Source organism: Novosphingobium mangrovisedimenti, assembly GCF_025153475.1.
Classification (GTDB): Bacteria; Pseudomonadota; Alphaproteobacteria; order Sphingomonadales; family Sphingomonadaceae; genus Novosphingobium; species Novosphingobium mangrovi_A.
The window spans coordinates 56116-110014 of the sequence record NZ_JANZXA010000001.1 but is presented as its reverse complement, the minus strand read 5'-3'; the positions used below and the strand labels follow the sequence as shown (position 1 = coordinate 110014).

General features: G+C 64.6%; 60 protein-coding genes and 2 tRNA genes (2 of these 62 running past the window's edge). 37 read left to right on the top strand and 25 right to left on the bottom strand.

Translation table 11 applies throughout. From position 1 onward, the window contains the following. Positions 1-238, bottom strand: the 5' portion of a protein-coding gene (locus tag NZK81_RS00585; protein ID WP_260043093.1) for an alkylphosphonate utilization protein. Its footprint begins 83 nt before the window's first position; 238 of the gene's 321 nt are visible here — the first part of the coding sequence; its start codon is at positions 236-238; its stop codon lies beyond the left edge, outside the window. A 323-nt stretch (positions 239-561) separates the two neighbouring features. Here NZK81_RS00585 and NZK81_RS00580 point away from each other — a divergent pair, with 323 nt between their 5' ends. Together NZK81_RS00580 and NZK81_RS00575 are read left to right on the top strand one after the other, a co-directional pair. Next, positions 562-897, top strand: coding sequence for a hypothetical protein (locus NZK81_RS00580; RefSeq protein WP_260043092.1), 336 nt, complete (start codon positions 562-564; stop codon positions 895-897). A 176-nt stretch (positions 898-1073) separates the two neighbouring features. After that, positions 1074-1403, top strand: a complete 330-nt coding sequence (locus tag NZK81_RS00575; RefSeq protein ID WP_260043091.1) for a Rieske (2Fe-2S) protein — start codon at positions 1074-1076, stop codon at positions 1401-1403. A 12-nt stretch (positions 1404-1415) separates the two neighbouring features. On the opposite strand, the gene NZK81_RS00570 is transcribed toward NZK81_RS00575, so the two are convergent. Both NZK81_RS00570 and NZK81_RS00565 read right to left on the bottom strand, forming a co-directional pair. Further along, positions 1416-2471, bottom strand: a complete 1056-nt coding sequence (locus tag NZK81_RS00570) for a potassium channel family protein (RefSeq protein ID WP_260043090.1) — start codon at positions 2469-2471, stop codon at positions 1416-1418. Between the two features lie 115 nt (positions 2472-2586). Beyond that, positions 2587-3027 carry a cupin domain-containing protein gene (locus NZK81_RS00565; RefSeq protein ID WP_260043089.1) on the bottom strand — a complete coding sequence of 147 codons (441 nt, stop codon included), beginning with the start codon at positions 3025-3027 and terminating at the stop codon, positions 2587-2589. A gap of 84 nt (positions 3028-3111) precedes the next feature. On the opposite strand from NZK81_RS00565, the gene NZK81_RS00560 reads away from it, so the two are divergent. Beyond that, the gene (locus tag NZK81_RS00560) at positions 3112-3918 is read left to right on the top strand and encodes a sugar phosphate isomerase/epimerase family protein (protein WP_260043088.1); all 807 of its coding nucleotides are present in this window, start codon (positions 3112-3114) and stop codon (positions 3916-3918) included. Here NZK81_RS00560 and NZK81_RS00555 read toward each other — a convergent pair. Next, the gene (locus tag NZK81_RS00555; protein ID WP_260043087.1) at positions 3915-5501 is read right to left on the bottom strand and encodes a GMC family oxidoreductase; all 1587 of its coding nucleotides are present in this window, start codon (positions 5499-5501) and stop codon (positions 3915-3917) included. The genes NZK81_RS00560 and NZK81_RS00555 overlap by 4 nt on opposite strands. Before the next feature lie 173 nt (positions 5502-5674). Between NZK81_RS00555 and NZK81_RS00550 the strand changes: the two genes are divergently transcribed. After that, positions 5675-6538 carry a TIGR03620 family F420-dependent LLM class oxidoreductase gene (locus NZK81_RS00550; protein ID WP_260043085.1) on the top strand — a complete coding sequence of 288 codons (864 nt, stop codon included), beginning with the start codon at positions 5675-5677 and terminating at the stop codon, positions 6536-6538. Continuing rightward, positions 6535-7047: an SRPBCC domain-containing protein gene (locus NZK81_RS00545; RefSeq protein WP_260043083.1), complete on the top strand. Its 513-nt coding sequence runs from the start codon at positions 6535-6537 to the stop codon at positions 7045-7047. The genes NZK81_RS00550 and NZK81_RS00545 overlap by 4 nt, the downstream gene beginning before the upstream one ends. Before the next feature lie 305 nt (positions 7048-7352). On the opposite strand, the gene NZK81_RS00540 is transcribed toward NZK81_RS00545, so the two are convergent. The 6 genes from NZK81_RS00540 to NZK81_RS00515 form a co-directional block, all read right to left on the bottom strand. Then, positions 7353-7556 carry a hypothetical protein gene (locus NZK81_RS00540; protein ID WP_260043082.1) on the bottom strand — a complete coding sequence of 68 codons (204 nt, stop codon included), beginning with the start codon at positions 7554-7556 and terminating at the stop codon, positions 7353-7355. Positions 7557-7666: 110 nt separating this feature from the next. Further along, on the bottom strand, positions 7667-8104 hold the full coding sequence (locus NZK81_RS00535) for a DUF1810 domain-containing protein (protein ID WP_260043081.1): 438 nt from the start codon (positions 8102-8104) through the stop codon (positions 7667-7669). Positions 8105-8127: 23 nt separating this feature from the next. Beyond that, positions 8128-8961: a 2,3,4,5-tetrahydropyridine-2,6-dicarboxylate N-succinyltransferase gene (gene dapD / locus NZK81_RS00530; RefSeq protein ID WP_260043079.1), complete on the bottom strand. Its 834-nt coding sequence runs from the start codon at positions 8959-8961 to the stop codon at positions 8128-8130. 85 nt (positions 8962-9046) lie between these two features. Next, positions 9047-9751: a guanylate kinase gene (gmk, locus tag NZK81_RS00525; RefSeq protein WP_260043077.1), complete on the bottom strand. Its 705-nt coding sequence runs from the start codon at positions 9749-9751 to the stop codon at positions 9047-9049. Between the two features lie 71 nt (positions 9752-9822). Then, complete coding sequence (locus NZK81_RS00520) at positions 9823-10293, bottom strand: hypothetical protein (RefSeq protein WP_260043076.1); 471 nt, start codon at positions 10291-10293, stop codon at positions 9823-9825. Positions 10294-10334: 41 nt separating this feature from the next. Then, positions 10335-10838, bottom strand: a complete 504-nt coding sequence (locus tag NZK81_RS00515; RefSeq protein ID WP_260043075.1) for an SspB family protein — start codon at positions 10836-10838, stop codon at positions 10335-10337. A 173-nt stretch (positions 10839-11011) separates the two neighbouring features. Here NZK81_RS00515 and hisB point away from each other — a divergent pair, with 173 nt between their 5' ends. From hisB to NZK81_RS00440, 15 genes are all read left to right on the top strand, one after another. After that, on the top strand, positions 11012-11605 hold the full coding sequence (gene hisB, locus NZK81_RS00510; RefSeq protein ID WP_260043074.1) for an imidazoleglycerol-phosphate dehydratase HisB: 594 nt from the start codon (positions 11012-11014) through the stop codon (positions 11603-11605). 7 nt (positions 11606-11612) lie between these two features. Then, complete coding sequence (gene hisH / locus NZK81_RS00505) at positions 11613-12242, top strand: imidazole glycerol phosphate synthase subunit HisH (protein WP_260043073.1); 630 nt, start codon at positions 11613-11615, stop codon at positions 12240-12242. Between the two features lie 4 nt (positions 12243-12246). Continuing rightward, entirely contained in the window at positions 12247-12975 is a 729-nt protein-coding gene (gene hisA, locus NZK81_RS00500; RefSeq protein WP_260043072.1) for a 1-(5-phosphoribosyl)-5-[(5-phosphoribosylamino)methylideneamino]imidazole-4-carboxamide isomerase, read from the top strand. Continuing rightward, positions 12975-13214, top strand: a complete 240-nt coding sequence (locus tag NZK81_RS00495) for a hypothetical protein (RefSeq protein WP_260043071.1) — start codon at positions 12975-12977, stop codon at positions 13212-13214. The genes hisA and NZK81_RS00495 overlap by 1 nt, the downstream gene beginning before the upstream one ends. Further along, positions 13211-13972: an imidazole glycerol phosphate synthase subunit HisF gene (gene hisF / locus NZK81_RS00490; protein WP_260043070.1), complete on the top strand. Its 762-nt coding sequence runs from the start codon at positions 13211-13213 to the stop codon at positions 13970-13972. Before NZK81_RS00495 ends, hisF begins: the two co-directional genes overlap by 4 nt. Before the next feature lie 189 nt (positions 13973-14161). Further along, positions 14162-14254 carry a PEP-CTERM sorting domain-containing protein gene (locus NZK81_RS00485; protein ID WP_260043068.1) on the top strand — a complete coding sequence of 31 codons (93 nt, stop codon included), beginning with the start codon at positions 14162-14164 and terminating at the stop codon, positions 14252-14254. A gap of 60 nt (positions 14255-14314) precedes the next feature. Beyond that, a complete protein-coding gene (locus NZK81_RS00480; RefSeq protein ID WP_260043067.1) occupies positions 14315-14641 on the top strand; it encodes a phosphoribosyl-ATP diphosphatase in 327 nt (108 codons plus the stop codon). Positions 14642-14664: 23 nt separating this feature from the next. After that, the gene (locus NZK81_RS00475) at positions 14665-15042 is read left to right on the top strand and encodes a histidine triad nucleotide-binding protein (RefSeq protein ID WP_260043066.1); all 378 of its coding nucleotides are present in this window, start codon (positions 14665-14667) and stop codon (positions 15040-15042) included. Positions 15043-15155: 113 nt separating this feature from the next. Continuing rightward, complete coding sequence (locus NZK81_RS00470; protein WP_260043065.1) at positions 15156-15641, top strand: YbgC/FadM family acyl-CoA thioesterase; 486 nt, start codon at positions 15156-15158, stop codon at positions 15639-15641. After that, complete coding sequence (gene tolQ, locus NZK81_RS00465; RefSeq protein ID WP_260043064.1) at positions 15638-16348, top strand: protein TolQ; 711 nt, start codon at positions 15638-15640, stop codon at positions 16346-16348. Before NZK81_RS00470 ends, tolQ begins: the two co-directional genes overlap by 4 nt. Continuing rightward, positions 16348-16806 (top strand): ExbD/TolR family protein, encoded by a 459-nt coding sequence (locus NZK81_RS00460; RefSeq protein ID WP_260043063.1) that lies wholly within the window; start codon positions 16348-16350, stop codon positions 16804-16806. Before tolQ ends, NZK81_RS00460 begins: the two co-directional genes overlap by 1 nt. A 15-nt stretch (positions 16807-16821) precedes the next feature. Then, positions 16822-17727 carry a hypothetical protein gene (locus tag NZK81_RS00455; RefSeq protein ID WP_260043062.1) on the top strand — a complete coding sequence of 302 codons (906 nt, stop codon included), beginning with the start codon at positions 16822-16824 and terminating at the stop codon, positions 17725-17727. Further along, complete coding sequence (gene tolB / locus NZK81_RS00450) at positions 17724-19115, top strand: Tol-Pal system beta propeller repeat protein TolB (RefSeq protein ID WP_260043061.1); 1392 nt, start codon at positions 17724-17726, stop codon at positions 19113-19115. Before NZK81_RS00455 ends, tolB begins: the two co-directional genes overlap by 4 nt. Before the next feature lie 159 nt (positions 19116-19274). Beyond that, positions 19275-19769 carry a peptidoglycan-associated lipoprotein Pal gene (gene pal / locus NZK81_RS00445; protein ID WP_260043059.1) on the top strand — a complete coding sequence of 165 codons (495 nt, stop codon included), beginning with the start codon at positions 19275-19277 and terminating at the stop codon, positions 19767-19769. Positions 19770-19875: 106 nt separating this feature from the next. Further along, positions 19876-20409 carry a J domain-containing protein gene (locus NZK81_RS00440; RefSeq protein ID WP_260043057.1) on the top strand — a complete coding sequence of 178 codons (534 nt, stop codon included), beginning with the start codon at positions 19876-19878 and terminating at the stop codon, positions 20407-20409. Positions 20410-20422: 13 nt separating this feature from the next. On the opposite strand, the gene NZK81_RS00435 is transcribed toward NZK81_RS00440, so the two are convergent. Continuing rightward, the gene (locus NZK81_RS00435; RefSeq protein ID WP_260043056.1) at positions 20423-21841 is read right to left on the bottom strand and encodes an SLC13 family permease; all 1419 of its coding nucleotides are present in this window, start codon (positions 21839-21841) and stop codon (positions 20423-20425) included. 217 nt (positions 21842-22058) lie between these two features. On the opposite strand from NZK81_RS00435, the gene NZK81_RS00430 reads away from it, so the two are divergent. Next, positions 22059-24383 carry an arylsulfatase gene (locus tag NZK81_RS00430; RefSeq protein WP_260043055.1) on the top strand — a complete coding sequence of 775 codons (2325 nt, stop codon included), beginning with the start codon at positions 22059-22061 and terminating at the stop codon, positions 24381-24383. A gap of 76 nt (positions 24384-24459) precedes the next feature. Here the strand turns inward: NZK81_RS00430 and infC are convergent, their stop codons facing one another. Both infC and pdeM read right to left on the bottom strand, forming a co-directional pair. Continuing rightward, a complete protein-coding gene (infC, locus tag NZK81_RS00425; RefSeq protein WP_260043054.1) occupies positions 24460-24981 on the bottom strand; it encodes a translation initiation factor IF-3 in 522 nt (173 codons plus the stop codon). A 167-nt stretch (positions 24982-25148) separates the two neighbouring features. Beyond that, complete coding sequence (gene pdeM / locus NZK81_RS00420) at positions 25149-25841, bottom strand: ligase-associated DNA damage response endonuclease PdeM (protein ID WP_260043053.1); 693 nt, start codon at positions 25839-25841, stop codon at positions 25149-25151. 44 nt (positions 25842-25885) lie between these two features. Here pdeM and hemF point away from each other — a divergent pair, with 44 nt between their 5' ends. From hemF to NZK81_RS00405, 3 genes are all read left to right on the top strand, one after another. Then, a complete protein-coding gene (hemF, locus tag NZK81_RS00415; RefSeq protein ID WP_260043052.1) occupies positions 25886-26749 on the top strand; it encodes an oxygen-dependent coproporphyrinogen oxidase in 864 nt (287 codons plus the stop codon). A gap of 141 nt (positions 26750-26890) precedes the next feature. Continuing rightward, positions 26891-27838, top strand: coding sequence for a patatin-like phospholipase family protein (locus NZK81_RS00410; protein WP_260043051.1), 948 nt, complete (start codon positions 26891-26893; stop codon positions 27836-27838). Positions 27839-27954: 116 nt separating this feature from the next. Beyond that, positions 27955-30048 carry a RelA/SpoT family protein gene (locus tag NZK81_RS00405; protein ID WP_260043050.1) on the top strand — a complete coding sequence of 698 codons (2094 nt, stop codon included), beginning with the start codon at positions 27955-27957 and terminating at the stop codon, positions 30046-30048. Between the two features lie 12 nt (positions 30049-30060). On the opposite strand, the gene NZK81_RS00400 is transcribed toward NZK81_RS00405, so the two are convergent. Both NZK81_RS00400 and NZK81_RS00395 read right to left on the bottom strand, forming a co-directional pair. Next, a complete protein-coding gene (locus NZK81_RS00400; protein ID WP_260043049.1) occupies positions 30061-30387 on the bottom strand; it encodes a DUF1905 domain-containing protein in 327 nt (108 codons plus the stop codon). Further along, entirely contained in the window at positions 30384-31421 is a 1038-nt protein-coding gene (locus NZK81_RS00395; protein WP_260043048.1) for a peptidylprolyl isomerase, read from the bottom strand. Before NZK81_RS00395 ends, NZK81_RS00400 begins: the two co-directional genes overlap by 4 nt. 76 nt (positions 31422-31497) lie before the next feature. Between NZK81_RS00395 and NZK81_RS00390 the strand changes: the two genes are divergently transcribed. The 3 genes from NZK81_RS00390 (at position 31498) to NZK81_RS00380 (ending at position 34859) form a co-directional block, all read left to right on the top strand. After that, positions 31498-31588: transfer RNA gene (locus NZK81_RS00390), tRNA-Ser, on the top strand. Positions 31589-31806: 218 nt separating this feature from the next. Continuing rightward, positions 31807-33012 (top strand): tyrosine-type recombinase/integrase, encoded by a 1206-nt coding sequence (locus tag NZK81_RS00385; protein WP_232512611.1) that lies wholly within the window; start codon positions 31807-31809, stop codon positions 33010-33012. 689 nt (positions 33013-33701) lie between these two features. Continuing rightward, entirely contained in the window at positions 33702-34859 is a 1158-nt protein-coding gene (locus tag NZK81_RS00380; RefSeq protein WP_260043046.1) for a tyrosine-type recombinase/integrase, read from the top strand. A gap of 60 nt (positions 34860-34919) precedes the next feature. Here NZK81_RS00380 and NZK81_RS00375 read toward each other — a convergent pair. Beyond that, a tRNA-Cys gene (locus NZK81_RS00375) sits at positions 34920-34993 on the bottom strand. A 215-nt stretch (positions 34994-35208) separates the two neighbouring features. On the opposite strand from NZK81_RS00375, the gene NZK81_RS00370 reads away from it, so the two are divergent. Further along, positions 35209-35733, top strand: coding sequence for a molybdenum cofactor guanylyltransferase (locus tag NZK81_RS00370; protein ID WP_260043045.1), 525 nt, complete (start codon positions 35209-35211; stop codon positions 35731-35733). Here NZK81_RS00370 and NZK81_RS00365 read toward each other — a convergent pair. Both NZK81_RS00365 and NZK81_RS00360 read right to left on the bottom strand, forming a co-directional pair. After that, complete coding sequence (locus NZK81_RS00365; protein ID WP_260043044.1) at positions 35690-36430, bottom strand: winged helix-turn-helix domain-containing protein; 741 nt, start codon at positions 36428-36430, stop codon at positions 35690-35692. The two genes, NZK81_RS00370 and NZK81_RS00365, sit on opposite strands and share 44 nt — an antisense overlap. Positions 36431-36621: 191 nt before the next feature. Beyond that, complete coding sequence (locus NZK81_RS00360) at positions 36622-37821, bottom strand: LL-diaminopimelate aminotransferase (protein WP_260043042.1); 1200 nt, start codon at positions 37819-37821, stop codon at positions 36622-36624. 193 nt (positions 37822-38014) lie between these two features. On the opposite strand from NZK81_RS00360, the gene NZK81_RS00355 reads away from it, so the two are divergent. From NZK81_RS00355 to lptG, 5 genes are all read left to right on the top strand, one after another. Continuing rightward, on the top strand, positions 38015-39877 hold the full coding sequence (locus NZK81_RS00355; protein WP_260043039.1) for a PHA/PHB synthase family protein: 1863 nt from the start codon (positions 38015-38017) through the stop codon (positions 39875-39877). Between the two features lie 314 nt (positions 39878-40191). Then, positions 40192-41118, top strand: a complete 927-nt coding sequence (locus NZK81_RS00350; protein ID WP_260043037.1) for a phasin family protein — start codon at positions 40192-40194, stop codon at positions 41116-41118. A gap of 115 nt (positions 41119-41233) precedes the next feature. Then, positions 41234-41620 carry an ATP-dependent Clp protease adapter ClpS gene (clpS, locus tag NZK81_RS00345; protein ID WP_260043035.1) on the top strand — a complete coding sequence of 129 codons (387 nt, stop codon included), beginning with the start codon at positions 41234-41236 and terminating at the stop codon, positions 41618-41620. Between the two features lie 227 nt (positions 41621-41847). Continuing rightward, positions 41848-43074, top strand: coding sequence for an LPS export ABC transporter permease LptF (gene lptF, locus NZK81_RS00340; RefSeq protein WP_260043033.1), 1227 nt, complete (start codon positions 41848-41850; stop codon positions 43072-43074). A 1-nt stretch (position 43075) separates the two neighbouring features. After that, complete coding sequence (gene lptG, locus NZK81_RS00335; protein WP_260043031.1) at positions 43076-44173, top strand: LPS export ABC transporter permease LptG; 1098 nt, start codon at positions 43076-43078, stop codon at positions 44171-44173. A gap of 28 nt (positions 44174-44201) precedes the next feature. Here the strand turns inward: lptG and NZK81_RS00330 are convergent, their stop codons facing one another. After that, positions 44202-45305 carry a fatty acid desaturase family protein gene (locus NZK81_RS00330; RefSeq protein ID WP_260043029.1) on the bottom strand — a complete coding sequence of 368 codons (1104 nt, stop codon included), beginning with the start codon at positions 45303-45305 and terminating at the stop codon, positions 44202-44204. 147 nt (positions 45306-45452) lie between these two features. Between NZK81_RS00330 and NZK81_RS00325 the strand changes: the two genes are divergently transcribed. Together NZK81_RS00325 and NZK81_RS00320 are read left to right on the top strand one after the other, a co-directional pair. Then, complete coding sequence (locus NZK81_RS00325) at positions 45453-46619, top strand: N-acetyltransferase (RefSeq protein ID WP_260043028.1); 1167 nt, start codon at positions 45453-45455, stop codon at positions 46617-46619. 84 nt (positions 46620-46703) lie between these two features. Continuing rightward, on the top strand, positions 46704-47639 hold the full coding sequence (locus NZK81_RS00320) for an HpcH/HpaI aldolase/citrate lyase family protein (protein ID WP_260043027.1): 936 nt from the start codon (positions 46704-46706) through the stop codon (positions 47637-47639). Here the strand turns inward: NZK81_RS00320 and NZK81_RS00315 are convergent. Beyond that, positions 47620-47946, bottom strand: a complete 327-nt coding sequence (locus NZK81_RS00315) for a hypothetical protein (RefSeq protein WP_260043026.1) — start codon at positions 47944-47946, stop codon at positions 47620-47622. The two genes, NZK81_RS00320 and NZK81_RS00315, sit on opposite strands and share 20 nt — an antisense overlap. Then, positions 47947-48642 (bottom strand): lipoyl(octanoyl) transferase LipB, encoded by a 696-nt coding sequence (gene lipB / locus NZK81_RS00310; protein ID WP_260043025.1) that lies wholly within the window; start codon positions 48640-48642, stop codon positions 47947-47949. Between the two features lie 79 nt (positions 48643-48721). Between lipB and NZK81_RS00305 the strand changes: the two genes are divergently transcribed. After that, positions 48722-49564, top strand: a complete 843-nt coding sequence (locus NZK81_RS00305; RefSeq protein ID WP_260043024.1) for a lipoyltransferase — start codon at positions 48722-48724, stop codon at positions 49562-49564. A 44-nt stretch (positions 49565-49608) separates the two neighbouring features. Here NZK81_RS00305 and NZK81_RS00300 read toward each other — a convergent pair whose 3' ends face one another. The 4 genes from NZK81_RS00300 to NZK81_RS00285 all read right to left on the bottom strand — a co-directional run bounded on the left by NZK81_RS00300 (position 49609) and on the right by NZK81_RS00285 (position 53318). Further along, the gene (locus tag NZK81_RS00300) at positions 49609-50250 is read right to left on the bottom strand and encodes a class I SAM-dependent methyltransferase (RefSeq protein WP_260043023.1); all 642 of its coding nucleotides are present in this window, start codon (positions 50248-50250) and stop codon (positions 49609-49611) included. A 115-nt stretch (positions 50251-50365) separates the two neighbouring features. Continuing rightward, positions 50366-50710 carry an arsenate reductase (glutaredoxin) gene (gene arsC, locus NZK81_RS00295; protein WP_260043022.1) on the bottom strand — a complete coding sequence of 115 codons (345 nt, stop codon included), beginning with the start codon at positions 50708-50710 and terminating at the stop codon, positions 50366-50368. 10 nt (positions 50711-50720) lie between these two features. After that, positions 50721-51293: a (2Fe-2S)-binding protein gene (locus NZK81_RS00290; RefSeq protein ID WP_260043020.1), complete on the bottom strand. Its 573-nt coding sequence runs from the start codon at positions 51291-51293 to the stop codon at positions 50721-50723. A 42-nt stretch (positions 51294-51335) separates the two neighbouring features. Next, a complete protein-coding gene (locus NZK81_RS00285; protein WP_419181639.1) occupies positions 51336-53318 on the bottom strand; it encodes a TonB-dependent receptor plug domain-containing protein in 1983 nt (660 codons plus the stop codon). Positions 53319-53682: 364 nt separating this feature from the next. On the opposite strand from NZK81_RS00285, the gene NZK81_RS00280 reads away from it, so the two are divergent. Further along, positions 53683-53899 carry the start of a TonB-dependent receptor gene (locus tag NZK81_RS00280; protein WP_260043016.1) on the top strand. 2237 nt of this gene lie beyond the right edge of the window, so the window shows 217 of its 2454 coding nt (coding positions 1-217); it begins with the start codon at positions 53683-53685; its stop codon lies off the right edge, out of view.

Genomic DNA, 53899 nt, shown 5'->3' with positions numbered 1-53899 from the left:
TCAGGCGGATCGACTTGATCAGGGTGCCCTGCTTGAGCGTCTGGCCGGCGCCCTTGACCTGAAGGTCCTTGATCAGGGTGACCTGGTCGCCGTCGGCCAGCACGTTGCCGACCGCATCGTACACGACGACCTGGCCGGCCGCCGCCTGCTTGGCCGCGAGTTCGGATGCCGGCATCCACTCGCCGCTTTCCTCGTCGTAGACGTAATCCTCGTCCCCGTTGTCCTGGGTATCCGCCATAGAAATGTCCTTTGCTGAAGGGCTTCGCCATGGCAGGCGCATGGCCGTCTGGCTAGTCCCTCAGGGCTTTTTCGGCGCATCTGGCGCCGCCGCACATGCAGCATTGGCGAAAGGGGGCTTCGCGTCAGAACCCAACGCCCCCCGCGAATGCTGGAGAAATAGAAATACCAGACGGTACGCCAATCGCATTGCAGCGCAAAAATGGCGGAATCCTAAGCTTCTTGAGTATTGTTTGCTTCCTGTCAGGAGGCTCAAGTGTTACAACTGTGCACACAAAAAAGGCGGGCCGTTCAAAAGGTACTGCCAGGGTAGAGGATGGTGTCATGAAGAAATTCCTGACAGCATTGCAGGCAGGCCTTGTTCTGTTTGCGATGGCAATGTCTGGCACGGGTTGGGCAAACGACTACAAGGTCGACCCCGGTGCGATGACCGGTGCTTACTACATGCGCGCCACCTTGGTTCCCCGAGCGGACGATCTCGCCCTGATTCAGCGCAAGCCTGCACTCTACCTTGCCAGTTTCAACGACGGCATGGCGACTGTGGCCTATTCGCTGGAAAACGGGCGGATCGTCTACCGGGTGGTCAAGGGCGAGATCGACGCCTCCGCAAAGGACGAAATCGACAGAGCTCTTGTCAGGCTGCAGCGCAAGCTGGCCTGACGTATTCCTGGGGAGCCATTCGGGACGCGCAGAGGGCCGAGGGAAGGGAGAAGTGCAAGGCGTGGCGGGATAACCGCCGCGCCTTGTTGCTCTTGCGTTGGGCGCGCGTTGGAGCGGCTCTGGACACGGCGATCCCGGCATGCGCATAATCCGGCTCGTAACAGCAGGGGACATTCATGGACTACGTGAAGGTTGCGAGCGAGGCGCAGGTTGCCGAAGGTACGCTCGTTCCGGTCGAGGCGGCAGGCCAGAAGCTGTTGCTGACCAAGGTAGGGGGCACCTACTACGCGGCCCAGCGCAAGTGCCCCCACCTGGGATTCAACTTGTGCAAGGGCAAGCTGGAAGGTGAATCCGTGGTCTGCCCGCTGCACAAGGCCAAGTTCGATCTCAAGACCGGGCAGATCGAACGTGATCCCAAGCTGCTGTTCATCGAGATGAAGGCCAAGTCCGACCTTGCGACTTACCCGGTCAAGCAGATGGACGGCGATATCTACGTGGAGATCTGAGGCGGTTTCGGCCTAGCGGTAGCTGCGGCCCAGCTTTATCGCCTGCCGTGTCTCGTTGAAGATCGAGCCTGCCGTCACGCGCGTGCTGCGCAGGACGAGGACGACGGTGTCGCCGGCGTCGATCTTGACGTCTTCCGAGGGATGGACGTAACTCTGCCCGTTGGGCCGGTCGATCTGGACGAGGAAGAAGGCCCCGTCGCCGCGCCGCTCGGCTTCGCCGACAGTGGCGCCGGCCAGCGCCGAGTGTTCGGGCACTGTCACCGCCTCGATTTCCAGCCCGAACTCGTGCAGTTCGCGTTTGAGGTCGCGCACTTGCGGGGCCTCGCCGAGGAAGCGGGACGTCGTCGGGTAAAGGATCAGTTCGGCGATGCGTTCGGCGCCGATATGGGTGGGCAGCACCACCTTGTCCGCGCCCGCGTGGATCAGCTTGCCCTCTGTGCTCGGGTATTCGCCGCGGGCGATGATCTCCAGGTGCGCATTGAGATTGCGGGCCGAGAGCGTGATGAAGACGTTTAGCGCGTCGTCGGGAAGCACGGTTGCCAGCACCCGAGCGCGTTCGATGCCCACGGCGCGCAGGGTGGCTTCGTCGGTGGCGTCGCCCTGGTGGGTGAGGTGCCCGCAACCCTCCGCCTCGGCAAGCTTGGCCGGGTTGCGGTCGAGGATGATGTAGGGTGATCGGGCTCGCTGCAGTTCGTGGGCGAGTTGCTTGCCGATCCGGCCGTAGCCGCAGATGATGGCGTGGTTGGTCAGGCGGTCGATCTGGCTTTGCATGCGGTCGATCCCGAGAATGTTGCGAATCTGGTAGTGGGCGAAAACCTGGACGAGGGCACCAGTGAAGAAGATCATGCCGGTGCAGCCCAGGACGATCGTCGCCATGTCGAGCGTGCGCAGCCATGTCGTGTCGATGGGGTGGACCTCGCCATAGCCGACCGAGAAGATCGTGAGCGTGACCATGTAGGCCGCATCGCCCAGGCTCCAGCCTTCGGCGACGAACCCGGCGGTGGACAGGACGAAGACCGCCATCACGAAGGCCGCCGCGCGCGCCAGGTTCTGGAGCGGTGAGCCCAATACCCGGCCTGCCGCGTTGTCAATCCTCTCGTACTCACCGGCCATCGGCAGCAATTACCCCATTATCCCCGGCGCGGAACCTGCGCGCGGGCGCGGCACTTGTCCAGCGTCTGGATCACTTCGCGGGCGCCCAGCCGGGCGGGGCCAGTTCGAAGCCGGCGAAATCGAATCCGGGAGAAACCACGCAGCTTACCAGAGCCCAGCCACCGAGCGGCTCGGCAGCCTGCCAGTGGCCGGTGGGCACGATCAGTTGCGGCGCTTGCCCGGCCAGCACATCGCCGCCCAGCACCTGCCGCGAGACCGGTCCTGTTTGATCGGGCGCGATCGACAAGGTGATCGGGCTGCCGGCGTGCCACAGCCAGATCTCGCAGGCATCGACCCGGTGCCAGTGCGATCGCTGATGTGCCTCGAGCAGGAAGTGGATCGCGGTTGCATCCGGCCGCGTGCCTGATCTTGCCTCGGCTTTCCAGGTCTCGCGATACCAGCCGCCCTCGGGATGCGGCGAGAGGTCGAGGCGGGCGACGATGGCGGCGGCTTCGTCACGGTCTGTCTGCATGGTCTCACGTTCCTATCGGCAATTGCCGGTGTCCGGCGCGACGGTGTCCTGTATAACGATTGCGAACAGGAGAGGAATCGGGTCATGCCACATCCGCTCGGTATCGAGCTGCTCACAGTCCTGGGAATGGGGCCGGTGGAGCATGTCACGCTGGCGGCGGACCTCGGTTGCACCGCGGTGTCGATGGGGCTGACGCAGTTACCCTTCAATCCGTACGGTTACCCGGCATGGTCGCTGCGGGAAGATCCGGCCTTGCGGCGCGAACTCAAGGCGGTGATGCGCGAACGGGGTGTGTCGATCTCGATAGCCGAGGGAATGGGCGTCTCTGCGGATCTGGACGCTTCCCGGCACGCGGCCGACATGGATCTGTTCGCCGAACTCGGCGCGCTCAGGGTCAATTCGGTCGACATGGGTGTCGAGCGCGATCGCGCCTTCGAGCAGCTGGCGAAGCTGTGCGAGATGGCCGGCGAACGCGGCATGGATTTCTCGATAGAGTTCTGCCCGGTCTTCACGATCCGCAGCCTGCCCGAGGCGCTGGCCGCCGTCCGCCATATCGGTGAAGGGCGCGCCACCGTGCTTATCGATTCGATGCACTTCTTCCGCTCCGGCGGGACCGTGGCGCAGATTGCCGAACTCGATCCCGCGCTTATCGGCCACGTCCAGCTCAGCGACGCGCCCCGCAAGAGTGCCGGCGACTACATGCAGGAGGCGATGTCGGGCCGGATGATCCCGGGCGAGGGCGAGCTACCCTTGCGCGAGTTCATCGATGCCCTGCCGCGCGGCCAGACGCTGGGGCTCGAAGTCCCGTTGATGGCGCAGGCCGAAAGCGGCCGTCCGGCGGTGGAATGCGTGGCCGAGATCGTGATGAAGACGCGCGAACTGATGGCCTAGCGCCGCGCGGCCTGGAGAACCATTTCCGCCCCCTTTTCGGCGATCATCATCGTCGGAGCATTGGTATTGCCCGACGTGATCGTCGGCATCACCGAAGCGTCGATGACGCGCAGGGCCTCGATGCCCGTTACCCGAAGCTGGTGATCGACGACAGAGCCCATCGCGGCAGTACCCACCGGGTGGAAGATGGTGGTGCCGATGTTGCCGGCGACGCGCTGAAGCTCCTCTTCGCTTTGTGCTTCGAGGCCGGGGCGCACTTCCTGAGGGTCGAAGCGGGCGAGCGCAGGTTGTGCGACGATGCCGCGCGCCTGACGGATCGCGGCGGCGGCAACGCGGCGGTCTTCCTCGGTCGCGAGATAGTTGGGCCGGATGCTCGGTGCGACGGCCGCGTCCCGGCTGGTCACGCGGCTCGTGCCCCGGCTCTCCGGGCGCAGGTTGCACACGCTTGCGGTAAAGGCGGGGAACGGGTCGAGCGCGCCGCCGAAGGCTTCGAGGCTGAGCGGCTGGACATGGTATTCCAGGTTGGCGGTGGCATACCGCGCGTCGCTTTTGGAGAAGACGCCGAGTTGGCTGGGGGCCATTGCCATCGGCCCCGTGCGCTTCAGGATATATTCCATCCCGATCAGCGCCTTGCCGAACAGGTTCGCCGCGCGCTGGTTGAGCGTGGAGACGCCCGAAACGCGCCAGGCGCAGCGTAGTTGCAGGTGGTCCTGCAGGTTGGCGCCGACGTGCGGCGCATCGAGCACGGTTTCGATGCCCAGCGTGGAAAGGTGCGCTGGGTCGCCGATGCCGCTGCGTTCGAGGATGGCAGGTGAGCCGATCGCGCCGGCTGCCAGCAGCACTTCGCCGCGTGCACGGGCGACCCGCTGTACATTGCCGAGCGTATAGGCGATGCCGACCGCGCGGCCGTGCTCGATGACGACCTTGTCGACCAGCGCTCCGGTGACGACTTTCAGGTTGGTGCGGCTGCGCACCGGCTTGAGGAAGGCGTCCGAGGCGCTCCAGCGCCAGCCCCGGCGCTGGGTGACCTGAAAGAAGCTGGCGCCTTCGTTGTCGCCTGTGTTGAAGTCGTCGATCAGCGGCATGCCGGCCTGTCCGCAGGCCAGGCGAAAGGCTTCCAGGATGTCCCAGCGCAGGCGCTGGCGCTCCACGCGAATTTCGCCGCCGCTGCCGTGGAATTCGCCGGGGCCGTCGTAGTGGTCCTCCGCGCGCTTGAAATAGGGCAGCACGTCGTCCCAGCCCCAACCGGGATTTCCGGCTTGGCGCCAGCCGTCGTAGTCCGCTGCCTGCCCGCGCATGTAGATCATGCCGTTGATCGAGGAGCAGCCGCCTAGCACGCGCCCGCGCGGATACTTCAGCGCGCGGCCGTTGAGGCCGTCTTCCGATTCGGTCGACATGCACCAGTCCGTACGCGGGTTGCCGATGCAATAGAGGTAGCCCACCGGTACCTTGATCCAGATGTAGTCGTCCTTGCCGCCCGCTTCCAGCAGCAGCACGCGGTTGCGCGGATCGGCGCTGAGCCGGTTGGCGAGAACGCACCCGGCGCTGCCGCCGCCCACAACGATGAAGTCGAAATCGTCCATGTCATTCGGCTAGGCCGCCGCGCACCGGCAATCAAGTCGTGGCAGACGTGGCCGCTGCCGCGATGGCGCGCTCGGGCGATGCCGCAAGGCGCAATGCGCAAAGCCCTTGAAGCACCACGGGCGGCATTCCAAGATTGCCGGGACAGGGCATGGGAAGAGGAGAGGAGAGAGCGGTGACGGTACCTGCAATCGGCAAGGTCGGCCTGTGGTCGCTGGAACTGCGCTTCGGCGACAAGGGACAGGCTAACGAGGCCGCCGCCGAGCTTGACGAACTGGGCTATGGCGCGCTCTGGATCCCCGGCGGGATCGACAGCGGCGCGCCAGCCGACGTGGAGCGCCTGCTGGGCATGACGAAGCGGACGACCATCGCCACCGGCATCCTCAATGTCTGGAAGCATGAACCCGCCGAACTGGCGGCCTGGTTCGCAGGGCTGGGCGCGGCGGAAAAGGCCCGCACGCTGCTTGGCATCGGCGTGAGCCACGGCCCGATCATCGGCGAACAATGGGGCAAGCCGCTTTCGGTGATGCGCCGCTTCCTCGATGGCCTCGACGCTGCCGGGATGCCGCGAGACAATCTGTGCCTTGCCGGACTCGGGCCGAAGATGATTGCGCTTTCGGGCGAGCGCACGGCCGGTGCGCATCCCTATCTCGTCACGCCCGAACACACGGCCGGTGCGCGCGAGATCCTCGGCCCGGGCAAGCTGCTCGCGCCGGAACAGGGGGTGATCCTGGAGGAAGATCCGGCCCGCGCGCGCGAGCTGGCCCTTGGGGCGCTCGAACATTATCGCATGCTCCCCAACTACAGGAACAACTGGCTGCGGCTCGGCTTCACCGAAGACCAGATCGATGCCTGCGATGACGGGCTGATCGACGCACTCTTCGCCGTCGGTGGTGTCGAGAAGGCGGCGGCACGGGTGCAGGCGCACCTCGATGCCGGTGCGGATCATGTCTGCATGCAGGTGATCGGCGGGCCACGTGGGGCCGGGTTCGATGTCCTGCTGCCGCTATGGAGCCGTCTTGCAGCGGCGCTGCTGTGAGCAGCGCTCAGGCCAGCTACGAATTGTCCGGTGCGAGCGATGCCCCCGGACGGACCAAGGGGCGCTGCGTCGGCCACCGGATAGAGATCGACGCGCCGCCCGAGCTGGTGTGGGATTTCATCGCGGACTTCGAGGGGTGGGGCGGATGGAGCCCGCTCTATGTCGAGACCAGCGGGCGGGCCGAACCTGGCGAGGAGATTCGCTTCACGGTGAAGCTTGAGGGGCTCAAGCCGCAGAAGGGGGGGGCGCGCGTGGTGACGATGCGGCCGAACGAACTGCTCGAATATGTGATGACGAGCTTCGGTGGTCTCGTGAAGGCATTCCGTTTCGTCGAGGTCGAGGAACTTTCGCCCACGCGCTGTGCGGTCACCAATGCCGAGATCATGGGTGGTCCCGTCGGCGCCGTGATCTTTCGGGCCATGGGGCACAAGGTCGGAATGGGGCTGGAGGGCATGAACCGGGCCCTGCGCAAGATGGCGGAACTCAAATGGAACAGTCGCCCGGATTGACCGGCGAGGACACCGCCTTGGCGTCGGAAATGGTTACACTTCGCGCGGGACGTGGCGCGTACTGCGGTATTACGCAGTTTTCCGGGGCGTTAAGAATTTAGCAATCCATTGTACCTAGCTCTAGGTGGCACAGGGGATGGCGACATTGTCGTCAGATTTGACAAGAGCCGCCGACGCTCGGGGACAGACTTGATCGTCGGGGGGCGATCAGTCTTCTAGGGCGGGTTCGCGCTTCTACGAGCGTGTTCGGCTACCGCCTTCGTCGGCGGCTCTTTCCTCCCTTTTCCGTCGCTTCCGAAGCGAAATCAGCCGCCCAGCGCGTGTTCTACCGCCGTGACAGGACCGCCTTGCGATGGCTTGTCGGAAATCGCACGCGTTATCCAGATGGCCGACATTGCGAGAATCGCGAGAAGCAGGCTCGCTATCAGGACATACCGGACGATGTTCGGTGTGCTGCCCCCGCGTGCCTCGTCGCTGTCGAGATGAATCTCTTCACCAATACGTTGCATTGTGGCTCTCCCGTTGGCCCGGCGGTGGCCTGGGGACCACGTCTTTCCACCGGGTCATGAGAAGAACGCGTGCCGCTGTCGAAAAGTTCCGGGGTGCCGGTGCCGCGCGGTCAGCCGTCCGCCGAATCGAGGCGCTGCAGCGTGCGCTCGTCGCGGTGGCTCTGGCAGAATGCGTCGAGAGCCCGCGCGAAGCGGGCGCCCTGTGCAGGGTCGCGCGCGGCCGCTTCGAACAGGGTCATCGAACTGCGGAACTTGAGCGCGTCTATTCCACCGAGAATGGACGCGGCGCTTCGTTTTCCGCCCCAGTCCAGCATCCGGTCGGTGCATTCGGCAAGGCGCCTGCCCAGCACCGGATGGGCGAGGTAGGCCCGCGCTTCGCCAAGGTCGGCGATCGCATAGTACTGGGCGGTCGGACTGCGGCCGAGGCCCGCGATCTGCGGGAAGACGAACCACATCCAGTGACTGCGCTTGGTCCCGGCCCCGATTTCGTCAAGCGCAGCGGCATATGTGTCGCGCTGCGCATCGACGAAGCGGTCGAGGCCGGGCATGGCGGGAGCTTTCGCTGCCCGCCTCAGTCGCGCAGGAGGTCGTTGATGCCGGTCTTGGAGCGGGTCTGGGCGTCGACGGTTTTGACAATTACCGCGCAGTACAGCGAAGGTCCGGGGGTGCCGTCGGGCAGCGGCTTGCCGGGCAGCGCGCCGGGAACCACGACCGAGTAGGGCGGCACGCGGCCGATGTGGACCTTGCCGGTGGCACGGTCGATGATCTTGGTCGAGGCACCGAGGTACACGCCCATCGACAGCACCGCGCCTTCACCCACGACGACGCCTTCGGCGACCTCGGAACGGGCGCCGATGAAGCAGTTGTCCTCGATGATGACCGGGCCCGCCTGCAGCGGTTCCAGCACGCCGCCGATGCCAGCGCCGCCGGACAGGTGCACGTTCTTGCCGATCTGCGCGCAGGAGCCGACGGTCGCCCAGGTATCGACCATGGTACCTTCGCCGACATAGGCGCCGAGATTGACGAAGCTCGGCATCAGCACCACGCCCTTGGCGATATGGGCGCTGCGGCGCACGACCGCGCCGGGAACCACGCGGAAGCCGGCTGCCTTGAACCGGGCATCGTCCCAGCCGTCGAACTTGAGCGGCACCTTGTCGAAGGCGGGGGCGCCGGCCGCACCGTATTCCATCACCGCATTGTCGGCGAGGCGGAAGCTGAGCAGCACCGCCTTCTTGAGCCACTGGTTGACGACCCATTCGCCATCCACCTTCTCGGCAACGCGCGCCTTGCCCGAATCGAGCAGGTCGAGCGCTTCGTTGACGATCTTGCGCACATCGTCGCTGGCGGGGGTGACGGTGTCGCGCGCATCAAACGCGGCTTCGATGGCGGCTTCGAGTCCGGACATTGCTGGAAGTCTCCGAATAGAGTCAGTTTCGTGCCGGGGCGCCTATCGCGCTACGGCGTGAAGGACAAGCAAAAGGGGGATTCGCTCAGGGCGCTTCGGTCGCATCGCCCTCTTCGGGGCGCATCAGTTCGCGGACGAAGCCGATCAGCCCGGTCTGGCGGGCGCGGCGCATGCGCTCGGCGGCAAGGATCTCGGTGACCTTCTCGAAGCAGGTCCGGATGTCATCGTTGACCACGACATAGTCGTAGCCATCCCAGTGGCTGATTTCCGAGCGCGCGCGTGCCATGCGTCCGGCGATGACCTCGGTACTGTCGGTACCGCGCCCGGTCAGGCGCCGGCGCAGTTCCTCGATGCTGGGCGGCAGCAGGAACACGCGCACGACGTCGCGTTCCAGCTTCTGGTAGAGCTGCTGGGTGCCCTGCCAGTCGATGTCGAAGAGATAGTCCTGCCCGTCCTTCAGTCCGGCCTTCACCTGGGCCTTGGGGGTACCGTAGCAATGGCCGAAGACTTGCGCCCATTCCAGGAACTCGTCGTTTTCGACCATGCGATCGAACTCGGCGCGGCTGACGAAGTGATAGTCCTTGCCGTCCACTTCGCCGGGCCGGGGCGGGCGGGTCGTGCACGATACCGAAATGCAGATGTGCGGATCATGCTCCAGCAGCATGCGTGAGATCGTCGTCTTGCCCGCGCCGGAGGGCGAGGACATGATGAACATGAGGCCGCGTCGGGCAAGCGTGTCGTCTGGCTCGGGCGAGTGCATCTGGGTGGTCTTGGGTGCGGACTTGGACATGGCTTTCCCGATGGCGGGGCGAACCGATCAAATCAACCCGGGCCGATCCGCGGCATGTGGGAAAACGGACGTCAGGCCCCGCTCTGCCCCGTTTCGTCCGCTTCCCCGTTCCGGGCCATCTCCTCGAGCGCGGCTTCTCCCTTGCGTTGCGCGTCGCGCGCCTTGGTGCGGTCGTAGAGCGTCTTGGCGACAAGAGCGCCGCCCACCACGATCGCGCCGGGGATGGAACGGAGGGCCACTTTCGCCAGTGCCGTGTGCAGAAGGGATTCGCCCATGGTGCGGCCCTTCAGGATCTTCAGCGCCTTGCTGGCGGTATATTGTCGGCCGAGCAGGGCCCGTTCGACGGCCTGGCGGGCCAGCAGGGTGCTGCCGCGCAGGGCGATGTCGGCAATGGCAAGGTTGGTCGCCACGTTCGGGCTGGGCCCGTGCAGTTCGTCCGCCGAAATTCGGGGCCTGGTCATGCGGGAAGGGGCCTTGCGGGCGGGCTTCCCGACCGCCTTCGCGGTCTCGTCAGCGTCGTCCTGCAGTTCCTTCGTGGCCATGGACGGTTACCCCAGGGGTTGGGCGGGAAGTGTGCGCCGGTTCACTTTTTCTTGCCGAAATCCACCGAAACGACGTTCGAGCCATCTTCGCTGGGCGTGACGCGCGATGCGAGGTCGCGATCCGCCTCGTCGTTGCCGGCAGGGCCGGAGATGTCGCTGTCCTCGTCTTCCGCCATGGCCTGGAACTGCAGGCCGAAATCCACCGCCGGATCGACGAAGGCGGTGATCGCGGAGAACGGAACGATCAGCTTGGCCGGCACCTGGTTGAAGCTCAGGCTGACCGAAAAACCCTCGTCCGACACGTTGAGGTCCCAGAACTTGTTCTGCAGGACGATGGTCATTTCGTCGGGAAAACGGGCCTTTAGCTCCGGCGGGATGTTCACCCCGGGCGCACTCGTCTTGAAGGTGATGTAGAAGTGGTGGGTGCCCGGGAGGATGCCATTGGAGGCTTCCACCTGGCCGAGCACACGCCCGACGACAGCGCGCAGGGCCTCCTGCACGATTTCGTCATAGGGGATCAGACTGTCTGGCGGCGTATCGTTCATCGCGCCCTACGTGCGCATGGTTAAAGGGAGGGTCAAGCCATCACTGGCGTGATTTTACGCCCATTCAGCCGTTTTTACCAAGGAAATTGCCTTGCGGTTGCCGAAGATCGCCCGTCTGCAGGCCCGAAACCATGCAATTGATTCCCGCACGCACAGGTCTATAGGCGCTTTTCATGCGTACCGCTTCAATCGCCCGCAAGACTCACGAAACCGACATTTCCGTCGAAGTGAACCTCGATGGCACCGGGACCTATGACGTCTCGACCGGTATCGGCTTTCTCGATCACATGATCGAGCAGTTCTCGCGCCATTCGCTGATCGACATCACGTGCAGGATCGAAGGCGACCTCCACGTGGACCAGCACCACACGACCGAGGACAGCGCCATCGCCATCGGCCAGGCCATCAGCCAGGCCTTGGGCGACAAGGCAGGGATCGGCCGCTACGGCGAAGCGCATTCGCCGATGGACGAGGCGCTCTCGCGCGTGGTGCTCGATATTTCCGGGCGGCCCTACTTCGTGTGGAAGGCGGCTTTCACGCAGGAAAAACTGGGTGAGTTCGACACCGAACTGGTCGAGCACTGGTTCCACTCGATTTCGCAGGCAGTGGGGATCACGCTGCACATCGAGCAGCTTTACGGCACCAACAACCACCATATTTGCGAAGGCATTTTCAAAGGCTTCGCCCGCGCCATGCGCTCGGCCGTGGAGCTCGATCCGCGCAAGGGTGGCGCGATTCCCTCGACCAAGGGACAGCTCGGAGGCTGAACGAGCGATGGCGGAAGTTCTGGCTCTTATCGATTACGGCGCAGGCAATCTCCACTCGGTCGCCAATGCGCTGAAAGCAGCGGGTGCCGGCAACGTGGCCGTGACGGCAGACCCCGAGGTGGTGCGCGCGGCGGACCGGATCGTCTTGCCCGGCGTCGGCTCGTTCAAGGCCTGTGCCGCAGGGCTTTGGGGCATTCACGGCATGGTCGAAGCCATGACCGAGCGTGTCCACGTGGGCGGGGCGCCGTTCCTCGGCATTTGCGTGGGCATGCAGCTTCTCGCCACCCGCGGGCTGGAGCACGGCGTGACCAAGGGGCTCGGCTGGATTGCGGGCGAGGTGCAGATGATTGAGCGGACCGATCCCGCCATCAAGATCCCGCACATGGGCTGGAACGACGTCGCGCTGGGCCTCCACGACCCGGCGAGTGGGCTGATCGAGCCGGGCGAGGCCTATTTCCTGCATTCCTATCACATCGTGCCCGAGGACGGGCATACGGTCGCCGCGATGACCGACCATGGCGGCGGTTTGGTCGCTGCGGTGGCCAGGGACAATGTCGTGGGCGTGCAGTTCCACCCCGAAAAGAGCCAGGCTTACGGGCTGTCGCTCCTCTCCCGCTTCCTCGAATGGAACCCTTGATACCATGATCGTATTTCCCGCCATCGACCTGAAGCAGGGCCAGGTCGTGCGCCTCGCCGAAGGCGATATGGCGCGCGCCACCGTCTATGGCGACAATCCCGCCGCGCAGGCGATGCTGTTCGCCGAGGCCGGGTCGCAGTTCCTCCACGTCGTCGATCTCGACGGCTCTTTCGCCGGCAGGGCGGAAAACCGCGAGGCGGTGGAAGGTATTCTGGAGGTCTTTCCCGGGCACGTGCAGCTGGGCGGCGGCATCCGCACGCCCGAGGCGGTGGCGGGCTGGTTCGAGCTGGGCGTCAGCCGCGTGGTGATGGGCACGGCGGCGCTCAAGGACCCGCAGTTCGTCAAGGACATGGCGAAGGAATACCCCGGCGGTATCGTCGTGGCCGTCGATGCGCGCGACGGCATGGTCGCCACCGAAGGCTGGGCGGAAGTCTCGGACGTCTCGATCGTCGACATGGCGCGCCGCTTCGAGGACGCGGGCGTTGCCAGCCTGCTGTTCACCGACATCGGCCGCGATGGCCTGCTCAAGGGCTGCAACGTGCAGGCGACGGTCGATCTGGCCCGCCAGACCGACCTTCCGGTGATCGCCAGCGGCGGCGTGAAGGGGCTCGACGACATCCACATGCTGGCGCTGCACGCAGCCGATGGTATCGAAGGGGTGATTACCGGCCGCGCGCTCTATGACGGACGGCTGGACCTGACCGCTGCCATTGGCATCGCCGGGCGCGCGTGATGAGCGACAATCGCCTCGTCGGCCTGTTGCTGGTGCTGGTGACCCTGCCGGGCCTGGCCTGGGCCTGGGGCGATTATCGCGGCGGTACCGCGCGCATGACGCTGTTTAGCCGTCGGCGCAGTTCCGAACCTGTCTCGCGTGACAGTGATCCCCGCCGTTTCTGGGCCTATACCGGGTTCAATGCCTTGCTGTTCGCGCTCATGCTGGCGGGCGGCGTTTTTCTGATGGTGAAGCCATGACCGTGCGCATCCGCGTCATCCCCTGTCTGGACGTTGCCAATGGCCGCGTGGTCAAGGGTGTCAACTTCGTGGATCTCAAGGACGCGGGCGATCCGGTCGAGCAGGCGCGCGCTTACGACGCGGCAGGGGCGGACGAACTGTGCTTCCTCGACATCACCGCGAGCCACGAGGCGCGCGGCACGCTGCTCGACATCGTCCAGCGCACCGCGGAAGTCTGTTTCATGCCGCTGACCGTGGGAGGCGGCGTGCGCACCGCCGAGGATGCCCGCGCGCTGCTGCTCGCGGGTGCGGACAAGGTCGCGGTCAATTCCGCGGCCGTCTCGCGGCCCGAAGTCGTGGCGGACATTGCCGAGAAATTCGGCTCGCAGTGCATCGTCGCCTCGGTCGATGCCCGGCGCACGGCACCGGGCAAGTGGGAAATCTTCACGCACGGCGGGCGCAAGGCGACCGGGATCGATGCGCTGGAACATGCCGTGAAGCTGGCCGATTACGGCGCGGGGGAATTGCTGGTCACGTCGATGGATGGGGACGGCACCCAAAAGGGCTATGACCTTGAACTGACGCGCACGATTGCCGATGCGGTGTCGGTTCCGGTGATCGCTTCGGGGGGCGTCGGCACGCTCGACCATCTCGTGGCAGGCGTTACGCAGGGCCATGCCAGTGCGGTGCTGGCCGCTTCGATCTTCCACTTCGGCACCTATTCGATCGCGGACGCGCATGCCGCGTTGCGTGCGGCGGGCCTGCCTGCGCGCGGATAAGGTATTTCCGGGGGGTGATCCGTATCGGGACAGGTGGGGAAGCGCTGTTGCAGCAATGCGGCGGCAGTAGGATGGAGCAGGCAAGTTTCGACTCGTTGGGGTCTTCGCGTGCCTTTCTTCAGATACCTGCCGGCCTCGCTTCCGGTGCTTCTTGCAGCTTCTCCGGCCCATGCTTCGGGAGGCATTGCCTTGCCTGAGCCCAGCGGCCTGTTCCTGCTGGCCATGGGCATCACCGGCGTCGTTCTCGGCCGGCATTTTTCGTCCAGGAAGGGCTCGGAATAAGCGCTGGCCGCAAGCTGACGGCTTGACCGCGCGCGGCCTGCGCCGCATGGCAGGCGCATCATGAGCAGTCCCGACAGTCTCGCCCGTCTCGAAGCCACGATTGCCGCGCGCCGCGGTGCCGATCCCGATTCCAGCTATGTGGCGAAGCTCAATGCCAGGGGCCTCGGCAAGATTGCGCAGAAGCTGGGCGAAGAGGCCACCGAAACGGTGATCGCCGCGCTGACGCAGGACCGCAAGGAGCTGGTGGGCGAGGCCGCCGACCTGATCTTCCACCTCATGGTCCTGCTCGGTGCGAAGGACGTGCCGCTGGCCGAAGTCCTCGCCGAACTCGACCGCCGCGAGGGCACTTCCGGCATTGCCGAGAAGGCTTCGCGTCCCAGGGACTGATCCCGTCCACTTCGGAGAGACCGATGCCCATCGATCCCAAGCTGCCCTACGACGAGAACAATATCTTCGCGAAGATCCTGCGGGGCGAACTGCCCTGCAACAAGGTCTATGAAGACGAGCACGCGCTGGCCTTCCACGATATCCGTCCGCAGGCGCCGGTTCACGTGCTGGTGATCCCGAAGGGTGCCTACGTCTCGTGGGATGATTTTACCGCCAAGGCTTCCGATGCCGAAATCGCGGGCTTCATGCGATCGGTGGGCAACGTCACGCGTCAGCTCGAGCTGGATGGGCCGGGGTATCGCCTGATGGTGAACATGGGCACCGCAGGCCATCAGGAAGTGCCGCACCTGCATGTCCACATCTTCGGCGGGCGCCAGTTCTTCCAGATGATCGCCGATTGAGCGATCCGGAAGCACTATTCACCGGAAATTTGGGTGTAAGGCGGCCCGGACGTGCGGCGAGGCGGCCTTAGCGGCTTTGCAGCGCAGCGTAGCCTCGTTACACAACCCGCCGCATGACGGCTTTCCCCCAACCCGACAAAGGCGTGATCGATGGTGACACGCACCGTTACGCCCTGCGCGTGTTCTACGAAGATACCGACGCAGGCGGCGTGGTCTATCACGCGAACTACCTGCGCTGGTTCGAGCGCGCGCGATCCGATCTGGTCGAGCTGCTGGGCATTGACCAGCGCGCTTCGCTGGAATCGGGAGAAGGTGTCTACACTGTCGCCGAACTCACGATCCGCTATCTTTCGCCCGCCCGTCTGGGGGACACCGTGGTGCTAGAGACCACCGCCTGCCAGGTCGGCCGCGTCAGCTGCACGTTGCGCCAGGCGGCGCTGCGCGGCGGCGTCCGTCTGGCCGAGGCAACCGTAAAGGTCGGGTTCATCGGTCCTGACGGACGACCACGCCGACAACCCGCCGCCTGGCGAGACGCTTTCGCATTGCTCCTGGGAACGCCCGATTCTGGCCGACGGACCGGCCCGGAAGGACAAGAATGACACTGGATCTGCTCGCTTCCACCCTGAATTTCGCTGGCGACACGGGCCGGCTCAACCCGGTCAGGCTGTTCCTCGATGCAGACATCGTGGTGCAGGCGATCATGCTCGGGCTGATCCTTGCCAGCATCTGGGTCTGGACGATCATCGTCACGTTCCTCCTGCGCATGGGCAGCGTCACGCGCCGCTGCAACGAGTACGAGGAAGGCTTCTGGGAAGCGGAGAACTTCGAAGCCTATCAGAAGGGCCGGAGACGCGGGGACGTGCCGCTGGGCAAGGTCGCCGGCGCCGGACTGGCCGAATGGCGCCACAACGCCACCATGCGCAGCGTCGACCATGAAGGCGCGCGCCAGCGCATCGCGATGGCCATGAATTCGGCGGTCGGCGAAGAGGCGGACAAGCTGGCGACCCGTCTCAATTTCCTCGCGACGGTGGGTTCGGTGGCTCCGTTCGTGGGCCTGTTCGGCACTGTCTGGGGCATCATGAACAGCTTCTTCCAGATCGGGCAGCAGCAGAACTCGTCGCTGGCCGTGGTCGCGCCGGGTATTTCGGAGGCGCTGTTCGCCACGGCCATCGGCCTGTTCGCGGCAATCCCGGCGGTGATCGCCTACAACCGCTTCTCGCACCGGGTGAACACCTTCGAGACGCGTCTGCAGCGCTTCGCCGACAAGCTGCACGCCGCCCTGACCCGACAGCTGGAGTCGCGTTGATGGCCATGGGCCTGCACTCCTCCGACGGCGGCAGGGGACGGCGCGGCGGGCGCAGCCGCGCGCCGATGGCGGAGATCAACGTGACGCCGCTGGTCGACGTGATGCTGGTGCTGCTGATCATCTTCATGGTCACCGCGCCGCTGCTCAAGGCGGCCGTGCCGATCGAGCTTCCCGAAAGCCGCGCCAAGGCGATGAGCGAGGAAGCGGACCAGCTGACCATCAGCGTTCGCCGCGATGGCACGATCTTCTTCGAGACTTCGCCCCTGGCTCCCGGCGAGCTGCCCGAACGGCTTGCATCCGTGCGGCGCGGGCCCGACGGCAAGCTGCCACTGGTGACGCTGCGCGCGGACAAGGCGCTCGATTATGGCCGGGTCATGGACGTGATGGGCGAACTCAACCGTGCGGGCTTCACGTCGATTTCGCTCGTGACCGACGTCAGCGGCGGTTCAGGCAGCTGAGCTAGGATCGCGCGGATGGCATCCATCGGCCTCAGGAAGGACGAAAGCATCGGTCTCGCCGTCGCGGTTGCGCTTCATGCGGCCGTGCTGGCGGCGCTGTTGATCCGTCCTCCGCACCATGCCGTCGTCACGCCGCCCCAGCGCATCGAAGTGACGATCAGCGATCTCTTCGGGCGCACGTCGACTTCGCCCGATCCATTCAGCAAGGCCGCTCCCGACCGTGGGCCGGTGCTGGGCGAACCCGTGCCGCAACCGGCGCTCGTTCCAGAGATCGTGCCCGAGCCAGAACCGCAGCCGGCGGCTCGCGCCGAGGAACCCCGACCATCACGCGCGGAACCCAAGCCCGCGGAGAAACCCGCACCCAGGGCCACGCAGCGGCCCAAGCCGGCCCCGAAGACAGCATCGAAGTCCTCCAGCCGCAAGACCAGCGCGATAGACGACATCGTGTCGAAGCCCAGCCGCGCCAGTTCTTCCGCTGCGACGAGCCGGAGCAGCACCACGCCGAGGAAGGCGGGCAGCAGCACGTTTGCCCAGGCATTCGAAAGCGGGCTTCCCGGTGCCACGTCGGATTCCGGCCACGGCATGCCCGCGTCACAGCTCGGACCGCAAGTCCGCTCGTCCCTTTCGGCGGCGATCACGCGGCAGCTCAAGCCGCACTGGAGCCCGCCCGAAGGCGTCGATTCGGAGAAGCTGGTGACGATCCTTTCGTTCAACCTCAATCCGGACGGCAGCCTCGATGGACGGCCGCAGGTCGTGCGCCAGCTTGGCATTACCGCCGCCAATTCGGCCCAGGCGAGCCGGCACGCCGAGCAGGCGATCCGTGCTGTTCAGCTTGCTTCACCTTTTAATCTTCCCTCGGAGTACTACGATGCGTGGAAGCGCGTTTCGTCGTTCCGCTTTGACGTGAGGCTATCCCAATGACCGCCCGTTCGTTCCCGTTCGTTCTGGCCTTCGCCCTTGCGGGCGCTGCGCCGCTGGCAGCCCAGGCTCCCGCCAGCGTACCCGACACCGCGGCGCAGGCCGATCAGGAGCCCGAGGACGGCGGGCTGACGGGCTCGGTCTCGGCGGACGGCGCCTGGCAGGACCTGGGCATCGCGATCACCGTCTTCGCCACCGATGCGGACGTGCCCACGCGCACCAATGCCGGCTCGACTGCCGCGCTGGGCCGCGCGCTCTCGACCGTGGTCGCGGCCGATCTCAAGGATAACGGGCTGTTCAAGCCGGCGGGCCCGATCGGGCTGCCGCAGCCTTCCTTCGGCGAGGTCCGGGCACCCAACTATCCGGTATGGGCGTTCCGCAGCGCCGAGATGCTGGTGCAGGGCTATGTACACGCCAATTCCGACGGCAGTCTCACGGTGGGCTGCTACCTCTACGACGTCGCGCTCAAGCAACAGCTTGCCAAGGCCGGCTGGAAAGTCGCTCCGGTGGAGTGGCGCCGGGCCGCGCACAAGTGCGCCGACATGGTCTATTCGCGTCTGTCGGGCGAAAGTCCGTTCTTCGATTCCCGCATCGCCTACATTGCCGAGACCGGCCCGAAGGGACACCGCACCAAGCGCCTTGCCGTGATGGATTCGGACGGGGCGAACATGCGCTATCTGACCAGCGGTCAGGCGACCGCGCTGACCCCGCGCTATTCGCCCGACTATTCGCAGCTGCTCTATCTCTCCTACCTCAACGGAGAGCCGAGCATCTATATCTACGACCTGAATACGAACACGCAGAAGCTGCTCGTGCGCAGCAAGAATTCCACGTTCGCGCCGCGCTGGTCGCCCGACGGGAAGTGGGTGCTCTATTCGATGGCGATCGCGGGCAATACCGACATCTACAAGATCCCCTCGGGTGGCGGTCAGGCGGTGAAGCTGACGGACAGCCCGGGCATCGACATCGGCGGCAGCTTCTCGCCGGACGGCAGCAGGATCGTGTTCGAGAGCGACCGTTCCGGCAGCCAGCAAGTCTACGTGATGAACGCGGATGGCAGCAACCAGCACCGCATCAGCTTCTTCGGCGGCCGCTCGGCCACGCCCGAATGGAGCCCGCGCGGAGACCAGATCGCCTTCACTCATATCGCGGGCGACCTGCGCATCGCGGTGATGACGCCCGATGGGCGCCACATGCGCTATCTTACCAATTCCTGGCAGGACGAGGCCCCGACATGGTCGCCCAACGGGCGTATCGTGCAGTTCTTCCGGACCGAGAAGAACACCGGCAACGCCTCGATCTGGCAGGTCGACCTGACCGGACGCAACGAGCGCAAGCTGCCCACTCCGGTGGGCGCGTCCGATCCCGCCTGGGGGCCGATACGACCCTGAGGCAACCAGCCTGAGCGCACCGCTGTGCGTTCAGGTTGACTTCGCCAGCGAATGAACGGAACCTCACCCCTTGCCAGCCGTTATCGCAGGCTGTGCAGCACAGGAGATTGCATCATGTCTTCTTCCCACCAGATGTCCCGACACGCCAGGAACAGCGCGATGTTGCTCCTTCTCGGGGGTGCCCTTGCGGTTTCTGCCTGTGCCACCAAGGCGCCCAAGGAACTGCCGCCCGAGCCCGGGCCGGCAACGACCACGACGACGGCGCCGACCCAGCCGCTTGGTCCCGAGGCGGGCAGCCAGGCCGACTTCGTCGCCAGGATGATGGGCGCGGACACGATCTATTTCGACACCGACAAGTACAACATCGACTCGATGGATCAGGCCGCGCTTGGCAAGCAGGCGCAGTGGCTGATGCAATATCCGGGCAAGCGCGCCACGATCGAGGGTCACTGCGACGAGCGCGGCACACGCGAATACAACCTGGCGCTGGGCGAGCGCCGGGCCAATGCCACGAAGAACTACCTCGTGAGCCTCGGCGTCGATCCCTCCCGGCTTTCGACGATCAGTTACGGCAAGGAACGTCCGGTGGCGCTCGGCTCGAACGAGCAGGCCTGGGCGCAGAACCGCCGCGCGGTCACGATTACTATCGATTGATCTGCCAGGTTCGACAGAACCCGCGGGGCGCCGGCAGCCGATTTATGGGCTCCCGGCGCCCCGCAAGGCTTGCATCGGGTTCGATTCGCAGCTTATCGGCAATCGGATGAGCCGCGCACGCCGATCCAATGACTGGGGATTCCCGCGCTGGCGCGGCTATGGCAGCTCGCGCGAGGCGGCGAAGGTGCGCCTGTGCGACCGTCACGGCTGCAATGAGACGGGCGATTGCCCCGCGCCCAAGAGTCCCAACAGCCCGGACCGCTGGTACTTCTGTCAGAAGCACGCGGCCGAATACAATGCCGGGTGGGACTATTTCGCCGGACTGGACAAGGAAGCCGCTGCGGAGCGCGAGGCGCAAGAGCGGTCCGAGAGCGCCGGCTATCAGGAATCTGCGCATTACGGCTGGGCAAGCTCGGGCGACGGCACCCGCAGCCGCGACGAACTGCGCGCGCTGGAGGCACTTGGCCTCGAACCTGATGCCGACTTCGATGCGGTGCGCAAGGCTTGGCGGACCAAGGCCAAGGAAGTGCACCCCGACGTGCGTCCGGGCGACGCCGATGCCGCCAAGGCGTTTCAGACCTACCAGCTCGCCTATGAAGTCCTGCGCGCGGCGGAAGAGCGGCGGGAGTGGAAAGGGTAGCGCGCCTTAGCGGCTAGCCGCGTCCTGCCAACGTCGCCATTATCCACACCACCGCGACGATCATCGGCGCCCCGGCCACGTCCAGCAGGAAACCGGCGCGGATCATGCGCGGCAGTTCGATGCGCCCGGTTGCCCAGGCGATGGCATTGGGGCCGGTCCCGGCAGGCAGCATGAAACCCCAGCTTGCGGCGAGCGCGGCCGGCATGGCGAGCAGCAGGGGATCGACGCCCAGCGCCACGGTCAGGCTGGCTATCACCGGCATGATCCCGCTGGCGGTGGCGACATTGCTGGCGAATTCGGTGACGAGGATCACCATCGCGGTGATCGCGAGGGCCACCAGCGGCAGCGGTACGGCTGAAAGCGGTAGCAGCGATTGACCCAGCCATTCGGCGAGCCCCGACCGGCCCATGCCCGCCGCCAGCGCCAGACCGCCGCCGAACATCATGATGACGTCCCACGGCGCGCGGTTCGCCTCTTCCCAGGTCAGCAGCCTGCGGCCCGTGCCATCGGGGAGCATGAACAGCAGGAGGCTCACGCCGATGGCGACGGTGCCGTCGGTCAGCGAGTCTTCGGGCAGGAACGGGGCGAGGGCGCGGCTTCCCATCCACAGGGCAAAGGCGACCACGACCAGCGGCATCAGCCGCTTTTCCGGTTCGCTCCAGCGCGGGTGCACGTGAATGGCGCGGCGCGCGCCGTCGATGTCGAAGGGATGGGCCGCGACGGCCTGGGTGCGGGCGATGATCCAGGTCGCCAGCGGGACGCCGGCCAGGACGACCGGAACGCCGATCATGCTCCATTGCGCGAAGCTTACGTGCACGCCGATGGTCGTATCGAGCAGGGCGACGGCGATGGCATTGGTGGGCGAGCCGACGATCGTTCCAAGGCCGCCGATCGATGCGGCAAAGGCGATCCCCATCGGCAGCGCGCCGGCCAGTCCCTTGCGATCACCCTTGGCAATGCCTCCCGCCTCGATCACGGCGATGGCCATGGGCATCATGATCAGCGTGGTAGAGGTGTTCGAGATCGCCATGGACAGGATCGCGGCGGCCATCATGAATGCGAACAGCAGGCGTGACGCGCCGCCTGTCGAGCCCAGCCCTTCCAGCAGCGCCAGCGCCAGCCGCCGGTGCAGCCCGGTCCTTTCGATGGCAAGGGCGAGGAAGGCGCCGCCCAGGATCAGGAACAGCGTGGGCGAATAGTATGTTGCGGCCGTTTCCTTCGCCGTCATGATCCCGGCGAACGGCAGGACCACGAAGGGCATCAGCGCCGTGGCGGTCAGCGGTATCGCCTCGGTCATCCACCAGGTCGCCATCAGCCCGACCAGCCCGGCGATGATCCAGGCCTGTGCCGACATGCCCGTCGGCGGTGGCAGTACGATTGTCGCGGTCAACAGTACGAGTCCGGTAACGAACCCGATCGTCCTGGCATTCATGCCCGTTGTTCCCCCCTTTGCCCTTTCCAGAGGTTACACACAAAACCGTGAGGAAAGCGAGAGTTGTCCATTTGCGAGGGAAGCGTGCGTGGCTTTCCGCCTGCAGCCCGATGAGCCCCGGGCATTACTTTTATGTATCGATAGGGCCATTACTATGCATTGGACGCCACCTATTTCGCTTCCTAGCCTGCGTCGGACAGAAACGAGGAGGGAAGTCATGACGGGCACGAAGCGTAGATCGGCACTGCGCATGCTGGCGCTGGCGGGCACGATGCTGGGAGCATGCCTGGTTGCGCAGCCACCTGCGGGAGCGCGCGATACCGCGCCTGCGCAATCCGGCGAGGTTCAGGCCCGGCAGGCGCCGAACGTCCTGGTATGGATGGTGGACGATGTCGGCTTCGGGCAGATCTCCAGCTTCGGCGGTCTTGTCGATACGCCCAACATCGATCGCGTCGCCAGCATGGGGCTGCGCTATGCCAACTACCATACGGCGCCGATTTGCTCGGCGGCGCGCGCCTCGTTCCTCACCGGGCGCATGCCGCATACCATCCATGTCGGCGGGCATGCGGCGGGTGCGACGGCCTCTCCCGGCTACGATGCGAAGATCCCGGCGGAGGACGGCACGATCGCGGCCAACCTCCATGCGGCGGGCTATGCCACGTTCGCAGTGGGCAAATGGGATCACCTGCCGACCGAGGAAGCGACCCCGGCCGGCCCCTACACGCATTGGGCGCTGGGACAGGGTTTCGATCGCTTCTACGGCTTCCTTGCCGCCGATGCCGACAACTTCAACCCGATCCTGGTGAATGACCTGACCCCCGTGGCACGGCCGCGAACGCCCGATTATCACCTCAGCGCGGATCTGGCCGACAAGGCGATCGGGATGATCGATGTCAGCCACGCGCGCGATCCGGCTCGCCCGTTCTTCATGTACTGGGCGACCGGCGCCGCGCATGCGCCGCACCACGCGCCCCCGGAATGGATCGCGAAATACAAGGGCAAGTTCGATCAGGGCTGGGACAAGGTGCGCGAACAGGTTCTGGCCCGCGAAATCGCGCAAGGACTCGTTCCCGAGGGGACGAAGATGGCCCCGCCGCCCGAAGGCATGCCTGCGTGGGACAGCCTCTCGCCCGAGGCGCAGAAGCTCTACGCGCGGCAGATGGAGGTCTTCGCTGCCTCGCTTGCCTATGCCGATGCCCAGTTCGGCCGTATCCTCGACCACCTGCAAGCCATGGGCGAACTCGACAACACGATGATCGTCATCGTCTCCGACAATGGCGCGAGCGCCGAAGGCGGGCCCAACGGCCTGTTCAACGAGGCGCAGGTGACCGGCGGGCAGCCGCCCAGCATCGCCAGCAACATGCGCTTCTACGACGACTGGGGCGGGCCGAAGACATATCCGCACTATGCCTACGGCTGGGCGCTCGCGGGCGATACGCCGTTCCGGTACTGGAAGCAGACCACGCACGAGGGCGGTACGCGCGTGCCGCTGGTGATCGCCTGGCCCGATCGCATCAAGGCGCAGGGGCAGGTGCGGCAGAACTTCGTCCATGTCGCCGACATTGCGCCGACGATCCTCGATGCGCTGCACGTGCCGCTGGCGCCGACCGTCAACAATGTCGCGCAGGCGCCGATGGAAGGCGCCAGTGTGGCGGCCAGTTTCACGCAGCCAGGCAACCCGCGCGACGGGCGGGCGCAATATGTCGAACTCTACGGCAACAAGGGGCTGTGGGAGAAGGGCTGGTCGATCGTTACCACGCACCGCACCCGCACCTGGGACTGGAACACGGCCAGGACCTTCGACGAGCCATGGGAACTCTACGATCTCGTCACCGATCCGGGCGAGACCACGGACCTTGCGTCAAGCCAGCCCGAGCGTGTGGCGGCCATGGCGCGTGAGTTCGATGAACAGGCACGGCGCTACCACGTCTATCCGATCCACAATCTTAGCGACACGGCGGCCGAATCGATGGGCAAGGCGCTGGCCGACTTCAGGCGCCGCAAGGGCAAGTGGCATTTCCCCGGGCCGGTCGGGAATATCCCGAGCACGGTGGCGCCGCCCATCAGCATGCTGGGCTTCACGATGACCGCGAAGCTGGACCTGCCGGACGCGAAGGTGACGGCGCCGGTGTTTTCGTCGGGCGGCCAGATGGGCGGCATCGCGCTCTATCTCAACGAGGGCCGGCCGGAATTGCTGCTCAGGGCGGTGGATGGTTCGGGCGTGTCCGTGCTTGCCGATAAGCCGGTTCCCTCGGGGGCTTCCGCTCTCGAACTCGATCTTGCGAAGGGCGAACGGGGGGCGGATGGACTTTCCACTTATCAGGTCACCATCCGTTCGGGCGACGCGGTGCTGGTCGACAAGCCGGTGCGCTTTGCCCTGCCCTGGTACTTCGGCCTGTCCGAGACGTTCGGGGTGGGCGTGGACAACGGCTCGCCGGTTCTCGCCGGTGCGGCCGTCGACGTGCCGTTTCCGGGTAAACTGACCGATGTCGAGTTCGCCTTCGATCCCGAGGCGCGGCCTTTCCCCAGTCTCGGCCACTGACGAACGGACTGGAATGAACAAAGGGCGCTCCTGCCGGAGCGCCCTTTGCTTGCCATTGGCGATGTGCCGTGGCGCCTTACTTGGGCGCCAGCACCATCAGCATCTGGCGGCCTTCCATGCGCGGATAGGCTTCGACCTTGGCGATCTCGGCCACGTCTTCCTGGACGCGGCGCAGCAGGTTCATGCCGAGCTGCTGGTGCGAGAGTTCGCGGCCACGAAAACGCAGGGTAACCTTCACCTTGTCACCGTCGCCGATGAAGCGGTTCACGTTGCGCATCTTGGTTTCATAATCATGATCGTCGATGTTCGGACGCATCTTGATCTCTTTGATCTCTTGCGTCTTCTGCGTCTTGCGCGCGGCATTGGCCTTTTTCTGGGCCTCATACCGGTACTTGCCGACATCGAGGAACTTGCACACCGGCGGGTCGGCGTTCGGGGAAACCTCGACGAGGTCCAGACCCACGTCAGCTGCCTGTTCGATCGCCTCTCGGGTGTACATCACGCCAAGGTTTTCGCCGTTCTCGTCGATGACGCGGACCTTGTCGGACTGGATCATGTTATTGTAGCGCGGTCCGCTCTTGACGGGCGGTGTCATCATGCGCCGGGGTGGGGGTGCTATAAGCGTTCTCCTGACTCGTTATCGTCTATGGCTCGGATTCGGGGGTCATTAATGCGAATCGCGCCTGCACGCAAAGCAGGATTTCACGCATGATTCGTTAAGATTGCCCCAGCCGGTGCGACCGGCCTTGTTCTTAATATGGGCCTTTATGCGGCCTTTCGCCAGAGGGGATAGTGAACCAGCTTTTCCTGCGCGGGCAGCAGGGCGTCGATCGCGTCCGCCGGTTGCAGTGCGGAAAGGATGATCGGGTCGGCGGCATTCATGCCGCCGGTCAGCGCTCCGAAAGCGGGCAGGACCAGCCTGTTTTCGCTTCGCACCACGCAGGGACGGGCAATGCGCCGCCCGCGTGCCGCGACTACCAGGCGCGGGTGGAAGTGGCCGGAAAGCTCGGGCTTGCTCGTGCCCGGGCGGGCCATGTGGCGCAGCATCAGGCCGCCGATCTCCAGTTCCTCGAGGCAGGTTCCTCCGGCGCTCGTACCCAGTTCTGGATCATGGTTCCCGGTGATCCACACCCAGTCGAGCGCACGGGTGAGCGCTGCCAGCATGCCGGCGGCATGCGGTTCGAGTCGCTCCGGTCCAAGGCTGTCGTGGAAGTTGTCGCCCAGCGCGAAGACGCGCCGCGCGCCGGTGCGGCGCACGGCCTCGGCAAGCCGGTTGAGCGTTTCGCGGCTGTCGTAGGGCGGCAGCATCTGCCCGCCGCGCGCGAAGTGGCTGCCTTTCTCCAGATGGAGGTCCGCCACCAGCAACGCCTGCTCACGCGGCCAGAACAGCGCGCAGGCGCGGCCCGGCTCCCCGGAGACGAGATGCATTTCGTGCGTTCGGAACGAAAAGGGAACCATGGCTTTTCCTTGCCGCAGGGCGTGCGATTTGGCAAGCGCGCACGATGACCGACTGGACCCCTTATTCCGCCCGCGCCAGCGAATGGTTCCAATCCCTGCGCGATGCGATCTGTGCCGAATTCGAAGCGATCGAACGCGAGGCGGGCTCGGATGCCGCCTTCGAATACACCCCGTGGAAGCGCGCGGCCGTTGAAGGCGGTGAAGGCGATACCGGCGGCGGTACGCGGGGGCTGATGAAAGGCAAGGTCTTCGAGAAGGTCGGGGTCAACATCTCGACGGTCGCTGGCGGGCTGGAAAAGGACTTTGCCGCCACTATCAACGGTGCGTCGGCCGATCAGAACGCGTTTTCGGCGACGGGCATCAGCCTGGTTGCGCACATGGCCAACCCGCACGTGCCCGCCGTCCACATGAACACCCGCTTCCTGACGACGACCAAGGCGTGGTTCGGCGGCGGCGCCGATCTCAACCCGCCGCTGCCCTACGACGAGGACACGGTCGAATTCCACGCCGAGTTCAAGGCCGCCTGCAATGCCCACGGCGCCGATTACTACGAGCGTTTCAAAGCCTGGGCCGACGAGTATTTCTATATCCCCCACCGCAAGGTCCATCGCGGGGTCGGCGGTATCTTCTACGACCACCTGGAATGCGCGGATGAAGCCGCATGGGAAGCGAATTTCGCATTCACCAAGGCGGTAGGCGAAGCGTTCCTGGCGGTATTTCCGCGCATCGTCCGCCGGCGCATGGGCATGGATTTCACGCCGGCGGACAAGGCCCGGCAGCTCGAATGGCGCGGTCGCTATGCCGAGTTCAACCTCGTCTACGACCGCGGCACGCTGTTTGGCCTCAAGACCGGCGGCAATATCGATGCGATTCTGATGAGCTTGCCGCCCGAGGCGACCTGGAGCTGAGTCCCACGACCGTCACGCTGGCGTTGCACACTGCTGCCCTCAGACGCAGTTTCGACAAGTTAACTGTCTGAAAAATCGCGGTCATGTGATGATCGCACGGCGCGCCGCGTGCGCGTCACCGGTACCATGAAAGGGCACGCCGTGAGCAAGAGACTGGCCATCGTTCTGAGCGGCGGTGGCGCCAAGGGGGCCTTCCAGGTCGGCGTGCTCGACGCGCTGCTGGGCAAGCACCGGGTTAAGCCGCAGATCGTCGTCGGCACCTCCACCGGCGCGATCCAGGCGCTGGGCGTGGCGCAGGGCGATATTGACCGGCTTAAGGATTTCTGGCTCGGCCTGAGGAAAGACAGCGACATCTATAAGAAGCGCTGCCTGCCGATCGCCGCGATTACGGGAGCCGATGCCATCTACAACGCGCGGCCGCTGCGCAAGCTGCTCGCCGGGCTCTACAGCCCCGCGCGGCTGGCTGCATCGGGCATTGCCTTGCGGCTGGGCGTGGTGAACCTGCAGTCGGGCCAGTTCCAGGCGATCGACGAGACCATGCCGGGGATCGACGACTGGGTCTATGCGAGCTGCGCGATGCCGGTCTATTTCGATCCGCTCGGGACCAGCGACGGCGGCCAGTGGGTGGACGGCGGCGTGCGTGATGTGACGCCGATCGGCGCGGCGATGAAGGAGAACCCCACCGGCGTGCTCGTGATCCGCGCTTCACCCCCGCCCGGATCGGTGAAGGACGAGGACTTCGGCAACCTGATATCGATCGGGCTGCGTTCGGTGGGCATCCTCCAGGCGGAAGTGTCGCGCAACGATCTGGCGAATACCGGCCTGATCAACGACCTGCTCGCCGCGCGCGACAGGATGTGGGCAGAGCTGACCGCGGCGGGCAATTCACCTGCCGAAGTCGAGCGACTGCTGGCGCCGCTCGATGCCACGGTGGCCCGGTACCGGCTGGTCCCCGTGCGCATGATCGAGCCGACGGAAGACTATTCCGACACGCTCGAATTCGATCCCGCCAAGATCCGCCGGGCCATGGCGGCCGGTCGCGAAGCGGTCGACAGGCACTGGGACGAGATCAGGGATGTTGTGACCTGAGGGCAGCGCGCGCCGCGGCGGGTTTTGCGGTTCCAGAAGAAAAGCGGTTGCAAAATCTGCATCTTGACTGCTTCCCTCTTGTCGCAGCGCAGAAAATGCTGACATGAGAGACTGGCATGTTGCGCCAGTACGAACTTGTAGAACGCGTCAAGGAATACGCGCCCGAGGCCGACGAGGCCCTGTTGAATCGCGCCTACGTCTATACCGTGCAGAAGCACGGCACGCAGAAGCGGGCGAGCGGCGATCCCTACTTCAGCCACCCGGTCGAAGTCGCGGGCCTGATGACCGAACTCAAGCTCGACCAGCAGACGATCATCACCGCGCTGCTCCACGATACGGTCGAGGACACGCTCGCCACGATCGACGAGATCGAGAAGCTGTTCGGCCCCGATGTCGCGCGGCTGGTCGACGGCGTGACCAAACTCTCGAAGATCGAGGTCATGACCGAGAGCGAGCGTGCGGCGGAAAACCTGCGCAAGTTCCTGCTGGCGATGAGCGAGGACTTGCGCGTCCTGCTCGTGAAGCTGGCGGACCGCCTGCACAACATGCGCACGCTGCACTTCATCAAGAACCCGGAAAAGCGCCAGCGCATCGCCCGCGAGACCATGGACATCTATGCCCCGCTGGCCGAGCGCGTGGGTATGTACGAATACATGCGCGAAATGCAATTGCTGGCCTTCGAGCAGATCGAACCCGAGGCTTATGCGACCATTACCGGCCGTCTGGCGCAGATCCGCAGCCAGGAAGGCGGCCAGGTCGATGCGATTGCCCTGGCGATCAAGCAGGCGCTGGCAGAGGCGGACATTAACGTTGAGGTGACGGGGCGTGAGAAGCACCCCTATTCTATCTGGCGCAAGATGGCCGAGCGCCATGTCACGTTCGAGCAGATCACCGACATCATGGCGTTCCGCGTGCTCACCGACACGCCGGACGACTGCTACCGCGCGCTCGGCGTGCTGCATCAGACCTGGCAGATGATTCCCGGCCGCTTCAAGGACTACATCTCGACGCCCAAGTCGAACGGCTACCAGTCGCTGCATACCGCGCTGATCTATGAAAACTCGATGCGCATGGAAGTGCAGATCCGCACGCGCGAGATGCACCGCCTCAACGAATTCGGCCTTGCCGCGCACTGGGCCTACAAGCAGGGCGGTTCGCGTCCCGACGGGCAGGTCGGCTGGCTGCGCGACCTGATCGAGATCGTCGATACCAGTCACGACGCCGAGGAACTGCTCGAGCATACCAAGCTGGCGATCTATCAGGACCGCATCTTCGCCTTCACGCCCAAGGGGGCGCTGCATCAGCTGCCCAAAGGCTCGACCGCGGTCGACTTCGCCTATGCCGTGCACACGGATCTCGGCAATGCCGCGGTGGGAGCCAAGATCAACGGTCGTCACGTGCCGCTGCGCACGCGGCTGTCGAACGGCGACGTCGTCGAGGTTATCAAGAGCGCCAATTCGGAGCCGCAGCTTTCCTGGCTTGGCTTCGTCGTCACCGGCAAGGCGCGCGCCGCTATCCGTCGCGCGGTACGGGCCAAGGAACGCTCCGAAGTCGCCGAGATCGGCTCCAAGCTGTTCGCCGAGATCGTCGACCGCCTGCAGCAGCGCATCGGCAAGAAGGCGATCGACAGCGCCATCAAGCGGCTGGAACTGCGCGACGAGGAAGACCTGATGTTCGCCATCGGCTCTGGCCGGCTGAGCGACCGGCAGGTGATGGAGGCGCTGGTTCCCGGCAGCACGGCCGAATTGCCCGAGGATCCGGAATGGACGCGCGCCGAGAAGGCGATCTCCATCAAGGGCCTCACTCCGGGCATGGGCTTCGAACTGGCCGAGTGCTGCCACCCGGTGCCGGGCGACCGCATCGTCGGCCTGCGCCGGCCTGACAAGAAAGTGGAAGTCCACACCATCGACTGCCTGACTCTGGCGAACGGCGTCGATGCCGACTGGCTCGACCTGTCATGGGGCTCGCGCACCACCGGTGCGACCGGCCGCCTGCGTCTGGTGCTCTACAACCGGCCGGGCACGCTGGCGGAAGTGACACAGATCTTCGCGTCCAACCGGGCCAATGTCTCGAGCCTCAACATGATCCAGCGCGACGAGCCCTTCGGCACCTATGAAGTCGATCTCGAGGTCGCCGATCTCGCGCACCTGACGCGGATCGTCGGCGCGCTGCGCGCCAGCGAGGCCGTGGCCGAGGCGGAGCGCCTCTGACAGGCGTTCCCGTCAGACCTCCAGAAATATCTCCACTTCGTCGCCGGCCGACAGATCCTCGGCGCGGCGGACCGAAGCCTTGACCGGCAGCAGCCAGCCCCCGTCCGACTTGCTGGGAAAGACCGAAGTCGCAAAGGAGGTGTCGCCAATCCGCGCCTTGACCTTGAGCGAACCGAAGCCGCGCGCATTGCCTTCCAGCTTGCGCATCAGCGCGGTTCCGGACAGCGCCTCGCCCGCCGCGCCGTCGATGGTCACGAAGTGCCAGGTGCCGCTGCCCGAAGCGCCGGTCCAGCGCCACAAGGCGCCGGTGTGTGAGAGGTGCTCGGTGTGAAGGGTCACGGCTTCACCGCCCGGATCGGCACCGGCACGTTGCACACGTCGACGCCGCCCGCCGGCTGGATGTAGAAGGCGTCCTTCCGGTTGGCCCGCTTGTCGGCATAGGCGGCAAAGCTGGCGCTTTCGGTCGAGAGGTATGCGTAGGCGGGCAGGCCGGAAACGTCGTCGCCCATGCGCACCGAAACGATCGGCGTGCGCTCTTCGGGAGTCTCGTAGAAGCTGAGTTCCCCCGTGCCGCGCGGCAGCGAGGACAAGTGCTCGATCCCCGCGATCACGCGCCCGACCAGCGCGATGTTGCGATCGAGCTGACGTGGCGCGTGCCCGATCACGGCATAGAGCTCGGCCCCCGTGCCGGTGTCGGGCGAGACATTGCGGCCGACACCGACCATGCCGTAGCAATGGACGGGCCAGGCAAACCCGTGCGTCGGGAACAGGCCCTGCTCGTTTGAGACCCCGTAAGCGAAAGGCCAGCCATCCACGAATCCAGTTACATTCGCGTAGGCGTCGTGGTCTGTGGAGAGAAAAGTGACGGATCGCTTGCCTGTCTTCGTCAGCAACGTTCCCCGCTCACTCGTTCCGTTCGCCCCGGGCCTGATGAGAGCCTCGACGCCTTTGACAGTGGTGGCATATTCGCTTTCCGGCACGACGTTCAGCCCCTCGGGCAGCGGCTTGGCCTTTTCCGGAACTTCGCCATCGGGATCGCCCCACTGCACGACATAATTGTCCTGCACCCGCACCACCGCGATCCCGTCGTACCAGTGTTCGGAGACAAGCCTGCGGATGTTCTCCACCCATCCTTGCGAGAAGGGCGCGGGCACGAGCTGGATTACCACGCGCCGCGGCCGGCCGGCGGCGTCGGGGGCCAGATCCATGACCATGAGGTCGGAGGGGGCAATCCGTACCCAGTCCGCGGCCGGCGCAGCCACGACGATCTGGTCCGGCGTCTGCAATAAAGGCTGCTCTTGGGCCATGGCCGGAAGGGCAGAGCCGGCCGATGCCAGCAGGGTGGCCACAAGGCCCTGAAGAATTTTGCGCATGTCCTGTTAGATGCCATGCCCTGACCGCTTGCGAAACCCCGCAACCCGCGCTAGGGCGCGCGCTCACCAGCGATGCGGAGCGGTGGCCGAGTGGTCGAAGGCGCACGCCTGGAAAGTGTGTATACGGTAACCCCGTATCGAGGGTTCGAATCCCTCCCGCTCCGCCAGCCACGCTTTTTCAAGCAGGCTCACAACGTCTCAAGACGTCCATAAAATCATTTAAAATCTGTTGGTTGCGAGATTTCGGCGTCTCAGGTAATCTTGCGCCGGATCCTTTGAGCGCGCCGCAAAAGAGGGTCCCAAAGAGGGTCCCGATCCGGGGCCGACATACCACAGCAACCTTTGACCCATGGCGGGAAGGGGTCTTGAACAGGAGTTCGAGATCGTGACCAGTCATGCCCTTAACCGCCTCACCGCCACTCGCGTTGCCGGTATCAAAGAACCAGGCCGCTACGCGGACGGTGGCGGCCTGTTCCTGTTTGTCGACGCCACTCGCCGTCGCTGGCTGTTCCGATACACCTGGCGCGGTGCCAAGAAAGAGCTTGGCCTCGGCAGTGCCCGGTCCCTCTCCTTGGCCAAGGCTCGGGAGAAGGCAGCAGAGTATCGCGCCATGCTTAGCGAAGGCAAAAATCCTAAGGTTGAACGAGCTAAGGCAAACCGATCCGTCACTTTCGGCGAGTACGCGGACAGCTTTGTCGAGACTATGTCGCCATCGTGGAAAAACGCGAAGCACATCGCTCAGTGGAAGATGACGCTGACAGTCTATGCCGCACCGATCCGCCCACTGTTGTTGCATGAGATTGAAACTGATGATGTCCTACAAGTGCTGCGACCACATTGGAGCCGGGTTCCCGAGACTGCCGATCGGCTTCGCGGTCGAATTGAGAATGTGTTGGATGCTGCCAAAGCAAACGGACTTCGGGAAGGTGAGAACCCTGCGCGATGGCGTGGTCACCTTGACCAACTCCTCCCGCGTAGGCGCAAGTCCTCGCAGAGCCATCATGCAGCGCTGCCCTTCAACCGCATCAAGCGGTTCATCCGGGCGCTCAGGAACCGTCCCGCTGTTGCTGCGCGGGCACTTGAATTCCTGATTCTCACCGCCGCGCGCACTGGAGAGGTTCTCAATGCGGATTGGGAAGAGATTGATCTTCGCCAACGTATCTGGATTATTCCAGCTGATCGGATGAAGGCTGAGCGCGAGCATCGGGTACCTCTGACCGAGCCGGCAATTGCTATCTTGAAGGCGACACCCCCAAAGTTTCGGACCGGTTTGATCTTTGAGCGCAACAGCAAAGGCGTTCCGCTCAGCATTATGGCGATGCCGATGCTATTGCGCCGGATGAACATCGTAGAGACTGTGCACGGATTTCGCTCCACGTTTCGAGACTGGGCATCGGAGACAACCAATTTTCCGAGTGAAGTGTGCGAGATGGCTCTTGCCCATACAATTCCAGGCAAAGCCGAGGCTGCCTACCGGCGAGGCGATCTCTTCAATAAGCGTAGAAAGCTGATGGAGGCGTGGGCAAAATACTGCGGCTACGAGGCGGAAAAAGAGACTAAAGGGGAATCGTTAAATTCGCATTCTCCATAATTGCCCTTTGTCCTCAAAGTTTGGATCGAAGCCATCCAAAATGGTAGAGAATACTCATTCCTCATTCCATCGCTATCGTAATTCGTATAGCATTAGGGTGCTTCATGACACCGTGTCGGGCAATCCGTGAGGAACCCGCAACTTGGATGTCATCCATTCTCTAGAGATTTCTGGCCTGTGCAGCCGCAGACGTGATCGTTGGCCGTGCTGCTACGCGCTGCGAAGTGTAGGGATCGCTGCGGTACAAGCCGATCCATTTCCCTTTAAACGAGCAGTCGTAACATTAAGTTTGTCGGCATTGGCCCGCTTGGTAGGCGCGACATTGGCGAAATGCCGGGCGCGTTTTGCCGGACGCTTCCGCTTGTCGCACATCAACCTCACGCAAAGCACTTGGTTCTATGTCGTGCAAAAGGACGAGGGAGGAAGGGGAGGGAGTCTCAGAGGTCTGAGCGGACGGAAAGTGCCAATCGCGGAACTGAGACTGGTTCGGCGATGACGCAGCCATCCCGTTTCAAACAGTCAGACCTTACTCGCGCCATCAAGGCGGTCGAGGCCGCTGGCATGCACGTCGGCCGGATCGAAATTGATCCCAACGGGCGTATCGTTCTCCATGCAGTTACGGCCTCCGGAACGGCGATGCCTCGGCGTGAGAGCAGCTGGGACGATCTATTGCGATGAGACGCCGATTTTTGCCCAAATACGTAACGGCGTTTATCGACCGCCACGGCAAGGAGCGTTTGCGCTTTCGGCGCACCGGATTCGAAAGCCACTATTTCAAATCCGAGCTGGGAACCGAGGCGTTCCGTCAGGAATATCGGGCATGCCTGGATGGTCGGGAAGTTGCCGCACCAGTGAAGGTCAAGCGCAGCGCTCCGGGGACTATTGATGACCTCGTGGCACGATATTGCTCTTTGCCGTCACGGCTAGGTCCGACTGAAATGACCCAGCGAAAAATTCGCGGCATCCTAGAGAAATTCAGAAAGGTGCATGGGCATCGCACTGTTGCGGATCTGGAATTTGAACATGTTGAGGCCATCTTGCAGCGCAAAATGGAACGGCGGAAGGTCGGCTCGCGAATCGAAGGCGGCGTTGAGGCCGCTCGCAAGCTCCGAAAGGAATTGGTCCGCCTGTTCGATTTCGCCGTCAAATCCCGGATGATAGATCGCAATCCCGCAGCTTTGGCCGACCGTATCAAGATCGCTCCGGGCGAACGTTCCAAAGGCTATTACAGTTGGACTGAGAGCGACATAGACCAGTATCGCGAATGCCATCCTCTGGGATCTCGCGCTCGGCTTGCGATGGAATTGATGTTGTGGACTGGGCAGCGTCGGATTGATGCAATCCACCTTGGTCCCAGGCACGTAGCGACCGGGCGTATTGAACTCAGCCAATCCAAGGGGGGGAAGGTCCTGGGTTTACCCGTCGCACCTCAGCTTCTCGAAGCAATTGTCGCCATGCCTCCATTACCGGAGGGTGCGGAATGTTTCCTTCTGAACGAACTGGGCCGCCCGTTCACCAATGCCGGATTTGGGAATTGGTTTCGAGATCGATGCGACGAGGCCGGATTGCATAAGTGCACTGCACACGGCCTGCGAAAGGCGATGATGCGGCGCTTGGCGGACGTTGAGACGAGCCAGCAAGGCCTCAAGTCGGTATCAGGTCACAGCCGCGATGAAGAGGTGGCAATCTATGTCCGTGGCGCTGAGCAGAGACGTCTTGCCGCAGCCGCTATCGCCCGAGTCTCCGACTGGGAAAAATTGCCTGAAACAGAAAAGGAAGATGCGCTCGCAGAGGCCGCAAAATCGGCTCTATCGGCGTGGAAAATGTCTAACCTTGGAGGGAGTTAGACATCAAGTTAGACATTTTTCTTCGCAAATATTTGAAATTAAGAAGAAAAATGAAAAGGTTGGAGGCCCGAGCCGGAATCGAACCGGCGTATACGGATTTGCAGTCCGCTGCGTCACCACTCCGCCATCGGGCCGCCCGTGTGGAGGAATGCGCGCCTAGCAACGGATCGGGCGGGGCGCAACTCAGATTCGTGCGTTCTGCGGCAATTCCCACTGGAGCGGTGCGGCGCCCGGAGCTTGCCGGCGTTTTGCGCCCAACGGGGCTGGGCAGATGGCGGCCCTTTCTTCGGCCGCATTCCTGTAGCTATAGTGCAGCGTGTCGTTTTCCTTTCGTCGAGGAGTATCGCCCATGATTCTAGGAGCTGTCCTCGCCGGGGGGATGTCGGCCCGCTTCGGCAGCGACAAGGCGCTGGCGGAACTCGATGGGCGAACCTTGATCGCGCTGGCCGTGGACGCCCTTGCAGGCTGGTGCGAGCACGTGATCGTGGTGGGGCGCGAGACAGCGCCCGCACCGACGCTTCCCGATTGGCCGCGGCCGGGCATGGGGCCGCTGGGAGGGCTGGCGGCGGCTTTGCATCACGCGCTCGACGAGGGATACGAAACGGTGCTTACATGCGGTGTGGATGCCGCATACCTGCCCGACGATCTGCTCGAACGGCTTTCGCCCGGGCCTTCCTGCCTGGCCTCGCAGCCGGTGATCGGGCTATGGCCGGCGGCAGCCGCGCCTGAGCTGGAAGCGCTGCTGCACAGCGATCAGCGCCATTCGATGCTTCGGTTCGCCGAAACGATCGGTGCACGCCGGGTGCAGATTGCGTCTGCCGTCCCGAATATCAATACACCCGGAGACCTCGCTGCGATTTCAGGTCCACGCTGAGGCTCGGTTCCGCGCGTCCGTTTCCGGATGTGCGGCCGGCGGCGGGGCGTGAAACGCGCATGGTGGCAGGCATGCTCGTGAGGGGGGCGTCGCGCCCGTTCGCGATTTGCAGGCGGTAGCCGCCCTGCGATGCCGTTTCGATGATGCCTTCCAGTCCAGCGAATGCCAGCTTGCGCCGCAACCGCGACATGTGGACGGCGATGCTGTTGGTTTCCGGCACGAAGCCCATCCGCCAGACATCCTGGATGAGCGTTTCCTTGCTGACGGCTTCGTTGGGGTTGTCTGCCAGTCGCCAGAGCAGGGCGAATTCGCGCGGGTTCAGGTTGACGGGCCTGCCGTGACCGTAGGCCTCGCGGGCGAGCAGGTCGAGTTCGAGTGCGCCGAAACGGCGCTGGCGGGGCAGCCAGTGCGTTGTCTCGACGGTGCGGCCGACACGGGCCCCGAGCTCCTCGATGTCGATCTCGTCCGAAACCGCGTCGCCGAAACCGATTTGCAGAAGGGTGGCGCGCTCATGCGCGCGCCTGATTCCGGTGACCACGATGAAGCGCCGCACTTCGGGCGAGTAGGCGGCGAGGACTTTCATCCACGCGACACTGTCGAGCCCCTGCGTATCGATCATGCTGACGCAGTCGGTGTCCGGCTCCTGTCCGTCGTCCAGAAGCCAGCCACAGCGGCGCAAGTCGAAACCGGTCGGCACCGGCTCCGGGCCGATCCAGCGAAACCGGAATGAATCACGCTCGCGCTGATTCGAAGCGTCCATTAGTCCCCCCATTGGTGCCTTGCGGCAAGGTCGTGGGGAAAAGGATCGGCCCGGGTGCCCTTTCGAACAACTCGCAAAATCTTACAGGGAAGACCTGTGGTTTTTCCCTATATTTGGCGGTTTGCCTGTTAGTTTGTGGGGGTATTCACCCCCATGGACGTCAGGTAGCGCTTCACGTTGCGTGCGGCCTGGCGCAGGCGCTGTTCGTTTTCGACCATGGCGATGCGCACGAAGCCCTCGCCGTCCTCGCCATAGCCAACGCCCGGCGCCACGGCGACATCGGCATGGGTGAGAAGCTGCTTGGAAAATTCCAGGCTGCCCATGTCCTTGAGCGCGGGCGGAAGGGGAGCCCAGGCGAACATCGACGCCTTGGGGCTCGGGATCTCCCATCCGGCGCGGCCGAAGGCCTCGACCATGACGTCGCGGCGCTTCTGGTAGAGCTGGCGGTTGCGTTCGACGATGTCCTGCGGACCGTTGAGCGCGGCGCAGGCAGCCGCCTGGATCGGGGTGAAGGCGCCGTAGTCCAGATAGGACTTCACGCGCGTCATCGCCGCGATCAGCCGCTGGTTGCCCACGGCGAAGCCCATGCGCCAGCCGGCCATCGAATAGGTCTTGCTCATCGAGGTGAACTCGACCGCCACGTCCTTGGCACCCGGCACTTCGAGGATCGAGCGGGTCGGGTTGCCGTCATAGTAAAGCTCGGAATAGGCAAGGTCGGACAGGACCCAGACCTTGTTCTCCTTCGCCCAGGCGACGAGGCGTTCGTAGAAGGCGAGGTCCACCGTCTCTGCCGTCGGGTTCGACGGATAGTTCACCACCAGGATCGAGGGGCGCGGCACGGTGAAGGCCATCGCCCGGTCGAGCGAGCGCCAGTAGTCCTCGTTCGGCGTGGTCGGCACCGAGCGAATCGTCGCGCCGGCAATGATGAAGCCGAAGGTGTGGATCGGGTAGCTGGGATTGGGGGCCAGCACCACGTCGCCCGGCGCGGTGATCGCGGTCGCCAGGCTGGCAAGGCCTTCCTTCGAGCCCATCGTCACGACGACTTCGCTCTCCGGATCCACTTCGACGCCGAAACGGCCCGCATAGTAGTTCGCCTGGGCGCGGCGCAGGCCCGGAATGCCCTTGGACTGCGAATAGCCGTGGGCGTCCGGCTTGCGGGCGACTTCGCACAGCTTGTCGATCACGTGCTGGGGCGGGGGCAGGTCGGGGTTGCCCATGCCGAGGTCGATGATGTCCCTGCCCGCCTGACGTGCCGCGTGGCGCATCGCGTTGACTTCGGCGATGACATAGGGCGGCAGTCGCTTGATGCGGTAGAACTCGTCTTCCATGACCTCTTTGAATCCATATGTGTAGCGGCACCAGCGCCGCATCGTCCCTGTAGGGGATTACGCTCGTTGCGCAAATGGCTCTTCGTTGCAAAGATTATAACGCGGCTTGTGGGGAGTGGTGCCCGGTCGGGACTCGACACGGCGCTCGCGGGACGGCAAACCGGCATCGCACACCAATGGAGTTCGATTGCCCATGGCGAGTGACGCCAGCGACCTGCTCAACGACGTCCTGCGCAGCCAGACCGAAAGCCTTACGACCCTGTTCGGAGCCCTTGCGCCCGCCGATGGCGTGCCCAAGGCGGAAACGGCGGTGCAGTGGGCGCAGATTGCCGCCCGCATGCAATCGATCTGGACCGAATATCAGCTCGAGCAGCTGGGCAAGGCCAAGGACAATCCGCCGCACTATGCCGACCCGGTGAAGTGGATCGCCACGGCCGAGGCGGTGTTCCGGCAACTGCCGCTGGCCAGCCCGCAGGTGCAGCAGGACCTCTGGGAAGAAGGCATCGCGCTCGCGAATGCCGTGCTCGGCGAATACGGGCTCGGCCCGCGCGGTTCGGAAGGGCGGGCCGAGGAGCCGGAACTGCCGCGCCACGATCGCCGCTTTGCCGCTCCCGAGTGGCGTCGCCAGCCGTTCTTCGCGCTGCTGCACCAGCTCTACCTGCTCGTGAGCGAGAAGGTGATGGGCATGGTCGAGGCGAGCGAGGGGCTCGAACCGGCCCGGAAGGCGCAGCTCGTCTTTGCTGCCCGTGCGGTGATCGACGCGCTCAGCCCGGCGAATTGCCCGCTCACCAACCCGGTGGCGCTGGAGAAGGCGACCGAGACGAAGGGCGAAAGCCTCGTGCGCGGCTTCGAGAACATGCTGGATGACTTGCGCAAGGGCCAGCTCACGCACACGCGCACCGATGCCTTCGTGCTGGGCGAGAACATTGCCGTGACGCCGGGCAAGGTGATCTACGAGACGCCGCTGTTCCAGCTGATCCAGTACACGCCGACCACCGACAAGGTGCTCAAGACGCCGCTGGTGATCTTCCCGCCGTGGATCAATCGCTTCTACATCCTCGATCTCAATGCGAAGAAGAGCTTCGTGCGTTGGGCGGTGGAGCAGGGTATCACCGTGTTCATGGTCTCGTGGAAGTCGGCGGATGCCTCGATGGCCGGCCTCGTGTGGGACGACTACATCGCCGCGCAGATCGAGGCGATCGACCATGTGCGCGAACGGTTACGGGTGCCTTCGGTTCACACCGTCGGCTACTGCGTGGCTGGCACGACCCTGGCTGCGACGCTGGCCGTTCTGGCGCGCAAGGGCGAGGCGGACAAGGTCGCCAGTGCCACGTTCTTCACGGCCCAGGTCGATTTCGAGGAGGCGGGGGACCTCAAGCACTTCGTCGACGACCAGCAGATCGAGACGGTGGGCAAGCTCTCGCCCGAAGGGTATCTCGACGGCCGCTATCTGGCCGCGACCTTCAATATCCTGCGCGGGAACGACCTGATCTGGAGCTACGTCGAGAAGAATTACCTCAAGGGTGAGGACTACCCGGCGTTCGACCTGCTGCACTGGAATGGCGACGTCACCAACCTGCCTGCGTGCTGGCACCGCGACTACTTGCGCGATCTCTACCGTGACAACCGGCTCGTCGTGGCGGATTCGCTCCAGGCCTGCGGGGCGCCGATCGACCTGCGGCGGATCGCGACCCCCGTCTATATCCAGGCCGGGCGCGAGGATCACATTGCACCGCCGCAAAGCGTGTGGAAACTGACGCACTACCTGTCTGGTCCCTGGACGTTCCTGCTGGCTGGTTCGGGGCACATCGCGGGGGTGGTCAATCCGCCATCCTCGGGCAAGTACCAGTACTGGACCAACGATGCCTCGCCCGAGACGCTCGAGGATTTCGTCGCCGGAGCCAGCGAGCATCCCGGAAGCTGGTGGCCGCACTGGCGGGCCTGGATCGGGGCGCTCGATCCGGCGCAGGTCCCTGCCCGCGGCAAGCGGCGGCCGGGCGGGCGCGGTGACCGCGTGATCGAGGATGCGCCGGGGCGCTACGTCGCGACGCGCTGATCGCGATCGGGCACTTTCTTCCGGTTCTTTACGGGGTTACGTTGCAATGTCGGCTGCGTTAGTATGCCGGCAAGGTGGGGAGGCATGGCCCTGAACAGGCGGGCCATGACGTGTGGCGCATGGACGCCGGGCGCCGATTGTGCACTGCAACATAAATTGTGCACCGCAGCAAAAAATCTGTTGACTTCGCTTGTGCGGAAACCTATTTTGCATTGCAGCAACGATTGAGTCGGCTTGGATCATAAGTCGGGCAAGACCCCGGGCGATCCCGGCGAGACGTTTCACTGCATATTTCGGTAGCTGGACAAGTCGATATGGCCGCAAACGAAGACCCGAAGGATATTGCTGGCGCCGACAAGGCCTATCAGGCCGCTGTCGAGGCTGTACCTGAAAAGCCGGTTGCTGCGGCACCGGCAGCGAAGGTCGCCAAAGGCAAGGCGGCTGCTCCCAAGGCCCTTTCGAAGACCAGGGCTGCCAAGGCCAAGCCGGCTCCGGTCAAGGCCGAAGCTGCTCCCGAAGCGCCCGCGCCCGCGCCCGTCAAGGCAGTAGCGAAGGCAAAGCCTGCGGCCAAGGCGCCCGCTGCCAAGACGGTTGCGAAGGCCAAACCCGTTTCCAAGCCTGCATCGACGCCGGCGAAGAAAGTTGTTCCGGTGAAGGCTGCGGCCAAACCGGCTGTCAAGGTTGTCAAGGAAATGCCGGCTCCCGCCGCCGCAAGCCCGAAGGCAGCCAAACCAAAGGCGGCGAAGACCGCCTCCGAACCCGCGTTCGCAGGACTTTTCACCAACTTCATGCTCGAGGATACTAAGATGGACATGAGCGCTAATTTTTCCGGTCTGCAGGATGTCATGACCGAAGCACAGACCAAGGCGAAGGACGCTTTCGAAAAGAGCACCAAGATGCTTGGTGAAGTCGGTGACTTCACCAAGGGCAATGTCGAAGCCGTGATGGAATCAGGCAAGATCCTGGCCGAGGGCGTGCAGAGCATGGGTTCGGAAATCGTTTCCGAAGGCCGCAGCGCGTTCGAGACCATGACCGGCGACATCAAGGAACTCGCCGCCGCCAAGTCGCCGACCGACTACTTCAAGATCCAGAGCGACATGATGCGCAAGAACTTCGACAGCGCCGTCGCCTACGGCTCGAAGAACAGCGAAGCCATGCTCAAGCTCGTCAGCGACGCGATAGCCCCGATTTCGGGCCGCGTCAGCATGGCGATGGAAAAGGTGCGTTCGGCCTCGCTGTAAGGCGCGCCAGCCCGACTGGACGAACTCGTTTCGTCCGGCCGGAAGAGCTGCAAGTCTCACAATCTCGACCGGGGCATCTTGAAGATAGGTGCCCCGGTACGATATTCTGCCAGCTATGATTGCCTCTATCGCCGATTCCGAACGCTTCCTGTCCAGGCCCGTGCATGCCGGGGATGATAACGATTCGGACCACAACACCGGCGACGACGAGCAGGTCGGTCTTGCTACCAAGACCCGCGCTAAGCCGAAAAAGCCCAGCCAGTTCAAGGTCCTGATGCTCAACGACGACTACACCCCGATGGAATTCGTGGTGATGGTCCTCAAGCGCGTTTTCCACATGGACCTCGAACAGGCGACTCGGGTCATGCTTCACGTCCACCAGAAGGGCGTCGGCGTCTGCGGCATTTTTCCCTACGAGATCGCCGAAACAAAGGTGAACCAGGTGATGGACTTCGCCCGGCAGAATCAGCACCCCCTCCAGTGCACGCTCGAAAAGGCCTGACCTTCTCGCTTCCGTTCCTCCCGGGTTCTCCATTCCGCCATTCGGGCCCGTAAGCCCGTTGAGCGTCGAGCGGTTCCCGTTTTCGTGCCCGCCGCCCGCCGCGCGACCGGACGGGTCGATGCGGACTGCACGGGCCGAGGCTGACAATTCGCTTTGCCCTCGCCCGCCCGTCCGTTAAGGGCCAGTGAAAGACGGTTCTGTAACGACGCCTGGATGAATGGGCCCACGTGAAATTCATTAGCCCCATCGACCGCTACATCTTCCGCCTGGTGATGATGCCGATGCTCGGGATATTCGTGCTCGCGGCCTCGTTGCTGGTCCTCGACAAGATGCTGCGGCTCTTTGACTTCGTGGCGACCCAGGGCGGTCCCATCGGCGTCGTGTTCAAGATGCTGGGGAACATGCTGCCCGAATATGCCAGCCTGGCGATTCCGCTGGGGCTGATGCTGGGTATCCTGATCGCCTTCCGGAAGCTGGCGACGAGCAGCGAGCTCGATGTCATGCGGGCGGTGGGTCTCAGCTATACCCGTATGTTGCGCGTGCCCTATCTGATCACGCTGGTGATGGTCGGGCTGAACTTCGCCAACGTCGGCTATCTCCAGCCGCTTGCGCGCTATGCCTACGAGCAGCTCAATTACCAGCTCAAGTCCGGGGCGCTCGGCGCGTCGATCAAGGTCGGCGAGTTCACGTCGCTCAAGGACCGCATCGCGCTGAAAATCGACGAAAGTCAGGACGAAGGCCGGCGGCTCATGGGGATCTTCGCGCGCGTGGCCAACAGCAAGGGGCAGGTGCTGTCGATCTCCGCGCGCGAGGGCCGGTTCCTGGCGCTCAAGGGAGCGCCCGACACGATCATCCTGCGGCTCGAGGACGGGCAGATCATCCAGGACGAGCCCGGCCAGAAGTCGCGTGTGCTCACGTTCACCCGGCACGACCTGCCGATCGACCTGCCGCAGATCGAGAAGTTCCGCCAGCGCGGCGGTGCCGCGCGCGAATACCTGCTGCCGGAGCTGATGAAGCTTGGCTGGAACGACAACCAGCCCGAGGAGGGACGCGTTTCCAGCCAGGCCAATTTCAGCTATCGCATGGTCGAAGTCTTCATGATGCTGCTCTTGCCGCTGCTGGCGGTGGCGCTGGCGATCCCCCCCAAGCGTTCGACCTCTGCGCTCGGCCTGATCGTGTCGATCGTGATGATCGTGGCCTATCACAAGGTGAACCAGTACGCGAACGACGTTGCCTCGCTGGGCCGGATCAATCCGATCCTGGGCCTGTGGGGGCCGTTCGTCGTCTTTGCCCTGCTGATCCTGTGGATGTACTGGCGCGTCGCCTACGTACCGGGCGGACAGGCCATCGGCTGGCTCGAGAAGGGCGCGAACAGCGTGGCCAAGCGCCTCAAGTCGCTGCTGCGGCGCACGCGCCGCGGCCCATTGCTGCCCACACCGGCGGACCAGACCTGACATGCAGCTTGAATTCTTTCCCTCGCGCACGCTGACGTTCTATCTCGCGCGCCTGTTCATCACCCGTATCCTGGCGATGCTGCTGATGCTCGTGCTGGTGCTGCAGGTGCTCGATCTGCTTGGCGAAAGCGGAGACATTCTGGCCTATTCGGGCAATGGCGAGGGGCAGTTGCTATACTACGTCTCCTTGCGCATACCGCAGCTGATCGCGCGGTTCCTGCCCTATTCGGTACTGCTGGCGACGATCATCACGCTCGCCACGCTGAATCAGAACAGCGAAGTGATCTCGATGAAGGCGGCGGGGCTGTCAGCGCATCAGGTGCTGGCGCCGCTGATGCTGACGGCGCTGGTGATTTCGGGCGTGAGCTTCGTCTTCAACGAACGGGTGGTGACGCGCGCCACGGCCACGCTCGATGCCTGGCATTCGGTCGACTATGGGCCGGTGCCGGAGGATTCGGGCGTGCGAACCAACCTCTACCTGTCCGACGGGCGCGACATGCTGCTGGCGAAATCGCTGAACGGCCGGGGCAAGGACATGGTCATGACCGGGGTGACGTTCTACCGGCGCGACGCCAACGACATGGTCGTCGAACAGTTGCGCAGCCCCCGCGCCACCTTCGCCAACCCCGGCTGGAAGCTCGAAAACCCGGAACGCTTCGAAGTGGCGGGAACGAAAAGTTCGCGGCTGGCCGAGGCCGTCGTGGCCCCCGGCATCACCCCCGGCAAGGTCATGCTCTCGAAAGTCGATGCGGATTCGCAGGACATCTTCACGCTCGCCAGTTCGATCGAGGCGCTGAAGGTCGCCGGGCGGCGCACCAGCGAACTCGACGCGGCCTGGTGGCACAAGATTTCCGGGCCGCTTTCCTCCACGCTGATGCCGCTTCTGGGGGCCGTCGCCGCGTTCGGCCTCGCGCGCTCGGGCCAGCTGCTGATCCGCGCGATGATCGGCATGGCGCTGGGCTTTGCCTATTTCGTGTTCGACAACGCGGCGCTGGCGATGGGCAACTTCGGTGGCTACCCGCCGTTCGTCGCGGCCTGGGCGCCCTTCGTGCTGTTCGCCCTGATCGGCGAGACGGTTCTGATCAGAACCGAGGAATAAGACAGGGAAGTCCCGCTGCCCCGCGGAACTACTTCGCCTGCAGCGTGCTGCGCGTCAGCCGGGTCAGCAGCGGCATGAGCCCCTTGTAGCTGGCGCGGGTGTACGTGCTGTCCTGCCCGAGATGCGCCGTCAGGCGGCGGTGGCATTCGCCCAGTGCGTGATAGGGCATCGAAGGCAGCAGGTGGTGCAGTGCATGATAGCGCAGGCCCACCGGTGCCCACAGCGGAGAGAGCAGCGCGGGCGGCGGGACATTCACCGAATCGAGGTACTGTGCGGTCACCGTCATGGCCTCGCCGTCGTTTTCCCACAGGTGCGCCACGAGGGTGCGGACCTGATTGAGGAAGGCGGTAAGCGAAACGACGCACAGCGCGATCACGAGCGGGCGCCAGCCATAGAGGAAGCTGGCTGCGACCAGCCCGATGGCCCAGACCGAACTGCCGAGTTCCTGCCAGAACACCATGCGCGCGAATGCGCCTTCCGGCTTGCGGCGGCGGTACTGGGGATTGATCGAGAGCGCGGACGCGCGTTCCCATACCAGCTTGCGCACGGGCGGCACGATGACGCCCAGCGGCACCAGCACCGCGGAACGCACCAGCAGTGCGGGCGGCAGCAGGATCGCGGTGAGCGCGAAGACCGGCAGGCTCCAGGGCTTCATCAAGGCCAGCGGCATGTACTCAGGATCGTCGATGGTGCCGTAGCGCGTGCGGGCATGGTGCTGGGTATGCACGCCTTCGTACATGAACGAGGGAATGAGCAGGGGGATGCCGACCAGCAGGTTCCATGCGAAACGGAAGCCGGGCAGGGCATCCTTGTGGATGTGCGTGAGCTCGTGGATGAACAGCAGGGCGCGATAGAGCGCCAGCGAGGCGAGCAGGCCGCAGGCGAGCGCGGCCAGCGGATTGTCGAGCAGGATAGCGCCGGCCAGCGCCGCATAGCCCAGCGTCGCCGAGCCCAGCATGTCCGGCCAGTAGATGGCGGCGCGGGCATCGGCGATGTCGCGGGTCAATTCGACCGCGGCGCGCAGCATCTCCTTGTCGTCGGGCATTTGCGAATGCCACGTCGACGCCGTGCGGCCGGACGAATCCGGTGACGGGGCGCTGCGGGATTGGTCGATCACGTCCTGGGCAATCATGCGTTCAAATTCCAAAATCGTCCGGGCAGGATCGCACCCGGGGCAGGGGCTGTGGAAATGGAGAGCCCGGCCTTGCTTGACAAGTCACCATGCGCCGCCGCACTTCGCGTTCCGACCCGTCCCATAAGCTGGAACAAAGGCAGCATAATGGCCAACTCCGAACTAGTCATCACGCCCGTATCCAGCAAGGCCGATCGTGCCGCCTTCGTGGACTGCGCCTATCGGCTCAATGCGGCAGATCAAAACTGGGTGCCGAATCTGCGCTCGGAGGAAATTTCCAAGTTCACGCCCGGCAAGAATCCGTTCTTCGCCCATGCACGCTGCCAGCTCTTCCTGGCGCGCCGCGATGGCCGGATCGTCGGGCGCATTTCCGCGCATATCGACGAACAGGCCCTGAAGCAGCCGGTCGAGCAGGGCATGGGCCCGGGCACCGGCAACTGGGGGGCGATCGAGGCGGAGGACGGGGACACTGCCCGTGCCCTGATCGAGACGGCGGAAAACTGGCTGCGCGAGCAGGGCATGAGCCGCGTTCTGGCACCGATGAATCTGTCGGTATGGGAAGAGCCCGGGTTGCAGGTGCAAGGCCACGATCATCCGCCGATGGTGATGATGGCGCATCACAATCCGGCCTATCAGGCCTGGATCGAAGGGGCGGGCTATGGCCGGGTCAAGACGCTCTATACCTACGATCTGGACGTGACCAGGCAGTTCCCGCCGCTGATCCAGCGCATTGTCGCGTCGGGTGAGAAGAACCCCAAGATCCGCATCCGCGGGGCCGATCTCAATCATTTCGATCGCGATGCGGGGATCATCTGCGACATCCTCAACGATGCCTGGTCGGACAACTGGGGTTTCGTGCCCTTCACGCCCGAGGAAATCGCCTATACCGGCAAGGCCCTCAAGCCGCTGGTTCATTCCGAGCTTATCCGCATTGCCGAATACGAAGGCGAGCCCGTGGCCTTCATGATGACGCTGCCCGATCTCAATCAGGTGCAGATGCGGCTGAACGGGCGTAACGGCAAGCCGTCCATCCTGGGCCTGATCAAGCTGCTGCTGTGGCTGCGCAAGCCCTATCCCGCCGACATGCGCGTGCCGCTGATGGGCGTGCGCAAGAAGCTGCAGGCGTCGCGCCTTGCCAGCCAGCTCGCCTTCATGATGATCGAGTACATCCGCCGCTCCGCAACGGCGAAGTTCGGGGCGAAGCGGGGCGAGATCGGCTGGATTCTGGAGGACAACCAGGGAATGGTCGCGATCGCCGATGCCATCGACAGCAAGGTGAACCGCGAATACGCGATCTACGAGAAGGCGCTGTAGAGCCTTCTTTACCGGGTCCAGAAATTCTTAACCGGCTGCCGATAGCCTCTCCGCCGGATTTCCGGATGGAAGGGTTTCACGGCCATGAAGTACCGTTCCTGGTTCATCGTACCCGGCAATGACGCCGCACAGCTCGACACGGCGTTCTCTACGGGCGCGGATGTCGTCGTCGTCGATCTCGAGAATACCGTTCCACACGGCAGCAAGGGCCACGCCCGCGCGTTGGGCGCGGAGTGGCTCGCGACTTATCGCACCAACGTGCTCGAACATCGGGACATGGGGCGTTGGGTGCGTATCAATGCGCTCGATTCGGGCCACTCGCGCGAGGATCTGGCTGCGGTCATGGCCGGCGCGCCCGACGGGATCATCCTGCCCAATGCCACCGGCCCGGACGCCGTTCGCCAGCTTGCCAGCGAGATCTATGAGCTGGAACAGCACTATGCGATTCCCGCCAGTACGACCCGTATCCTGCCGGTCGTGGGCGATACGCCGCGCGCCGCGATGCGGATCGGAGACTATCTCGATTCGGGGCACCAGCGCCTTCACGGGCTGACCTGGAGTGCTACCGGCCTTGCGCTGTCGATCGGGGCTTCGGGCGTGCGCGAGGAAAACGGATGCTGGAGCGACGCCTGCGGCTTCGTTCGGGCGCAGGCGCTTCTGACGGCGCATGCCAGTCAGATCATCGTGATCGATGCAGCTTTCGAGGATTTCGAGGACGGGCAGGGCACGGCCCGCGCCGCGCGCCGCTCGCGGGCCGATGGCTTTGCCGGCATGTTCGCCATCCATCCCGGCCAGATCGGCGTTATCAATGCGGCCTTCACCCCGAGCGAGGAAGAGCTTGAAGAGGCGCGGGCGATCATTGCCGCCTTCGCGTCAAGTCCGCATGCCGGGTCACTGCCCTTTGGCGGACGGATGGTCGATCGTTCGCATCTGGCGATGGCGCAGCGGCTGGCGGGGCTCGCCGATATGGAGGCTGCTGCCGCCGAAGCCCGGCGCAAGCCTATTCTGCGCCCGGCGTAGCGCTCGCAGCCGTTGGTGCGGGGGTTTCGGCCGCTTCGCTCGGGCCGGCTGTACCGCTCTCGTCGGCGCTGTCCGTTGCGTTTGCCCTGGGGCTGGCCGTGCTGCCTTTGACCGTATCGGGGTGGACCAGCGGCGCCTGCGAGCGCACGGTATCGTAAGGCAGCATGTCGTCGGTGACCGAGCGCGGCAGGATCTCGCCTTTGGCGGCGGCGTGATCAGGCGTCTTGTCCTTGTTGCAGCCGCCCATCGCGAGCGTCAGCACCAGCGCTGCGGATATTGCGCGGGCAGGTGCGGTAAGGGCTTTCATTCAGGCAGTCTCCGGATGGGAGGAAGGACGCGGGCAGCGGTTTTCCAAAGCCGCCAGAAAGCTGCCGGCCCGGGCCACGAGCGCTTCGTCCCAGGTGGCGAAGTCGACGTCATGGCCGAGGCGCGCCAGACTGGTCACGCCGAACTCCTCGATACCGCAGGGGACGATCCCGGCAAAGTGCGACAGGTCGGGCCGGATGTTCACCGCGAAGCCATGCATCGTCACCCACTTGCGGATGCGCACGCCGATGGCGCCGATCTTGGCTTCGCGTCCGTCGATATCCGTGGTCCAGATGCCGATGCGTCCTTCGGACCGGAAGCTCTCGACGCCAAAATCGCGCAAGGTATCGATCACCCAGCCTTCCAGCGCATGGACGAAGCCGCGCGCGTCACGGGCGCGCTTCTTCAGGTCGAGCAGGACGTAGCATACGCGCTGTCCAGGCCCGTGGTAGGTATAGCGTCCGCCGCGCCCGGCTTCGACCACGTCGAAACGCGGATCGAGCAGCTCGGCCGATGCGGCGCTGGTGCCGGCGGTGTAGACCGGCGGGTGTTCGAGAAGCCAGATGAGCTCGCGTGCGCCGTCCGTGGCGATGGCGGCGTTGCGCGCGGTCATTTCCTCCAGCGCCTCGCGATAGGGTACCGGGCTTTGCGAGACGCGCAGCTCGATATCACCGGGAAGAGTGCGGGGAATCGTCATGGCGCGTTGCGTGGCGTCATTCCCTGCGGTTATCAAGCATATTCAGACAGCCTGCGTGACAGGCTACCAGGAGTACGTGATGAAGTTCGACAGCAACAGCGCCTGGCTGGACGCCATGGCCGCAGTGAAAGCCAACCGGCAGGTCTTGCTGCCGGTCGCCGGGGTTTTCTTCCTGCTGCCGACTCTGCTTTCCACGGTATTCCTCACCGATGTGCAGACCCAGATGCTGGAGGCCGTCGGCAATCCCGAAGCCGTCGAGCGCATCTTTACCGAGAACATGGGGCTGTTCCTCGGCTTCGGGATCGGCGGCACGCTGGTACAGGGCGTGGGCTATCTGACGGTCATGGCGCTGTTGAGCGACCGTGGGCGCCCGACCGTTGGCGAGGCGATCCTTGTCGCGCTTCGGGCCCTGCCCACGCTGATCGGTGCCGGATTGCTCACCATACTGGGCCTGTTCATGGCCTCGTCGGTGCTGGGGCTGGTCGCCGGCGGGCTGATCGGGCTCGTCGCGGGTACGGGCGTGGCTTCGTTGATCATCGCGCTCGCAGTGATGGCGTTTGCCACCTACCTTTCGGTCAAGCTCTCGCTCGTGGTGCCGGTGGTGATCAACGAGGCCCTCGTTAGTCCCGTCGCGGCGCTGATGCGTTCGTGGCGGCTTACGCGCAACAACAGCCTGCGGCTCTTCGGCTTCTTTGTGCTGCTGATGATAGGCTATCTGGCAGTCGCCTTCATGGCGACGATCGCTCTGGTTGGTCCGATGGCGCTGATCTTCGGTGAGGGTGACGCGCTGACGTTCTTCACGGGCGTCGTTTCCGGCGTGATCGGCGCGGTCGCGAGCGTGATCCTGACCGCGGTGCTGGCCTACACGCACCGCCAGCTCGCCGGCCCCGCGCCCGAGACGATCTCGCAGACTTTCGAATAAGGGAAAGAGCCACCCCGGGCGGGGCGGAGAAGATCCGGCGCCGGTCAGGCGTTGTCGTCTTCGTCCTTCCAGCCCCACCACATGAAGCAGGGCGGCACGTTGATCGGCTCTATGGCATCGTCGATGCGCTTGAAGTGCCGGGCCATGAAGGTGCGGGCCTTGGGGGTGAACTGGTAGACCAGGAACGCGCCGCCCTTGCGGATGACGCGGTAGGTCGCCGAGGCGATGGCCGGGCCGACGCCTTCGGGCAGTGTCGAGAAAGGCAGGCCCGACAGCACGTAGTCCGCCTTTTCATGCCCGTGCGCGCGCACGATCTCCTCGACGTCCGCGGCCGATCCGTTCACCGCGATGAAGCGGCTGTCGGTGATCGTGCGGCGCAGGTATTCGATAAACCTGGGGTTGGTGTCGATCACCAGCAGGGTCGCATCGCGGCTCATGCGGTCGAGTACGGGGCGGCAGAAGGTGCCGACGCCCGGGCCATACTCGACGAAGAGCTTGCAGTTGTCCCAGTCGACCCGCGATAGCATGCGGTTGATGGTGAATCGCGAGGACGGCACGATCGAACCGACCATCACCGGATTGCGCAGAAAGCCTTCGAAAAAGACCCCCCAGGGGCCCAGTCCTTGCTTGATTTTGCGCTTGATCCTCTGGGGCAATGCCTCTCGGGCAAGCTCTGTACTGGTCATGCTCGCGGATGCTCTCGCACTGTTACCCTGTGTCACGAATGTGCAATGCGGTGGCAGATTACCATCCGCATTGCAAGGCAGCCGGGACGGACTGTCCAGATAAACGACCGGTTCATCACAGAATTTCGTGTACCTTTTCCATGGGCCGACAAAGCCGCGCGCCCTTGTCGGTTTCCACCAGCGGACGTTCGATCAAGATCGGTTCGGCGGCCATCGCGGCAAGCACGGTGGCATCGTCGGCTTCCGGCAGGCCGCGCTCGGTGGCATCGGTGCCGCGCATGCGCAGGCCCTGCTGCGGGGTGATTCCGGCATCCTTGTAGAGCTGGCCGAGCTTTTCCGCGCTGGGCGGGGTCTTGAGATATTCGACGACTTCCACGTCCACGCCCGGCGTCTCTTCGAGGATCGCCAGGGTCTTGCGCGAAGTGCCGCACTTCGGGTTGTGCCAGATCGTTGCCTTCATGGCTGTCTCCTCATTGTCCTGTGGGTACTGGTTCGGGGGCTGGGTCCGGCTCGGGGGTCATGGCCGGCACGGCCCTTGCGGCATCCTCGCGGGTGATGCCCGGCGCCGGAGCGGCGCTGATCGTTTCCTCGCGGCGGGCCACGGCGGCGGCGCGCTGGATCGCGCGCACCAGTCGGGGATAGACGCCGCAGCGGCACAAGTTGGGGATTGCCTGCCGGATCTCCGCCTCGCTGGGATTGGAATTGCGCGCCAGCAGCGCCGCGCCGTTGATGACGATACCCGGCGTGCAGAAGCCGCACTGGATGGCCTGTTCGGCGACCATTGCCTGCTGCACCGGATGCGAGCGGTCGGATGACAGGCCCTCTATGGTGACGACGAAGCGGCCCTCGCATTCGGCCAGCGTGATAAGGCAGGATCGCAGCGCGGACCCGTCCACCAGCACCGTGCAGGCCCCGCAATCGCCTTCGCCGCAGCCATACTTGGTGCCGGTCAGGTTCGCGGCATCGCGCAGTGCCCAGAGCAGGGGTGTCTGCGGGTCCATGTCGAACTCGACCGGGCGATCGTTGACTGTCAGGCGCGGCATCGCATGTTCCTTAGGCCGATGTGCCCGACCTCGCCAGAGCCGTTACAGCCCTATCCGCAACCCAGCCCACACCGTGCGCGGTGCGCCGAGGTCGATCGAGCCGGACTGGTTGCGCGTCATCACGGTCTCGTCGGTCAGATTCTCGCCGCGCAGCACCAGGGAGAACGGACCCGCGAGAGGAATTTGCGCATAGGCGTCGAGCGTGGTTGCGGCCGGCAGGATGTCGGTCTGGAGATCGTCCTCGTATTGCATGCCGACGTGGCGCAGCGTGGCGGCAAGGCGCCAGCCGGAACGGGGCGCCCAGGCCAGCGTCGCGCTCGCGGCCAGCTTGGGGACCTGCGAGGGCCGCATCCCGTCGAGCGCGAACTGTATGCCGCTCGCCTCCACCTTGGCATCGGTCCAGGCCAGAGAGCCGGTGAGGCTGACCTGCCCCAGCGACAGGTCCGCGGAGGCCTCGATCCCGCGTGCGCGGATGGCGTTGACGTTCTGGCGCTGGCGCAGGTTGGTGGCGATGGTGACGTTGGCGATCGCGTCCTTCAGGCGGTTGTCGAAAGCGGTAAGCGACAGCGTGAACGCATCCGAGGGGTGCAGTTCGATGCCGGCCTCGTACCCGCGCAGCTTCTCGGGCTTGAGGGCGGCGTTGGCCTGCGTGGTGACCGGGAAGACCACGAAGGGGCGGTAGAGTTCGTTGAGTGTCGGCAGACGCATACCGGTGTAGGCGGCGGCGCGCAGTGATACCGTTTCGGTCACGTTCCAGACCACGCCGCCACGGACATTGGTGTTCCAGCCGGAACGATCGGCAAAGGTCGTGTCCTCGCTGATCGCGCCGTCGGGATTGCTTTCGCGGTAGAACCCGTTGCGGATCGTCCAGCGATCCGCGCGCAGTCCGGCGGTGAGGACGAAGGCGCCCAGCGTCCAGTCGTCCTCGGCATAGAGGCCCAGGTCCGACTGGTCGCCGCCCGCGCGGCGAAAGGCTGTCGCCTGGCCGGAGAACGCCGAATAGGGCGTTTCCACCAGATGGCCTTGCGAAAGCCGGATGTCGGCGCCCAGTCGCAGCACGTGCGCATCGCCCACCGGCGGGCGAAGCTCGGCCTTGCCGCCCACGGCGAGCGTCGGCGTCTTCGCCTGATCGAGCACCTTGGTGAAGCGCGACGAACTGATGACGATGTTGGAGAAGTCCTGCGCCTGGACATAGCCGAGCACGTCGAACTGCCAGTCGCCCCTGCCGACCAGTCGCAGGCTCCCCTGCTGGCCCGACGATGTGGAATCGGCGCCGTCGAAGCGCAGTGTCCGTTCATCGTCATAGACAAGGCCGGACGCCTGGATCTCGACGGTATCATTGAGCGGCGCCACCGCGCGCAGGCTGCCGGACCAGCTTTCGTACCGGGCACGGACCGAGGCGGGTACGCGCTGGTCCTTCGGTGTCGTCCAGAAGCCCTTGCCCCGGTCCCATTGCACGCTTGCCGTGAGGAAGCCGTCACCAAGGCGCGGGGCGGTCGTGGCCGAAAGCTGCGTCTCGCCGCGCTGGTCGACCAGGGCCGAAGCCTGCAGCGCGCCGATTTCGTCGGGGCCGGCACTGGTGAGGTCGATCGTGCCGGACACGGCCCCGGTGCCGAACGCGCCCATGCCGCCGCCGCGCGTGACGCGGACCGAGGCGAGCCGGTCGGGGTTTAGGGCGGAAAGCGGGATGTAGCCGAAGAACGGATTGGCGACCGGCACGCCGTCGAGCAGCACCAGTGCGCGGCTGGAGGCATTTCCGCCCAGCGCGCGCAGCGTCACCCCTTGTGCCGAAGGGTTGGCAGCGCGGCTGTCCGACCGGCGGAACAGCTGGAAGCCGGCGACCGAGGAGAGCACGTCCTCGATCCGGCCCGAAGCGCTGGCGATTACCGCGTCGCGATCGATGATCGTCACGTCGTAGGCCGGCGTAGCCGGGCCGTCTTCGAGGCCTCGTCCTGTCACCAGGATCGCGGAGGGATCGGCTTCGTCGGCAAGGGCGGGGGGCGCGGCAAGGCAGGTCCCGAGCATCAGGACTGTTCCGGTCAGCGCGGCGCGGGTTCTCGAACGGGTCATGGCAGGGTCTTTAGGGAAAGTTCGTGCGCTGGCAAACGCGGAAGCTGGCGGCGGGGTGAGTCCGGCGCGGAACTGCGGCTTGTCTCGCGTGGAATTTTTGGCCCCCATCGGCGATGCGGCGCCGGGGGGAGTGCAGACATATGTTTAGAAATAAAGTTACAAGTGTTGATATTCCAGTGCACTGAATCTATTGCAGCGGCAGGGAGCAGGGCATGAAAATGGGGGCGGCAAGTCCCTGATAACCTTCTCCCGCAGGCAAGCCGATGAAAGTCGGCGGCACTCGTTCCGGCACATGCCGGGCGATTGGAGGAGGGATGACATGAAGGCATCGAAGGCATGGCTGCTTGCCTGCACGAATCTGTTTCTGGCCGGAGGCATGGCGCTGTGCGGCGGTCCCGCGATGGCGCAGGATGCGCCTGCACGCGCACAGCCCGTGCAGGACGACGTCTACGGCAGCGAGATCATCGTCACCGCACGTCGCCGCGACGAGACGGCGCAGGAAGCGCCGGTGCCGATGACGGTGCTGAGCGATGCAC

Coding starts and splice junctions, on each gene's coding strand:
- NZK81_RS00560 (WP_260043088.1), top strand. CDS start 3,112: ATGCCACATCCGCTCGGTATCGAGCTGCTCACAGTCCTGGGAATGGGG.
- NZK81_RS00360 (WP_260043042.1), bottom strand. CDS start 37,821: ATGGAAGACGAGTTCTACCGCATCAAGCGACTGCCGCCCTATGTCATC.
- NZK81_RS00305 (WP_260043024.1), top strand. CDS start 48,722: ATGAAGTTCGACAGCAACAGCGCCTGGCTGGACGCCATGGCCGCAGTG.
- NZK81_RS00350 (WP_260043037.1), top strand. CDS start 40,192: ATGGCCGCAAACGAAGACCCGAAGGATATTGCTGGCGCCGACAAGGCC.
- NZK81_RS00495 (WP_260043071.1), top strand. CDS start 12,975: ATGAGCGACAATCGCCTCGTCGGCCTGTTGCTGGTGCTGGTGACCCTG.
- NZK81_RS00320 (WP_260043027.1), top strand. CDS start 46,704: ATGAAGTACCGTTCCTGGTTCATCGTACCCGGCAATGACGCCGCACAG.
- NZK81_RS00325 (WP_260043028.1), top strand. CDS start 45,453: ATGGCCAACTCCGAACTAGTCATCACGCCCGTATCCAGCAAGGCCGAT.
- NZK81_RS00515 (WP_260043075.1), bottom strand. CDS start 10,838: ATGAACGATACGCCGCCAGACAGTCTGATCCCCTATGACGAAATCGTG.
- NZK81_RS00540 (WP_260043082.1), bottom strand. CDS start 7,556: ATGCAACGTATTGGTGAAGAGATTCATCTCGACAGCGACGAGGCACGC.
- NZK81_RS00300 (WP_260043023.1), bottom strand. CDS start 50,250: ATGACCAGTACAGAGCTTGCCCGAGAGGCATTGCCCCAGAGGATCAAG.
- hisH (WP_260043073.1), top strand. CDS start 11,613: ATGGCGGAAGTTCTGGCTCTTATCGATTACGGCGCAGGCAATCTCCAC.
- arsC (WP_260043022.1), bottom strand. CDS start 50,710: ATGAAGGCAACGATCTGGCACAACCCGAAGTGCGGCACTTCGCGCAAG.
- NZK81_RS00455 (WP_260043062.1), top strand. CDS start 16,822: ATGGCATCCATCGGCCTCAGGAAGGACGAAAGCATCGGTCTCGCCGTC.
- NZK81_RS00290 (WP_260043020.1), bottom strand. CDS start 51,293: ATGCCGCGCCTGACAGTCAACGATCGCCCGGTCGAGTTCGACATGGAC.
- NZK81_RS00355 (WP_260043039.1), top strand. CDS start 38,015: ATGGCGAGTGACGCCAGCGACCTGCTCAACGACGTCCTGCGCAGCCAG.
- lipB (WP_260043025.1), bottom strand. CDS start 48,642: ATGACGATTCCCCGCACTCTTCCCGGTGATATCGAGCTGCGCGTCTCG.
- NZK81_RS00555 (WP_260043087.1), bottom strand. CDS start 5,501: ATGGACGATTTCGACTTCATCGTTGTGGGCGGCGGCAGCGCCGGGTGC.
- lptG (WP_260043031.1), top strand. CDS start 43,076: ATGCAGCTTGAATTCTTTCCCTCGCGCACGCTGACGTTCTATCTCGCG.
- NZK81_RS00370 (WP_260043045.1), top strand. CDS start 35,209: ATGATTCTAGGAGCTGTCCTCGCCGGGGGGATGTCGGCCCGCTTCGGC.
- pdeM (WP_260043053.1), bottom strand. CDS start 25,841: ATGGTTCCCTTTTCGTTCCGAACGCACGAAATGCATCTCGTCTCCGGG.
- infC (WP_260043054.1), bottom strand. CDS start 24,981: ATGATGACACCGCCCGTCAAGAGCGGACCGCGCTACAATAACATGATC.
- NZK81_RS00285 (WP_419181639.1), bottom strand. CDS start 53,318: ATGCTCGGGACCTGCCTTGCCGCGCCCCCCGCCCTTGCCGACGAAGCC.
- NZK81_RS00535 (WP_260043081.1), bottom strand. CDS start 8,104: ATGCCCGGCCTCGACCGCTTCGTCGATGCGCAGCGCGACACATATGCC.
- NZK81_RS00330 (WP_260043029.1), bottom strand. CDS start 45,305: ATGATTGCCCAGGACGTGATCGACCAATCCCGCAGCGCCCCGTCACCG.
- NZK81_RS00405 (WP_260043050.1), top strand. CDS start 27,955: ATGTTGCGCCAGTACGAACTTGTAGAACGCGTCAAGGAATACGCGCCC.
- pal (WP_260043059.1), top strand. CDS start 19,275: ATGTTGCTCCTTCTCGGGGGTGCCCTTGCGGTTTCTGCCTGTGCCACC.
- NZK81_RS00315 (WP_260043026.1), bottom strand. CDS start 47,946: ATGAAAGCCCTTACCGCACCTGCCCGCGCAATATCCGCAGCGCTGGTG.
- NZK81_RS00470 (WP_260043065.1), top strand. CDS start 15,156: ATGACGGCTTTCCCCCAACCCGACAAAGGCGTGATCGATGGTGACACG.
- NZK81_RS00520 (WP_260043076.1), bottom strand. CDS start 10,293: ATGGCCACGAAGGAACTGCAGGACGACGCTGACGAGACCGCGAAGGCG.
- tolB (WP_260043061.1), top strand. CDS start 17,724: ATGACCGCCCGTTCGTTCCCGTTCGTTCTGGCCTTCGCCCTTGCGGGC.
- NZK81_RS00435 (WP_260043056.1), bottom strand. CDS start 21,841: ATGAATGCCAGGACGATCGGGTTCGTTACCGGACTCGTACTGTTGACC.
- hisF (WP_260043070.1), top strand. CDS start 13,211: ATGACCGTGCGCATCCGCGTCATCCCCTGTCTGGACGTTGCCAATGGC.
- NZK81_RS00460 (WP_260043063.1), top strand. CDS start 16,348: ATGGCCATGGGCCTGCACTCCTCCGACGGCGGCAGGGGACGGCGCGGC.
- hisB (WP_260043074.1), top strand. CDS start 11,012: ATGCGTACCGCTTCAATCGCCCGCAAGACTCACGAAACCGACATTTCC.
- NZK81_RS00575 (WP_260043091.1), top strand. CDS start 1,074: ATGGACTACGTGAAGGTTGCGAGCGAGGCGCAGGTTGCCGAAGGTACG.
- dapD (WP_260043079.1), bottom strand. CDS start 8,961: ATGTCCGGACTCGAAGCCGCCATCGAAGCCGCGTTTGATGCGCGCGAC.
- tolQ (WP_260043064.1), top strand. CDS start 15,638: ATGACACTGGATCTGCTCGCTTCCACCCTGAATTTCGCTGGCGACACG.
- NZK81_RS00395 (WP_260043048.1), bottom strand. CDS start 31,421: ATGCGCAAAATTCTTCAGGGCCTTGTGGCCACCCTGCTGGCATCGGCC.
- NZK81_RS00580 (WP_260043092.1), top strand. CDS start 562: ATGAAGAAATTCCTGACAGCATTGCAGGCAGGCCTTGTTCTGTTTGCG.
- NZK81_RS00430 (WP_260043055.1), top strand. CDS start 22,059: ATGACGGGCACGAAGCGTAGATCGGCACTGCGCATGCTGGCGCTGGCG.
- NZK81_RS00565 (WP_260043089.1), bottom strand. CDS start 3,027: ATGCAGACAGACCGTGACGAAGCCGCCGCCATCGTCGCCCGCCTCGAC.
- gmk (WP_260043077.1), bottom strand. CDS start 9,751: ATGTCCAAGTCCGCACCCAAGACCACCCAGATGCACTCGCCCGAGCCA.
- hisA (WP_260043072.1), top strand. CDS start 12,247: ATGATCGTATTTCCCGCCATCGACCTGAAGCAGGGCCAGGTCGTGCGC.
- NZK81_RS00475 (WP_260043066.1), top strand. CDS start 14,665: ATGCCCATCGATCCCAAGCTGCCCTACGACGAGAACAATATCTTCGCG.
- hemF (WP_260043052.1), top strand. CDS start 25,886: ATGACCGACTGGACCCCTTATTCCGCCCGCGCCAGCGAATGGTTCCAA.
- NZK81_RS00440 (WP_260043057.1), top strand. CDS start 19,876: ATGAGCCGCGCACGCCGATCCAATGACTGGGGATTCCCGCGCTGGCGC.
- clpS (WP_260043035.1), top strand. CDS start 41,234: ATGATTGCCTCTATCGCCGATTCCGAACGCTTCCTGTCCAGGCCCGTG.
- NZK81_RS00480 (WP_260043067.1), top strand. CDS start 14,315: ATGAGCAGTCCCGACAGTCTCGCCCGTCTCGAAGCCACGATTGCCGCG.